Here is a 49,413-nt window from a genome sequence, read left to right as displayed (position 1 = left end):
AAAGCGGTTAAAATTTTAAAAAAATGCCTCGGTAAACCCGGTTGGGTTTAAGTGGGGATGGCGGGCTGCGGGGGCGCCGGGGCCGGCCGGCGATTTGGGGGGGGCGGGCCACGGACGTCGATCTGGCTGATGATCAGGCAGGACTCTGTCTGCTCAAGTATCGCAACTTTTTTGTCTGCGATAACCTGTAACCCGCGCACGCACTTCGGCTCCGACGCCGGGCCAGCGTTCGCCAGATCGACAGGTGACCGGTTAAAGGCATATCGATCGCTCGGCGGCTCCCTCTTATGACAAGGCCGTCGCCGATACGATCAACGGTCTATAGAAGGCCGCGATGCGACGTCCTCGAAGTCAGGTCAGAGTACAGGGCGCAACGCCTTCCCGAAGTTTGTCGTGTTGGCGGCACATCACACGGCGATCAGGTCGTGAGCATCCCCGGCGGTTTGGTCCAGGGCATTCAGCGGGATGATTTTCGGCGTCGACGCTTGCTCCTTCAGTGTCGCCAGTTCGAACTTTACATAGCCGAGGCTGTTATAGGTTCGGATGAAGATAGCGCCGCGGGCGAGGTCGATCAGGGTGATCCACGAGGTATATTCGGTGATGAATTCGGGCGGGGCGCCGCCGGTCTGGCCCGTCAGGTCGCCGGCCGATTTGGTCAGGGCGCTGGCCTTGGCGCTGGAATAGACCGAAGCGCCCTTGGGGCGGTCGAACTTGTTCATCACGTGGCCGAGCTGCCTTATCGTCGCGTCCTGGCCGTCGGTCTTTTCGGAGAAATTGGCGTAGTAGACCGCGCGCACGAAGCGATCGACGGCGGTATCGGAGGACGGCAGCGTGACCGTGGCGATACCCGAATCCGGCTGAATGAAGTCCTGGCCGAGAAAAGTCGCGCTGGAATGGTCGACATTGCTGAGATGGGTGTAGTTGTTGAGATTGGTCATATGCCAGTCGAAGCGCGGGCTGTTGGTCATCACGCCGGTCGGATTATCGAACACATGACGCTTGCCGTCGAAGAACTCGATCACGATCGAGGCGCCGGTCATGTCGTGAACGGTGTAATGGAACGGCGGCACGACGCCGCCAAGGGCTGCCAGCGGATCGACCAGCACTGGCTGTTCCTCCAGCGCGGCCTTGACCTCGGCGACCGTGGAAAAGCGCGCCAGCATCCATGCGCCGAGATCGATCGCGGAAAGCACCGGCACGTCGGCGGCAAACGTGTCGTCCGGTCCATGGGTCTCGGAAAAGGCGAGCAGGCTGAAATTGAGCCCGGCATCGTTCAGGCCTTCGACGACCTTCAGGTCGTCTGCGCTGCCATTGGGCACGACGATGCCGAACACGTCATATTTGCAATCGTAATTCAGTGGCGCGTGGTCGCCGGCCTTCGATGAAAGCTTCGTGCCCTTCGGCAGGTACGCCACCAGATAGGGAAGTTCCACCGGCAGTTCGAGCGTGCGCCCCGCATAGACGGAGCCCGAAAGGTCTTTGAGAAGAAGCGATGTGCACATGGTATCCTCTTTGAAGCTTTGCTGACCTGATAGTTCGTTCGCGGTTACCGAAGGCGGATCAGATTACCGTGACGGCGTGTTTTCGTGCACTGTCCGATCGAACAGTCGGCATGGTTCTTGTCCCTCATCCGGTCTCCCCCTTGTCCTGTCGGTTTCAGCATAACAGACGCCATTGTTCAATGCGCCGCGTGGCGCGCCTCCACCATGCTCAACGCGGCGGCGACGAAAAAGCAGAAGGCTCCGAACCAGAGATTGGCGTTGGAAGCATCGAGCGCCCATTGCGGATCGGTGCCATGGGGCACATAAGCGACCGTCGAGGCGATCATGAAGGCGATGCAGCCGAGAAGGTTGATCGCGACGATCCACCAGGCAAGCTCGCGCCGCGGGCGGATATCGTGCGCATGGCTGGTCTCTATATAGGCGAGATAGGCCGAAACCAGGAACAGCACCGAGCCGATCATGCCGGGTAGCCAGATCACCGCGTTCTGCATCAGCCAGCCGGCGGGCGTCTTGATGGCGTCGAACGTGTTGAAGTTGAAGGCGACGGTGCCCACGAACTGGGTCGCCGCGCTGATCCAGCCGACGCTTTTCGGGTCCCAGCCGAACAGGTTCGGCCGCTTCGCGCCGCTGGTATAGGTCGCGTCGGCATTGGCCGCCTGGAAAAGCTGAAGATAGGCGGCGGTGGTAAACGGGATCGAGCCGGCGAAGAAGGTGACATTGGTCGTCCAGTCCGGCAGGCCCTTGGTCAGCGAAGGGAACAGCGCCAGCACGCTGCCGAGCATGAACAGGAACGAGCCGATGCAGAAGATCAGCCCCATGATCCAGTTGTAGCGCGCGGTGTGCCATGGCGCTGCCCGGGTGTGTTCCAGCGCGCGCCGTTCCCTGAACAGGCCCTTGCGGTGGTCGCGGGCGAGCCACAGAAGCGGCCGTCCGGCCCTGTGATACCGGCGGAGCGTCACGAACGGCCAGGGGCCGCGCGCCTCTTCATGGGGCTCTGTTGCGGGATTTTGGGCTTTCTGGTTCATCATCGCGTCCGCACCGTCAGCTTATCAGCACGATCACGATGCCGAACAGGGTCAGGATCGTGCTTGACGTAGCATAGGGGACAGAGAAGCCGAGAGACGGCACCTGGCTTTCCGCCTTGTCGGTGATCATGCCAAGCGGAGCGGCGGCCGTGCGCGCGCCGGCGCAGCAGCCAAGCAGGATCGCATCATCGAAGCGGAAGATGTATTTGCCGATATAGATCGACAGCAGCATCGGCAGCGCGGCCGCGAAAATGCTCCACAGCACGAAGACGAAGCCGAGCTCCTTCAGCCCCGCAACCACGCTCGGCCCGGCCGAAAGCCCGACGACAGCAATGAACATGTTAAGCCCGATCGAGTTCATGAACCAGGTCGTTGCCTGCGGCACCCGGCCGAAGGCGGGGCGGATCGAGCGCAGCCACCCGAACATCAGGCCGACCAGCAACACGCCGCCGGCCGTCGACAGCGTCAGCGGAACGGAGCCGACCCTGAGCGTCAGCGAACCGATCAGCGCGCCGACGATGATGGCGGCGGCGATGAAGGCGATGTCGGCGCGGTTGGTCTCGCGGTCGAGATAGCCGAACTTCCTCGCCACCGCCGAAATATCCGCAGAGCGCCCGACCACGGTGACGACGTCGCCGCGATAGATTCTTGTGTCAGGCAGGATCGGAATATCGACCGACATGGCGCCGCGTCGGATGCCGGTGAGGAATATTCCGCGCGTCTCGGGCATATGGGCGAGTTCGGCGAGCGATTTGCGGTGAATATTCTTCGCCGTCACCAGAATATCCGTGCCCTCGACCTGGACGCCGAGTAGCTCGGCGTCATCGACTTCCGCAAGCACCCGGCCGATCTCGCCGAGGAGCACGTGGCGCTCGCCGGCAAACGCCAGCACGTCGCCGGGCTTGATAACCGTGTCGGCGGTCGCCTCGGTGATCGCGCCGTCTCGGCGCAGGCGCGCAACGAACAGGCGGTGCCCCTTGAAGAAGTGCTCGGCCTCGAAAACCGTCAACCCGTCGAGCGGCGCGCCCTCGTCGACGCGGTAGGCGCGCGCGACATATTGATGCCAGGCCGTGCCGCGCCCGCTGCGGTCGGCAGCCCCGCCGACCCGGCGGACATAATCCCGGCAGGCGGCGGCGATGTCGACCCGCATCAGCTTCGGCCCGAGAATGCCGAGCATCACCACCGAGCCGAATGTGCCGATCACATAGCTGATCGAAAAGGCGGCGGGGAGGATCTGGTTGGCGCTGGTCTTGGCGGCCGCGGAGATCGCCGATTGTCCGATCGCGGTCTGGGACAGGCCGAGGGCGGAGGACGTCGTCGTCGAGCCGGCGTAGAGCCCGGCGGCGATGCCGACGTCGTAGCCGGCAAGGCGGACGGCGAGATAGACCGCGCCGAGGCTCATCAGACAGACGAGTGCGGCGAAACCCGCCTGCTGCAAACCGCCGGAAAAGAGGCCGCGCACGAATTGCGGTCCCGCGCTGTAGCCGACCGCAAACAGGTAGAACACGAAGAACACTGTCTTGACGTCATCGGAGACGGTGATGCCGATCTGGCCGATCACCAGCGCGGCGAGCAGCGTCGCCGTGACATCACCGAGCGAAATACCCGCGATCGTGACCCGCCCAAATGTGTAGCCCGCGAACAAAGCGAGGAAGAGCGGGATTTCGACATTGTCGCGCAGCGTGGTTGTCAGCCAGTCGAGCATGTTATGCGTTCACTCCGTTTTCAGGGCACCAGCGTCAAGAGGACGAAGACGACGAAGATGACGAGGTGCACCGCGCCCTGCAGCACCGTCGTCCGTCCCGTGCCGAGCGTGAGCGTGCTGACGAACAGCGTCAAAAGCAGCATCACCATCTGCTCAGGCTCCAGGCCGAGGGTGAGCTGCTGGCCGATGAAGATAGACACCAGCGCCACGATCGGGATCGACATGCCGATGCTGGCAAGCGCCGAGCCCAGCACCAGATTGATGCTCTGCTGGATTCGGTTCTTCGCCGCCGCCTGCACCGAGGAAATGCCTTCCGGCAACAGCACGAGCGCCGCGATCACCACGCCGACGAGCGCATGCGGCAGGCCGGCTGCGGTGATCGCGCGGTCGAGCGGGTGCGACAGCGCCTCGGCAAGCAGAATGACCACCAGCAGCGACACCGGCAGCATGACGGCGCTGATCGCGGTCATCCGCGCGGATGGCTTTTCGGGGTGCTCGGGGAAGAAACCCTCTTCGCCGGCTGGCGGCGCCTCATCGGCGTCGTCGACGAAATAGTTGCGGTGGCGCACGGTCTGCACGAACAGGAAGACACCGTAAAGCGTCAGGCAACACAGGCTGATCACCAGAAGCTGCGCCCAGGAATATTGCCTGTCCGCGCCGGAAATCGCGAAATTGGGAAGCACGAAGGCAAGCGTCGAAAGCGTGCCGAGCACGGCGAGCGCCGCCGAGGCGGCGGGCAGCTTGAAGCTCTGTTCGTGATAGATACGCCCGCCGCGCACGAGGCAAAGGCCGATGATCCCGTTCAGCACGATCATCACGGCGGAGAATACCGTGTCGCGGGCAACTTCCTCCCCGCCCTCGATGCCGGACAGCATGATCGAGATGATCAGCGCGACCTCGATCAGCGTCACGCAGCAGGCGAGGATGATCGAGCCCATCGGCTCACCGAGCCTGGCGCCCAGCACCTCGGCATGCAGCACCGAGGCGAACACCGAGCCGCCAAGAAGCAGGATCGCCGGCAACACGAAGATCATGGCGGTGTCGTGTAGCACACCCGCGATCTCAAGCGCGGCCCATGCGAGGGCGGCGAGGGGCAGCAATAGGCTCCACCGGGGGATCGACTTGCGGGCGTGCATGGATTTCTCTCTTCTCGGCTGTCTGTTGCGGTCACAATGCCCGAACTGGCGTTCTGTTATCGTGGCGTCCCGGCGGGTATCGCGCTCGTCGACGTGCCGAGCACGAAGGCGAGGTTGGCCGCGGCCGTGAATGCCGCCTCGCGCGCATCGCCCTCGGCGAGCCGGGCATCGAGCAGGCCGTTTTGCGCCGTGGCGAGCGCGGAGACCGTGCCGACGCCGTTCTGGTAGGATTCCAGCGCCGAATCATAGGTCTTGTAGGCCGCCTGCCGCAGCTTGACGGCGGAATCATTGGCCTGGATCGCGGTTGTCAGCGCATTGGAGGCGACCACGATTTCGCGGGCGGCGGCATCCTTCAGCTGATCGAAATTGCGCTCCGCGGCCTCGACCCGGCTCTGGGCCTGTTTCAGATTGGCGTCGCGCATGCCGGCGTCGTAGAGCGGGATGGTGGCGCCGAACATGATGTTGCCGTTGAGGCCGCTGTTTTCCACCGCGGGAAGGCCGGCGGCATCGAGCTGGGTCTCATAGGTGGAGAGCGTGCCGAATACGCCGATCTTCGGCATGAAATCGGATTTCGCCTTCTTCACGCCCTGACGGCTCGCCTCCAGCGCGGCATAGCCGGCGAAAATATCGGGGCGGTTGGCGAGCGCGATCTCGATCATCGTCTCGGTCGGCATGCTGGAGGCGCGCGGAAGCCTGCGATCCCTGGTGTCCTCGATCTTCAGCTTGGTCATCGGCGAGAGGCCGACCGCGCCGAGCAGCGCCTGATAGGTATCCTGTTCGCTGCCGCGGGCCTGGACCACGCGCAGTTCCTCCTGCGCCACGATCTGCTCGGCCTGGGCGAGATCGACGGAGGTAGCGAGCCCGCGATCGCGTCGGGCCCTGATCGCGTCATAGACGGTGCGGCTGTTGGCAAGCGCCTGACCGGCGGCGCGGCTGTGGGCGCGGGCGGCGTTGTAATCGTGGAATGCGCTGGTGACCTCGAAGATGAGGCGCTGGTGGGTGGCGTTGAACTGGTAGTTCGCGGCAAGCGACAATTGCTTCGCGCCTTCCACCACCGCGCTTCGGCCGCCGAAATCGAAGGCCAGCCACTGCAGCGCCATGAACGGCACGACGCCATTGATGTTGGAATTGAAATAGGCGCTGCCGCCGATCGGGATCGGCAGTTCGGCGGCATTGTTGTTGCTGCCGCCGATGACATTAGCGGTGATCACCGGCAGGTAGGTCGCCTCCGCCATGCCGACGGCGAGTGCTGCCTGGCGGGCCTGCTCCCAGGCCACGCGGGTATCGGGGTTGCTGCGCTGGGCGAGGTCGATCAGTTGCGGCAGGCTGTAAAGCCGGCTTTCGTCCACAGCCGGCGCGGTGAGCGCCAGCGCGCCGCTTGCCTCGGCCTGCCGGCGCATCTCGCCGGCGGAATCGCCGGCTTGCCATTGCGCGTCGGGCGATTGCGGGGCAAGCGCGAGCGTGTCGGCAACGCAGCCGGAAAGCGCCAGCATCATGGCAAGAAACGCGCCGCGGCCGAGGGCAGGCATCAGATGTCGTCTCATCGGCTCTCTCCCGTTCCCGCCTGTTCCATCCCGGCCGTTTGCTCCGTTGCGGCGGTCTCGCCCTCATCAATGCGCCGCTCCGCGACCGCCAGCCGGGATTGCGTTTCAGCATCGACCACGCGCCTGAAGTACAGCGCCAGCGACAGATCCTCCAGCATGGCGGCGTCGCGGCGATAGGTTTCACGCTCGGTTTTCCCCGGACGCATATGTCGCGGCTCGTAGGAGGCCATGTCAACCGCTTCGCGGATAACGCCGAGATCGGTCTGGATCGACGCGACGAGCCCGGTGGAGGCCTGGCGCACCGGCTGGTCCGCATTTGCGAGCGATTTCAGCTTGGCGATTGCCGCCGCCGTGCGCCGCTTGACCTCGTCCTTGACGCTGACCGGCCAGATATTGGTGAAGATCACATAGACCACGGCATTGCCGAGCAGAATGCCGACGATGCGGTCGCCAGCGGCACTCAGGCTGGTGCCGGGGCCGAAGCCCTGGATCACGGTCAGCAGGAAGGCGAGGGCGATCTGCACGCCGCCATAGGAAATGCGCTCATTGCCTGTGGAAACCCAGGCGGCCAGCGACACGACGGCGAAGATCAGGAAGGCCAGTCCGCCGACCGAATCGAGCTGCGGTATCACGAACAGGATGGCGAGCAGTCCGAAAAATGCGCCGATCAGGCAGCCGGTGATCCGCAGCACCAGCTTGTGGACGGTGTCGCCGGTAGTGCCGAGCGCGGCGACGTAGCAGGTGATCATCGCGGTGTGGATGCCCTGCCAGTCGATCGACGTATAGATGAAGAAGCAGGTGACGGCGGCCAGCGTCGTTTTCAGCGCGAAATGCAGGTGGCGCGGATGGGAAAAAATGTCGGGCGCGACCGGTGGATCGTCCACCGGGGCGCCTTTGGCAAGCGGCGTGACGCGGCTGATATCGGCGAGCGCGTCGGCCACCGGTTCCAGCTCTGCGGGCAGGTCGGCATAAGTCTCGGGTTCGGGGAGGTCCCTCTTGGCCAGCACCGCTGCGGCAAGCGCGCGGCAATCGGCCGCAAGGCGTTGCCGCGCCAGGCGGGCATCGTCTGAGGGGTCTTCCCCCGGAAGGGCCGAAATGGCGAGGATCAGGCGATAGCTGTGCGATTGCGTCCGCTCCAGAAAGTCGTAGGCCCGGCCGCGTAGGATGGAGAGCAGCTTGATCAGCAGAAGCCGCTTCTCCTGTTCGGCGGTTCCCTCGCCGATGAGATCCATCAGCTTTACGCGGGCGTCCTCTCGTCCTTCCAGAACATCGGCGGAACGCTCCAGCCGTTCGGCGATGGCCTCGCGCAACAGCTTCTGCGGTGGAATGCCGAACAGCAGGTTGTAGACCGCCATCACCGCCATCGGCACGAACACCATCGCCCAGGCGTAGAGCACGGCCCGGGTCGCGATCTCTCCGATCGGCACATTGCCGAGCAGCGTCAGCACGAAGGCGATGACGAGGGCCACGATACCGGCCTGTTCGCCGGCCTTGGTGGCGGAATCGAGATAGAGGAAGATGAACGAGGCGATCACGATCGCGGCGATCTGCGCCGGCGGAAAGTCGATGGTGAGGTTGATGATGCCGATCAGCAGGAACACCACGAGGCTGACCGCGATGATGATGCCAATGCCGGTGACGACGTTCTCGGCGGCATTGGCGCGCATCAGGAAGATCACCAGATAGCAGCCGATGGCTGCTTCCGGGAAATGGTACATCATCGACAGCACGGTCGAGATCGCGCAGATCGCGCCGATCGACAGCGACAGCCGCAGCCGTCCGGGAAACGGCATCAGGTCATCGATCAGGCGGTGGGACCGCCGCCTGAAGTCGCTGCGCTCAGCAGTGCTCGCCATGGCGAACCACTGTCGAGGCGGATGCGCCGATGCGCATCAGGTTTTCCGGCGGATCGATGAGCTTGATGCGCACCGGAAAGCGCTGCGCGATCCGGACCCAGTCGAGTTCCTTCGGTACATAGGGAAGGGCGCTTTGAATGTCGATCGCGCCGCCGGAGATCACGCCCCAGCCGATGCCTTGCACCACGCCCTTGATCTCGACGGACCGGTCGGCCATCACATAAACCGAGGCGCAGGTGCCCGGCGGCAGTTTTTCGAGCTCGGCTTCGCGGTAGAGCGCCGAGGCGTACCAATCGCCGGTGTTGACGAGCGTGAACAGCGGCGCGCCGGATGCGACGAACTGGCCGCTCGATGTCGTCAGCCCGACCACGCGCCCGTCATGGGGCGCGTAGATCTTCGTGTTGGCGAGATTGCGCCGGGCGATGTCGAGGGCCGCCTGCCGGCTCTGGATCAGGGCCAGTGTCTCCTCCGGCGAGGAGACCAGCGCGTCCGCCGCCTTGCTCTGCTGCAAGGCCTGTTCGAGCGATACCTCGGCATCGCGCTTGGCCGTGCGCGCGTCCTGCACTTCCTGATCGGTGACGTAGCCCTTGGGCTGGAGCGGCAGCAGGCGGTCGAGCGTTTCCTGCGCCAGTTCCAGATTGACGCGAGCGCGTTCGATCTGCTGCAGGGCGATCTCCGCGTTCGCGGCCTCGGCGTCGATATTGCGTTTCTGGGTCTCGTGCATCGCCTCGGCGGCCTTCAGGTCGCCTTCGGCCTGGACCACGAGGAGGCGGTAGGATTCGTCTTCGATCTCGAAAAGCAGCTGCCCCTTCTCGACCTTGTCGTTCTCCGCGACGTGGATTTCCGAGATCCGGCCGGGAACGGTCGAGGAAATCTGGGTGATCGGGGCCGTCAGGGTCGCATCCTGCGACAGGATATCGGCGCCCATCCGGGCCATGTGCTTCCAGCCGAGATAGGCGGTGGCGCCGATGACGATGACGGGGATGAGGGCGAGGGCGGCGGTCTTGGGGCTCAGCATGGCTCTATCGTCCGAACAGGATGAGGGAGGCGGCGAGCCCGATGGCGATCGCCAGGAACAGATAGACGATCACGCGCAGCGGCATCACATCGTCAAGGCCGATCTTGATGAATACCAGACGCACGACGACCGCGCCGACAATGCCGATCAGCGAACAGGCGATCCAGGACGGGAAATAGGCGCCGAAGAAGGGAATCACGGGACTGCTGCTCGCAAACGCATGAAACGGCGCGAAAATTCCCGCCATAAGGAGAAGCATTGAACCCGTTATACGCACGCAAGCACCCAGTCTTGTTATTTTTCCGCCCCCTGAGGATTGTGGCGCAGGAACGACTATCCTGCATAGCAGGAAAGCCTGTCAACCGTCAGGGCTGACAGTTCGGGACTAGAACCTGAAACTCAGCCCCAGCGTCGGGCCTTGCAGGACGGTGTCGAACACATGCCCGTCATCGTCGTAGTCGATCGACATGTATCTGTAGCCGAAGGAGAGCGCGGTCGCTTTGCTGATCCGGTAGTTGACCGTCGCCATGGCCTGCCAGGTGAGGTCCGAGCCCACCGAGAAGCCGCCGACATCGGCCTGGCCGACGAGGCTGACGCGGTCGCCGGCATCGTAGGCCATCCGGAACCCGAGGGCGGGATCGACCCAGCCGAATTCGCTTTTCGCGCTGTATGCGCGCGGGACCGAGGGGATGGTGGCGGTCACCTCCGTGGTGAGATGCGCGAAGCGGATGCCGCCAAGCGCATCGAGACGAAAGTCATCAGTTTCGGCAAGCCGCACCGCGCCGAACAGCGAACCGGAAAACAGCTTGCTGTCGACGCTGACGTTGATGCCCGGCACGGTGATGCCGTAGGCCGGTATCGCGACCGGGCCGGAAGCCTCGTTCGCGGTGGTATCGACATACATCAGGTCGGCGTAGAAGCCGAAGGCGCCGTTGGTCCCCCAGGCATTGGCGAAGCCGGCGATGTTCAGCTCCTCAAGGATATCGGAGAAGCTGCTGTCGATGTGAACAGTGGGCGCCCGCCGGAAGGGCGACACATCGCCAGACATCCCGGTCATCCAGACATAGGGCGTGATCTCGAATTGCCAGCCTTCGGCCGGCGTTTCCACGGCGGCGGTCGGCTTGGGCGCTGGCGGCGCGACGGACAGGTCGGCTGCCTGCGCCGTCAGGGCCATCGGACATGCCAATGCCGACACGGCAAATAAAACGGACTTCAAATATGCCCCCAATTGTCTAGCCACGCAGGCTGTTCTTGAAAATGCGGCCGTCCTTCATGATTACCGCGAAATTGTCCGGATTTGCAACCAGAGCGATATTTTCGAGCGGATTGCCATCCACAAGCAGCATGTCCGCGAAAGCGCCCTTCTCGATCACGCCGAGCCGGCCGTCATAGGGGTTGCGTTCGCCCGACAGCGCCAGTAGTTCGCCGCTGCGGCTGGTCGCGAGCTTCAGCACCTCTGCCGGCGAGAACCATTCCGACAGTCTTGCAAGCTGAGCCCCTTGCGTTTCGGTCTTGGCCGGATTGAACAGGATGTCCGTGCCCCACACCATGCGCTCGAAATTGAACTTCTGCGCCCATTCGAAGCAGCGCCTCGTGCCCTCGGCGATCATCTGCTGCTCGCCGCGCTGCTTGTCGGTGCTCATCGGATTGGCGAATTCGCCGCCGAGGAAGGGCTGGATGCTCCACCAGATGCCCTTGTCGAGCATCATGCGCACCGTCTCCTCATCGGCAAGCTGGCCGTGCTCGATGCACTGGACGCCGTTGTCGATCGAGCGGCGAATGCCCTTTGCGGTATAGACATGGGTGCAGACATAGGTGCCCCAGTCGGTCGCCGCCTGCACCGCGGCGCGGATTTCATCCGGCGTGAACTGCAGGCTCGGAACGGGGTCGTAAAGCGAGGACACGCCGCCGCCGGTCATGATCTTGATCTGGCTCGCGCCCAACAGCAACTGCTCGCGCACGCGGTTCAGGACCTGCGGCACGCCGTTGGCGATCGAGGAAATGCCGGCCTCCTCGGCATGGCTGAGATTGCTCTGGTCGGAGGCAGGGATCTCGTATTCCATCCGGAAATCGCCATGGCCGGACGTCTGGGAGATCATCGCCCCGGATGGATAGATGCGCGGCCCCACCGCCTTGCCGCCGTCAATCGCGCGCTTCAGGGCAAAGGACGGCCCGCCGACATCGCGCACCGTGGTGAAGCCGCGCATCAGCGTCTTCTCCGATTCGTTCGCTGCCACCAGATGGACATAGGGCACCTGTGCGGCCATGGCGGTCTGCATCGGAATGGCGCAGAGCAGGGAGTGCCAGTGCGAATCGATCAGGCCCGGAATCAGCACCCGATTGCCGCAATCGATGACGTCGACATTGGCGATATCCTCGCTGACGGGGACGAAGGCTTCGATGCGATTGCCGCGCACGAGCACGTTGCGCCCTTCGATCAGCGCATTGGAAAGGCCATCGAACACCCGGACATTCGAAAACAGGATCGCCCGTTCACCGTCCTGCGCGAAGGCCGGGGCGGAGGCGAGCGCACTGGCCGCAGCCGCCCCGAGGATGGACTTCAGCACCGAGCGCCGGTTGACGCCCTGCATCAGCCGCTCGTTCAGCCGGATCACCTCCGGCGTATGGCACGGGCAGCCTGCATGGTGGACAAGGTGCTGGTATTTGGAGCCGGCGCGCATTTCTTCCTCCCGGTGCTTTGACGATTTTGGGAACAATTGTTTGGGAAGATCGCCGCGATTGCAAGGCGGCGATCCCGAAACGGCACACGCCGACGGTGCGTTCAGGGCGAAGGCGTTTCAGCGGCTCGCCTTGATGAGCGTTTCGCCGCTCATGGTCAACAGCAGCGCGGCGTCCGGGCCGAAGCTGAAGGCTTCGCTCGCATCCAACGCCTGCAGGAAGGCCTGTTCCTGTTTCATCAGGGCATTGTCGCAGGCCATCCGCGTGGTTGCCAGCGGGCCGATCGCGATGCCGCCCTCGCCATTGATCGAGAAGGCTCCCGTGAAGCGGTTGCACCCGGTGGTCCCGAAGATCTGGCCCTCATTGCTGACCGCGAAGGAAGGGCGGTCGGCGCCTGCAAACGGCTCGCCATCGATCTCGCCGACGGTCCATTGTGCCCCGGTGAGCAGGTCGAGCGTGTCGCCGCCGCAGCCCTTGAGCGTCCCGGTTGCCGTTTCCAGCGCAACGGTCTGTGGAAACAGCCGGCCGCTCATGTCGTCCTGACAAAGGCCGGCGCGCACACTGAAGTGGAGGGCGTATTGGTCGAAACGGTAAAGATAGGCCTGGTCGACGATCTCCGGCTCCGGCAGGCGAAGGTCCAGCCGGTCTTCGCCGTAGTTCATATTCAGCATAAATCGGTCAACTGCCATGACGGCGCGCCAGCCCGGTTCATTGCCCTGCGCCGACCACGGCTTTTCGGCTCCGGCCGGTACGAGGATGCAGTCCGGCAAATTCTGGCCATCGAGCGTCACATGCGCATTTTCGCCCTTGCTCCAGAAGACAGTTCGGCCGTCCTCCGATTGGTATTTCGCGCCATCCGCAGACACTGCGGGAGCGAGGTGGTGAATTCTCTCATCGGTGTGAAGCACCGCTTCTTCGCCCTGAAACGCAACCTCCAGGCGGGTATCGCCGCACGTGAAGGTGCTGCTGAAGGCCGCGGGCGTGAACGACGTCAGCATAATGTCTCCGATATCGACATCGTTGTCTCCCGCCGCGATCATGACCGGTTCGCTCACAAAGCGGTTGGCGCCGTCGATCCGGATGGCAGCTGCAAGATTTGCCTCGATGCCCTGCGGGATCGTCAGTTCGAACGGCCACGGCATCTGCCGACCGCTCGCCTGATCAGTGTGCGTCGCCAGCAGAGCATTCTGGAAACCTCTGGCCTCGACGACAAGTTCGGCGTCGTCGGGCAGCGCCATGCGTTCACGCATCACAGCCGCGCCGGAAATGGCGCGCATATCTTCGGAATGTGCGGTTGTTGCTGCAAGAAGGCTTGCCAGAAGTGTCAGGACGGTGCGGGTCAAGGTTTCTCCTTTGTCGTCTTCACGAATGGGCGGCCTGCCGGCCCGACGCCGGACCATCGGCACGCCCCGATGAGGACGACGGCGATTGTTGCGGGCGCGCGGCACGGTTACTGCAGCATATCATTTGTAAATCACCGGAACAGCCCGGGATGTAATTGGTGTGATAGGGCACGGGTGACCGCGATCGCCACGTCGCGACGAAGGTCATTGTTTGCCGACACTCGCGCGATTTCAAAATCATTGAATCGACCGCAACAGAATGGATCAACAAGCTCAATGTCAAACTTCCGGGGCGCCTAAGTTTGAACGATAGCATTGTTTGGCTCAGCCTCCCGGTTGGAGCTTTTTCGCATTTTCCATGCATTATCAGCGCGGGCCAGAGGAGGTAGGCTTCGCGCTCGATGTTCTCGCCAAAGCTCAGCACGGTCATGACAAGTACGATCGAGAGTGGAAGGCGGCCGCGGGGATGGGGTACGCAATCGACCAGCACGATCAAGGTTTGCGCCAGAAGCGGCGTCAGATCGACAACCAGCGTGTAGCCGGTTATGCTAGGGCCTTATCAGCCATCCTTGCCGTTCATGCCTGTCACGGCCTTCAAGTCTTCCAGCAACTGCCGGACAACAGGAATGCCAAGGGAACTGAGGCGCACATAGGCGCCGGTGGAAAGCCGGCTGATCGGCGGGTTTGTCGGGCGGATGACGAGCCCGCCGATTTCGACATGATCGGCAAGCTGCAGCGGCGCCATCAGTTTGGCGCCCAGCGCGCGCGTCAGGTCCAGGGCAGCGGCAAAAGAGGTCGAGTGGGCGATGATGCGCGGCGGCTTCAGCCGCTGCTCGGCGCAATAACGCCGCAGCAAGGGCACATTGTCGGTCGCGCCGCTATAGGCCACCCAGGAAAAGCCGGCGAGTTCGCGGGGCCCGAGCACGGGCAGTGCCGCCATTGGATCATCCGCCGCCATGATCACGGCAAGCTCGATCTCGGCCACCGGTATGGCGGTGATCAGGGCATCGGGCTCCGACGGTTCGATCGCGCCAAGCACGACATCGAGACGGCCGTCTCGCAGCATCGGCAGCGTCACCGCATTCTGGTCCGCGACCAACTCGAAGGTCAGGGACGGGTACCTGTTGCGCAGCCGGGCAAACAGCGGCGCGGCATAGCGCAGGTGAAACAGCGGCCCCGCGCCGACCCTCAGGGTTTCAAGCCCGGTGCCGGCGAGCGCCCGGATTTCCTCGCGCGCCTGTCGGTATTCCTGCTCGATCCGCTCGGCGCGGGCCAGGAAGTGACGCCCGGCCGCCGTCAGGCGCATCCCGCGGCGATGGCGCTCGAACAGCTTGCCGCCGAGTTCCTCCTCGAGATTTGCCAGACGCTTGGTCAGCGAGGGTTGGGTCAGGCCGATCTTTTCGGCTGCGTCGGACAGATTGGCTTCCGCCGCGATCGCAAGAAAGGCAGTGAGGTTCCTGTCCATGAGCTATTCCATTTTTCTATCGTCAGGGTCCTAAAAATCGATTTTACAGAAAGTCTGCGATCCGACAAGTTCGTCTTCCGAGACAAGGGAGGACTGTTTGCGGACGATTTTAGTACTTTTCGATTCCCTGAATCGAACGGCGCTCGGCGCTTATGGCGGCACCGCGATCCCGACGCCGAACTTCGACCGGTTCGCCGCCCGCGCGGCCACATTCGATACCCATTACGCCGGCTCGCTTCCCTGCATGCCCGCGCGGCGCGATATGCAGACGGGGCGTCTTAATTTCACCCATCGTCCCTGGGGGCCGCTCGAACCATTCGACAATGCCTTTACGCAACACCTGAGCGCGGCCGGCGTCTATACGCACCTGATCACGGACCATCTGCACTATTTTGAAAACGGCGGTTGCGGCTATGCCCAGGCCTTCGACAGCTGGGATTTCATCCGCGGTCAGGAATATGACCAGACCACAGTGCTTGCCGTGCCGCCAGTCGCGCAAATTCGCAAAAAATTCGACGCGCGGCACTATCCGACCGAAACGCTGGCGGAAGGCCGCACGGCCACGCGCGGGACGCTGGCGAAGGATGTCTGGAAGCGTTCCCGCCATGCCATCAACAAGCTCGAACCGTGGGACGAGGCGGACTATCCGACGGCGAAATGCTTTTCTAAAGCCTTCGATTTCCTTGATCGCAACCGGGACAGCGACGACTGGTTCCTGCAGCTCGAATGCTTCGATCCGCATGAGCCGTTCGATGCGCCCGAACGATTCAAGGCAATGTTCGCGACCGGCTATGACGGTCCCGTGCTGGACTGGCCGCTTTATGAAAAGTGCACCAATTCCGCAGAGGAAATCGCCGAAATCCGCGCCAATTATGCCGCGCTGGTCGCCATGTGCGACGACTATTTCGGCCGGCTGCTCGACTGGATGGACGCCAATGACGCCTGGAAGGATACCACGCTGATTCTGACTACCGATCATGGCTACCTTTTGGGCGAGCATGAATGGTGGGCCAAGAACCGGATGCCGTATTACGAGGAGATCTCGCATATCCCGCTGATGATCTGGCATCCCGATCACCCCGAAAGCGACGGCGCGCGCATCGCGGAACTGACCCAGACCACCGACCTGATGCCGACGATCCTGGACCTGCATGGCGTGGCCACACCTGCCGAAGTGCGCGCGCATTCGCTGCTGCCGCTGCTGGAAGAACGCCCGTCGGGGCGGAAGACAGCAATCCTCGGCATGTTCGGCGGCCCGGTCTGCGCGACCGACGGGCGGTACACCTATTTCAGGTTCCCCGAGACCGACGATCCGGCGGCGCTGCCGCTTTATACCCTGATGCCCAGTCATCTCGAAGACATGTTCTCTGTCGGCGACCTTGCCACCGCCGAACTGGTCGATGCCTTCGACTTCACCAGAAACGCGCCGTTGCTGCGGGTCAGGCTTTCCAGAAAGCTCGGCGAATCCGGCATGGACATTCTGGCAAACTGGCAGAGCGGAAACGTGCTCTACGATCTCGCCGCCGATCCCGGGCAGACAACGCCGCTGGAGGCCCCGGAGATCGAAGCCCGCATGAATGCCGCCATCATCGAGCACTTCATGGCACATGACGCCCCGGAGGAGCTTTACGCCCATTACGGGCTGGCCCGCGATCGAACGCCGGCGGAAAGCATTGACGCCCTCGGTTGAGCGGCGAAAAATATCAAAGGAGGAGCAAATGAAAACAACGATAGCAATCACACTGGCCGCAATCGCCGCCATGCCGCTTGCCGCTGGAGCGGACGACTTTCCCAAACGCACGGTCGAACTGATCTTCCCCTGGGGGCCAGGCAACGCGATGTCCGCCAGTCAGATCCTGGCGGAAGCGATGTCGGAGGAGCTCGGCGTCTCGATCCCGGTCATCTCGACGCCGGGGGCCGCCGGCACTAAAGCCTTCCAGATCGCGATGAACAAGCCGGCCGACGGTTATACCATCCTCGACGGCTATGTCGCGCCGCTGGTATTGCAGCCGGTGCTGGGCAAGGCCGACTGGACCTATGCCGACTTCGTGCCGCTGCACGCCGCCCTCTCCAACGCGTTTGCGATTGGCACGGCGGCGGACAACGACCGCTGGGCGAATTTCGAGGAAATGATGAGCTATTGCGCCGAACACCCGGCGGAGCTTCGCTACACCACCGGATCGCGCAACAACCTGCCCCATATGGTCATCGCCAAGGTGCTGCAGAGCTATGACTGCGTGGCTCAGAACATTCCCTACACCGCCAATGGCGATGCCATGTCCGACCTCAAGAACGGCGTTCTCGATTTCGGTTTCATCAATGTCGGCGATTACCAGCAGAATGGCGACGACTACACGATCCAGCTCGTGCTGTCGGAACTGCCGGCCAGCGCCGAGGCCTTCGGCGGCGCGCCGTCGATCGCCGAGCTCGATGTCGATCTCGGCCTGAGCGGGCTTGGCCCCATGGGCTGGAATTGGTGGCTGGTGCACAAGGATACGCCACCGGACCGGCTCGAAATCCTGCGCAAGGCCATGAAGGCGGCGATCGAAAGCCCCGCAGTGCAGGAAAAGGCCAACGCCCTCGGCTTTGCCTTCCTGGAATGGGACTATGACCAGTATGACGAGATCGTCGGCCCGGTCGCAGGCCAGTTCGAGGCGATGGGCAATGCGCTCAAATGGGAAGAAGAGCAGCTTGCCAAGTACTGACATGCTGAAGTCGGAAAGGAAGAGAGGCAATCATGAGCATTGGTAAGAAGCATGTCGAATGGCTTGCGGTTGCCCTTTTCCTCGCCGTTATCGGCCTGGTCTATCAGCAGGCCGCAACCAGCATGGCAGAGCAGGGCATCGCCTCGGGCGGGCCCTATGACAACGCGGCGGCCTACCCCAAGACGGTCGCCGCCGTTCTTGCCCTTTTGACCGCGATACAGGCGCTGCTGCAAATCTTGCGGGCGCGCAGGGCGCAGGCGGCAAGCGAGGACGCCGTGCCGCTCGGCCAGCTTGCCCGGCCGGCCTCGCTCGTCCTGATATTCGCGGCCTATCTCGCGGCGCTTGGCATTGTCGGCTACCACATCGCCACGCCGATCATGCTGGCGGCGCTGATGCTGCTTTGCGGCATCAGGCGCCCGCTCGCGATCGTGGCGCCCGCGGTGCTGATCTCGCTGGGTTTTTCCTATATATTCGAAGCCTGGCTCAAGATCGTGCTGCCGGGCGGCCTCCTGCACCTGAACATTGCTTGGTGATCCATGCTCGCGCAGTCGCTTGCCGCTGGCCTTGACCAGTTTCTCACTCCGCTCACCCTCACGCTGACGACGCTTGGCGTCATTTTCGGCCTCATCGTCGGCGCGCTGCCGGGACTTGGGCCGCTGATGGGCATCGTGCTGATGCTGCCTTTTGCGGTCGACATGCCGCCGGTGGCCGCCATGGGCTTTCTCATCGCCATCGGCGTCGGTGGTTCCTGCGGCGGATCGATCTCGGCGATCCTGTTGCGCATTCCCGGGACGCCGCTTGCCGCGGCCACGCTGTTCGACGGCTATCCGCTGGCCCAGAAGGGGCGCGCGGCCGATGCCATCGGCATCGCCATCTCCGCTTCCGCGCTCGGCGGCCTGTTCGGCGGCTTGGTGCTGATCCTGGCGGCGCCGGTGCTGGCGGACTTCGCCTCGAACTTCTCGCCGCCGGAATATGCGATGCTGGCGCTGACGGGGCTGATCGCGATCGCGGTCGTTTCCGATGGCTCGCTACTGAAAGGCCTGATGACCGGCTGTCTCGGCCTCCTGATCGCAACCATCGGCACTGATGAGTTTTCGACCGGCTTCCGCTTTACCTTCGGAAGTTTCGAGATGCTGAACGGCTTTCACATCGTCGCGATCGTCGTCGGCATTTTCGCGATCTCCGAAATGGCCCATCAGGTTCAGGGGAATGACCTGAATGCAAAATCCGACGTCAAGATCGTGCGGCCCGGTTTCAGAACCCTCCTGATCACGCTCCGGCACTGGAAGAACCTGCTCCGCTCCTCCACCATCGGCGCGGCATTCGGCGCGCTTCCCGGCGTTGGCGGCACGATTTCGACCTTCGCCTCCTATGCCGTCGCCAAGGCCGTTTCCAAACCGGAAGACGGCTATGGAGAAGGCGCGGAGGGCGGCATAGTCGCCACAGAAAGCGCCAACAACGCTACGGTCGGCGGCGCGATGGTGCCGACCATGGCGCTCGGCATTCCCGGCGAGGCGTCTTCCGCCGTGCTGATCGGGGCGATGCTGATTCTTGGCTTCTTTCCGGGCCCGGCGCTGTTCGAGCAGCGGCCGGAGATTGTCGGCGGCATGTTCCTTGTCTACCTGTTTTCCAACATTTCGCTGCTCATCGTCGGCATTCTGGCAACGCCCGCCTTCGTCTGGGTGTTGAGGCTCAAGAAGAGCTATCTGATTCCGATCGTACTGCTGCTCTGCGCCATCGGCACATTCGCCCTGCAGAGCTCGGTGTTCGACCTGTGGGTGATGATGGGCTTCGGCATTCTGGGCCTTCTCCTGCGCAATGCCGGCTATCCGCTGGCGCCGCTGGTGATCGGCGTCATTCTCGGGCCGCTTCTGGAAAACAACCTCAGGCGCGCGCTCCTGATCTCGCGCGAGGGCTACTGGATATTCCTCGACCGGCCGGTCTCCGCCGTGCTGGTGGCCGTCAATATCGCGCTGATCGCGGGCGCGATCTACTGGACGATGCGTCAACGCCGCCGTCGCAACAGCGCCGTAACGCCCTCAGGCTGATCTCCGGCGCTTCGCGCCTGCTACGCTGAAACCTCACCCTTGTTGATCCCGTCGAGCCATGCCGCCATGGATACCAGTGACCGGCGGCTGGCCTCACAGAACTCGAGCGCGCGCAGATAACCATGGATCAGTCCCGTTCCCTCATCCAGCGTCACCGCGACGCCGGCCTCGCGCAGCGCCTGGGCATAGGCGCGGCCGCTGTCGCGCAGCGGGTCGTGCTCGGCAACCGCGATATAGGCGGGCGGCAGGCCGGCATGACTTTCTGCCAGAAGCGGCGCATAGCGCGGCGAGCGGCGGTCTTCGACATTCGGGCAATACATCGCCTCGACCGCGCCATCCATGCGGATCATCGGTCCGTTGGGGTTTTCAAGATAGGACGGGCGGGAGGTGTCGAAGTCGCAGGCCGGATAGATCAGAAGCTGGGCCGTGAACGGCACCTCGCTGCCGCGCAGGTCGAGCGCCATCGTCGCAGCCAGATTGCCGCCGGCGCTGTCGCCGCCAACCGCGATCCGGTTCCTGTCGATGCCAAACATTTCCGCATTGGCGTGAGTCCAGCGGGCGACCGCCGTGCACTGGTTAATCGCGGCGGGAAACGGTTCTTCCGGGGCAAGCGCATAGTCGATGCTCACCACCGTCTGGCGGTTCCAGGCGGCAATGCGTGCGGCAATGTCCCAATGGCTTTCCGGACTGCCCTGCGCAAAGCCGCCGCCATGCATGAAGATCAGGCAGGGCTGCACGCCGCCGCAGGTGTGGCGGAATATCCGCACCCTGACAGGTCCTGCGTCGGTTTCGACCCAGTGCTCGCCGGCGGTATCAACCTCGGTAGGCGTCGGCAGGCGCATGGCATGGGTTATCGCCTCGAAGCGCTTGCGCCGCTCGGCCGGCGTCGCACCGGCCTTCAGAGCGGACCATTTTTCGCGCCAGAGTTCCAGGAACGGTTCAAGCTCAGGATCAATCATCGGCTCCTCCTCAAAGATCGGCTGGGGCGGACCCAGCTTCTGTTCCGGCCTATCGGACGGATGCTCGTGTAATTTTTATTCTATCACTTGGACTAAATGAAACAAAACAATTATCCTCTGGTCCGGGATCGTTTGACACATAATCTGCAATGCGCCCCGGAGGCGCGGGAGGCTCGCACATGTCATCTATTGGTATTGGCCTGATCGGAACCGGGTATATGGGCAAATGCCATGCTCTGGCGTGGAACGCCGTTGGCCCGACATTCGGCGATTGCCCGCCGGTGCGGCTCGTCCATTTGGCCGAGGTCGATCGGGACCTCGCGCGCGAGAAGGCGCGGGCCTTCGGCTTCGAGAAGGCGACAGGCGAGTGGCGTGATCTTGTCGCCGACCCCGACGTTGATGTGATCTCGATCGCCGCGCCGAATGCCTTTCATCCGGATATGGCGATTGCGGCGCTGGAGAGCGGCAAGCACGTCTGGTGCGAGAAGCCGATGGCGCCCAAGTTCGAGGATGCGCTGAAGATGCGTGACGCCGCCCGGGTCGCGGGCCGCGCTGCCGTGCTTGGCTATAACTATATCCAGAACCCGATGATCCGCCAGATTGCGCGCTTCCTGGAGCAGGGGGCGATCGGCGCGGTCAATCACATCCGGCTCGAGATGGATGAGGACTTCATGGCCGATCCGGACCAGTTCTTCTACTGGAAGAGCGAGGCGAGTTCCGGCTATGGCGCGCTGGACGATTTCGCCGTGCATCCGCTGTCGCTGATCCGGATGCTGTTCGGCCGGCTGGCAAGCGTCACCACGGACATGGCCAGGCCCTATGCCGAACGCCCGCTGAAGAATGGCGGGAAGCGCGCGGTGGAAACCCATGATATCGCCAGCGTGCTGTTTCGCATGGAAAACGGTGCTTCCGGCGTGCTGATGGCCAACCGCGCCGCCTGGGGCCGCAAGGGCCGGATCGCGATCCAGATTTTCGGCTCGGCCGGATCGATCACCTATGATCAGGAGCGCATGAACGAGGTGGAGCTCTACCGCGCCGGCGGCCCGGCCGAGGAGGCCGGTTACGCCCGCATTCTCGCCGGGCCGGCGCACCCGCCCTATGGCCAGTTCATTCCCGCCCCCGGTCACGGCCTCGGCTTCAACGATCTCAAGGTGATCGAGTGCCGCCACTTGATTGCCGCGATGGCCGAAGAACCCGCCCATGTGATCGACTTCGAGAAAGGCGTCGAAATCGAACGCGCGGTCCACGCCATGGCCGAAGCGCATGAAAAGCGCGGCTGGATCGATATCGGCTATGATTGACGGCAATACGCGACTATCGCCGGCAGGCTCCAGCGGGAGCTACAAAAAAGAAGACAGAAAAGACTGGTTTTCTTTTCAACCGGCTTTGGTTCTTGTCCCTGAAGGGCCCTAAACGCGATCGCCGGCGTCGTTGAAAAAGTGGAGATGGTCTGGAGGGAGCGACACCGTGATCTCGCCTTCGAACCGAAGCGCGGCCCGATCCTGGGTGAACATCTTGAGGTCCTGGCCGCCGACATTGAGATGCACGATAATACCAAAGCCGGTTGGCTCAATAAGTTGGGTTTCGGCGGTGACGGCAGCGCTTTCGGCCGAACGGGCGACATGTTCCGGGCGGATGCCAAGCGTCATGGCGCTGCCATCCTCCATGCCGGGGCGCACCGGGAGCGCAACCTCGACGCCGCGATCAAGCGCCAGCACCGGCCCGTTCTCCTTCAGTCTCAGTTGACCCTCAAGGAAGTTCATGCCCGGCGAGCCGATGAAGCCCGCGACAAAGCGGTTGACGGGACGATCGTAGAGATCGAGCGGGCTTCCCACCTGCTGGACGACGCCGCCATTCATGGCGACGATCCGGTCGGCAAGCGTCATCGCCTCGATCTGGTCATGGGTCACGTAGATCGAGGTGGCGCCGATATTCTTGTGAAGCTGCTTGATTTCGGCGCGCATCTGCTCGCGCAGGCGCGCGTCAAGGTTTGACAGCGGCTCGTCAAACAGGAACGCCTTCGGCTCGCGCACGATGGCGCGCCCCATGGCGACGCGCTGGCGCTGGCCGCCGGACAGCGCGCGCGGGCGGCGTTCGAGCAGCGGATCGAGGCCGAGGATCGTCGCGGCCCTGCCGACCACGGATTTGATGGTTTCGCGCGGCGTTCTGCGCAGGCGCAGGCTGTAGCTCATATTGTCGGCGACGCTCATATGCGGGTAAAGCGCGTAGGACTGGAACACCATCGCGATATCGCGATCCTTGGGCGCCAGATCGTTGACCCGCCTGCCGGCAATGGCGATATCGCCGTCGGTGATCTCCTCGAGCCCGGCAATCATGCGCAACAGCGTCGATTTACCACAACCGGAAGGGCCGACAAGAACGACGAATTCGCCATCCTCGATGTTGAGGTCGACACCGTGAAGCACCGGGGTCCTGCCGTAGCTCTTGCGCACGTCCGAAATATCGATGGAAGCCATTTTGGAAGTCCTTTCAGCCTTTGACGGCGCCCGCAGTCAGGCCTTTGACGAGATAGCGCTGGATCGCCAGGAAAAAGATGCAGGCGGGAATGAGGGCGAGAACGCCGGCGGCCATCATCTGACCGAAGTCGACGGAGAACTTGGACACGAAGGTGAGGAGGCCGACCGGAAAGGTCGCCGCGCTGTTGCCCGAAATCAGCATCAGGGCAAACAGAAGCTCGCTCCAGGCCGCGGTGAAGACGAAACCGAGCGTGGCGGCGATGCCCGGCAGGGTGAGCGGCAGGATGATCTGGCGAAACGCCTTGAACCGGGTCGCGCCGTCGATCATCGCCGCTTCCTCGAGATCCTTCGGAATGCCGTCAAAGAAGGATTGCATCAGGAAGGTGGCGAAGGGCACGTTGAAGGCGGTATAGACGATGATCAGGCCCGCCAGAGTGTCGGTCAGCCCGAGCGGCGACAGAAGCTTGAAGATCGGCGCCACCAGCATGACCAGCGGAAACATCTGGGTGATCAGCAACAACGCCACGATCCAGTATTTGGTCTTGAAGGCAAAGCGCGACAGCGCATAGCCGGCGAGCGAGGCAACGATGGTGACGGCGATGGCGGTGGAGCCGGAAACGATGACGCTGTTTCTGAAGAACAGCGGGAAATCGGAATGGCGCAGCACGAAGTCGAAATGTTCGAACGTCATGCGCGATGGCCACATCCGGACCCCTTCGCTGTAGAGCAGCCTGTTGGGCGTTACCGCCACTTTCAACAGCCAGTAGAGCGGAAACAGCGCAAAGGCGACATAGGCGAGGATTGCGAGGCGGTGAGCTGCCGTGAGGGCTATTTTTTTCGGTTGCATTGTCTCAGCCCTTGTTCAGCAATGTCTGGCGCAGGAGGATAATGAGCAGCGCGTAGATCAGCAGCAGCACCAGCAGCACGAGCGCGATCGCCGAGGCATAGCCGAAATCGAGCTTGCGGAAGGCCTGGGTGAAGATGTAGCTCGCGACGATCTGCGTCCGGTTGGCCGGCCCGCCGGATGTCATCACCACGATCAGATCGGCGAAATTGGCGATCCAGACGGTGCGCAGCAGGATGGTGATCGCCATGGTCGGCGCCAGAAACGGCAGGGTGATCGATAAGAACCGCTGCACCGGGCCGGCGCCGTCAATGGCCGCCGCTTCGTAGAGGTCGCGCGGGATCGACTGAAGCGCCGCCAGCATGGTGATCGCGAAAAAGGGGATGCCCCACCAGACATTGGCGGCGATCGGCCCCCACATGGCAAGGGCGGGATCGGAGAGGATGTTCTCCGGCTCCGCCATCAGGCCCAGCGCGTGAAACCAGTGCGGCAGCGGACCGATGACCGGGTTGAAGAGCCAGGCCCAATTGAGGCCGGCGAGAAAGGTCGGCACGGCCCAGGGCAGAAAGACCAGCGCCTGAACCAGTCCGCGTCCGTAAAACGGCTTGTCGAGCAGGAGCGCCAGGATGAGACCAAGGACAAACTGCAGGAAAACGGATGCGCCGGTCCACCAGAGCGTGTTGCCGAGCGCGCGGCGAAAGGCCTTGTCCCCCGCAAGCGTTTGAAAATGATCCAGCCCGATGAAGCCGCCGGAAAACGGATTGAGAAGCTGGATATCGCGGAAGGCATAGGAAATGCCCACGACAAGCGGAACGAGGATAACGGCGGCGATCAGAAAGAGTGCCGGCGCGCTGTAGAGATAGGGCTCGAGAAACGCGCTTGCCCGCTTCGCCAGTGGTTTCCTGGCACGGTTGTCCACCGCGTCGGTCATCGTCTGTCCTTTGAATGATCGAAGAAAGGCGCCGGCCGGCAGCGGTCTCCCGCAGCCGGCCGCACGGATACGTTATCTGGCGAGGTGCTTCTTCTGCGCCTTGGTCAGATAGTCGGCCCACTCATCGGCCATTTCCTGCGCGGTGATTTCGCCGAGCAGGGCCTGCTGCGAGGTCGAGATGGACAGCGAATCCTTGAAGAAGCCGAATTCCTCGAGATAGGTCGGCATCACGGTCGGTACGGCATCCGGGTCGTTCAGCTCCTCGAACCAGCCGGCAAACTGTGGGCTGTCATAGAAGGGGTCCTCCTCGGCCGCCGACTGGGCGGGAAGCGCGCCGGTGCGCTTGTTCCAGGCGATATTGCCTTCCGGGCCCTCGAGCGTGGCGATCAGCTTCCAGGCGAGGTCCTTGTTCTCGGAGGCCGACATCATCGACCAGCCGGCATAGCCGATGGTCGGGAAGGTCTTTCCGGACGGCCCCTTCGGCATGGTCGTCACGCCGTAATCGCTCTCGTCCATGTGCTCGGCAATGGCGATCAGCGCATCGGGATCCTGATCGAGGAAGGCGCAGGTGCCGGAATAGAAGCCGGCGACGATCTCGTTAAAGCCCCAGTTGACCGAATCCTTCGGCGCGTAGCCATTCTGGTAGAGGTCGATCAGCCACTGGAAGCCCTCGACCCAGCCTTCCTGATTGGCCGTGGAGGTGCCGTCTTCCTCGAAGAACACGTTGGACCCGGCCATGTCGGCGCCATACATCAGCCAGCCATTCAGCCCGCCGGCGCCGCCGCGCAGGCAATAGCCGTATTTGCCGTCCAGTTCGGAGATTTTCGCCGAGGCTTCCGTGAATTCGGCAAGCGTGGTCGGCGGCTCGGAGACGCCGGCGGCTTCCAGCAGGTTCTTGTTGTAGAACATGGCGCGCAGATAAAAGCCGTAGGGCAGCATGTAGGCCGTGCCGTCAACCTCGCGTCCGAGCTCCAGCGCCCGGTCCGTCAGGTCATCGGTATATTCCCACTCGGCGAGATAGGGTTCGAGGCTTTCCAGCATGCCGTTATTGGCATAGAGCGAAACCCAGGAATCCGGCATTTCGACCACATCGGGAATATTGCCGGCGGAAACCATGGTGGCGAATTTCTGGAAGGCCTCGCCCCAGGGCAGCGAAATGATTTCGACATCGGTGCCAGGGTTGGCTTCCTCGAAATTTGCGACGATCGATTCCAGGGTCTCGGTTCTGGCCGGACTGGTGATGACCTCGACCAGGGTGAGCGTTTCGGCATGGGCGGCAGACGCCATGAGCGCCGAAAGGCATGTGGCTGTAAGCAGTTTCTTCATTTCCATTCCCCTTGCTTTTTGCGTCTATGCGGTGAAGTCTCAGGTTTTGGCGGCCTCGAAGGCCGCCTCGAGATCGCGCCAGAGCGCTTCCGTGCCCTCCAGCCCGACATGAATGCGCACGGAGCGCGGATCGAGGCCGAAAGCTCGGGCCGAATTCGGCTGGGCCTTTTGCGCAAGAACCACCTCTCCGGGCACGATCAGGCTTTCATGACCGCCCCAGCTGACGCCGAGCTTGAACAGCGAGAGCCGGTCGCAGAAGGCCTTGATGTCGATGCGTTCGGAAAGGTGGAAGGAAAACAGGCCCGACGTTCCGGAAAGCCCGGGCGGAAGCCGGTTTTTCAGACCCGGATGGCAGACCTTGGTGACATCGTCGCGGGCGGCAAGCCGCCTGCCGATTTCAAGCGCGGAAGCCTCATGCGCCTTCATCCGGATAGCAAGCGTTCTCAGTCCGCGCGTCAGAAGCCAGGCCTCGAAGGGGGCGAGCTTGCCGCCGAGATAGGACAGCGCCTCCCCGCGCAACCGGCCGATCATCTCCTTAGATCCGGCGACGACGCCGGCGACGACATCGCTGTGGCCGGAGATATATTTCGAGGCCGAATGGAGAACGAGATCGACGCCAAGCGTGAGCGGCTGCTGGAAAACGGGGCTCGCCCAAGAATTGTCGATCACCGAGATCGCGCCATGTTTTTTGGCAAGCGCCGCCAGCGCGCCGACGTCGTGGGCCTCCATTTCCCAGCTCGTCGGGCTTTCCATATAAAACAGCTTCGCGCCGGACAGCGCCGCATCGACCGCTTCAAGGTCCAGTCCGTCTACATACTCGACCTCGATCTTCATTCGCTTCAGGATGGTGCCGAACAGCCGGTAGGCGTCGGGATAGACGTTGCGCACGGCAACGATCCGGTCTCCCGGCGCGACGAAAGTGATGATCGCCGCCGAAATCGCCGCCATCCCGCTGGCAAAGCCCACCGCGTCCTCCGCCTTTTCCATGCGCGCCAGCATCTCCTCGAACACCCTGACCGTCGGGTTCGCGGCGCGCGAATAGACGAAACGCTCCTTCCGGCCGGCATAGGTGTCGAGCATCTCGTCGTAGTTCCCAAAGGTGAAAAGCGACGTCTGCACGATCGGCGGCACGACGGCGGCGAAGGCGTGGCCCTCGTCATGTGCGCCGATCAGCGCGATTTCTTCGGCTTGGGAGAGGCCGTCATTCATTTGGACATTTCCTTGATGTCTTCCTCGACGACGTCGAGGATCTTCAGTGTTTCCCGCCGCGCGGCCTCGGTATCCTGGGCGGCGATGGCGTCGAACAAAGTGCGGTGATAGGGAAAGGAGCGGCGGGCGAAATCCGGACGGTCGAAAGGCTTGGTCCAGAATTTCTCGAACGCCTCGCGCATCTGCTCCAGAAGCTGGCGGAACAAAGGATTATGCGTGGCGTCGTAGATCGCCAGATGCAGTTCAAGGTCTTCCGGCCCGGACGTGCCCTTGGACAAGTGCACGCGCTCCATCGCGTCGAGCCTTTCTTCGATGATCTTCAGGTCCGCGGCGGTGCGGCGCCGCGCTGCGGCCATGGCGGCCTCCGCCTCGATGCCGCGGCGCACTTCCAGCGTCTGCAGCAAAGCGTCACGGAGATTGACCGCATCCAGAGACAACGGCATGTGGATGGTGGCCGACGAGATCGGCTTGAGCAGAAAGGTACCGCTGCCCTTGCGGGTCTCCATCACGCCGAGCGATTGAAAGTGGCGGATCACCTCGCGGATCGTCGAGCGCCCGACGCCAAGCGCCGCCATCAGTTCGCGTTCGGCCGGGATACGGTCGCCTGGCTTCAAGCCGGAGCGCGACACATAGTCCACCAGTGCGTCGGCGACCTGTCGCACGCGGCTTACCGGTGCAAGCGGCATGATGGCGGGCTTTTCATCGTTCATGCGTCAGCCATGCTGCCGGTAAGGCGTGAGAAACCGTTCCCGCACGGGCAAGGCCCTGTGCGGCACCAGACGGGATCAGTCCCGTTTCAGACCGGTTTTCTCAAGAAGCCTTCCGGCGTTCCCCTGATTATTTTCTTATAAATTGGTCTGACATCATAGCAAAGCAAACTGGGCGTCCTGTCAAGGGGCTATGCGCATCACGATTGCTTTTCAGATTGTCGGGCACGCGGCGGGCGATGTTTCACGAGGGCATCGGGCGAAGCCGATAGGCACGAAGTCTCCTTGCTAGGGCTTCATTTCAGCCGGTTCAAAAAATGCGCTCTCATCCTTGCCATTCGTCTGACACTCGTGACTTTTTGAAAGTGCTGTGGGTATGCCGCATTGAAGTGGCCGATTGGATTGTGTCCCTGTGGCCCCTCGCTATTTCCGCGCAAGCGTTTCAATCTCATGTCCCGATGCTTTGTGTCATCCCTGTCCGTGGCGCGAGCGTGAACAGCGGCTTTCGGCCGAATGGTCGATCTATTTTAAGAAAAACCGGAACAAGACCCTGGGTCGTCGAATTGAATCCGCAATGGCAGATGCAGGACGCAATGCTCGTGCAGTGCCATAGATTTGAAAATTAATTCGGAGGAAATCCATGAAAAACCTTCTTCTAACCACCGCCGCAGCTGCCCTGATCTCGGCGCCGGCCCTGGCTCAGATGACCGACTATTCCAACCTGATCCGGACCCGCGACATCACCGGCGGCAACATCTACACAATGAATGAGGCTTATGACGAAGGTTCTTGGGGTGTCGACACCTACTACACCGAAGCCGATGCAGGCTGGAACGATATCGGTGAAATTGAGGATGTGATCCTCAACCGCGAAGGTAAGATGATCGGCATCGTTGCCGAAGTTGGTGGCTTTCTCGATATTGGCGACAAACATGTGATGCTGCCAGTGGAAGACGTGAAGCTCGTCGCTGTTGACGACAAAAGCTATTCCTATGTCACGCGTCTATCCGAAGAACAGCTGGAAGAGATGGAAAGCGTTGACGAAGGATGGTGGGACTGACTTTTCCAGAGTCTGAGTTTGCCCGAAGCCTTGTCCCCCGGTGGTGCAAACCGGCGGGGGTTTTTGTCTGAAGCCACCACCGAGCACGATCGTCGCGAGATTGTACACGGTCATGCTTCTTCCCGAAGGCTCTCGATCTTGAGACTTCAGGCAGGCCCGATGCCAGGTTACCAGGCGCGGTCTACGTCCCCGACACCTTCTGCGAAATCCAGGTGGCGAATTCGTAGTTGGGGCGTTCGAGATGGGACAACGCGCCGGGTTTGGCGAACTTGCTCTGAAGGCCCTTCCAGACGCGCTCGGTGCAGCCGCGATCTTCGTCGTTGACGTGGTCGAGCAGGCCTTTCAGGGCAGCGAAGTGCTCCTCCGCCTTCGGATCGTTCATATAGTCCGGAGACAGGCCGCCGCCATAGAGGATCTTCACGCCGCCCGGGCCGTCGGGCAGCAATGACAGATACCAGAAATAGCCGGGCGTCAGCGTGATCATCAGCGAGGGGTAGATCGCGAGCAGCCAGGTGCGGCGGCGCTGGTCGCCCTGAAGCACCGTGTTGGCAGGATGCGCCAGCGCCAGCGGCACGGAGTCATCCTTGAGGATGTGATGGTAGTTGAAGCCGGGAAACCCTTCCGGGCAGACCATGTCCTGGAGCTTCGAAGCGCCGCCGATCGTGCCGGCGTGACACATCGGCAGGTGATAGCTCTCCATGAAATTCTCGGCGAGGATCTTCCAGTTGGTGTTCCAGCGATGCTCCTCGCTGAAAGTCTGGACATAGTCGCCCATGTTCAGATAGCCGACCAGCGTGTCGAGGTCGGACAGCGTTTCCGCGACGGAGGGCAGGTCGGGGTCGAGCGTGACCATGATCCAGCCCAGCCATTCTTCGCAGCGGATCGCCGGCAGGCTGACATCCTTCTTGCAGAAGCTGCCGTTCTTCTCCATCGCCGGCGCGCCGCGCAGGCTGCCATCGAGCGAGTAGGTCCAGGCGTGATAGGGACAGGTGATCGCGCGGACGTTGCCGCGGCCTTCCAGCAGCACCGACATGCGGTGGCGGCAGACATTCGAGAGCGCCCGCAAGTCCCCTTCCCGGTCGCGCAAGACGATGATCGGCTCGCCCGCGATCTCGATCGTCATGTAGTCGCCGGGCTTTTTCAGGGCATCGGCCCGTCCGGCGCAAAGCCAGCTTTTGGAGAAGATCTCGGACTGCTCGAGTGCTAGAAAATCCTCGCTGGTATAGGCCGAGACCGGCATGGCCTGGGCGTTCTCGAACGGGGTCGCCACATTCTCCGCAAGCTCGCGCACCGCGTCCACATGCTTCGTCATTCCACTCTCCTTCTCGCGACGCCCGGCCTTCATGCTGCGTCGCGGCTTCCAACGCGGCCCTGCCCAAGGCATATTGACCGCAGAATGGCGCGCGGCGGGGAACAGAGAAAGAAAGAAATCGCTTAGTTGCAATTAAGCAAAGGCGAAGCCGTCAGCAAAAGACCCAGTCGCGGATCAGGGCGTGGTAGCGCGCGAGCTGATCGATGGCGATCGATTCATCGGGCTGGTGGCCGTCCTTCATCGTGCCTGGCCCGCAGACGACGGTCGGGATGCCGCGTTCGGCAAAGTATCCAGCCTCGGTCCCGAACGCGACGGTCGCCGGCGTCGGATCGGGCAGAGCGTTGGCAAACCGCGCGACCGTGGGATCGTCCGCCAGGGCCGAGAGACCGGGATACTGTCCCGTGCAGGTGATCCGCGCCCCTTCGGGAAACACGATGCGGGAGAGAATGGCCTCCGGCGTTTCGGATGCCAGATGGCGGATTTCGAACAGAACCTCGGCATGATCCGGCACGATGTTGAGCGCCACGCCGCCGCGGGCGATACCGGCATGGACGGTGGAAAAAGGCGGGTCGAAGGCCTGATCGCGCGCGCCATCCAGCGCCAGTTCTTCCTGCAGGCTTCTCAGCGCGAGGATGAATTCGGCGGCGCCATGAAGCGCATTGGTGAAATAGGGCGCCATCGCGGAATGGCCGGGCGTGCCGTTGAATTCGGCGCGGTAGCTGGCCTTGCCCTTGTGGCCCAGAACGGGGCGCATCAGGGTCGGCTCGCCGACGATGCAGAGATCCGGCCGGCCCAGAACCGGCACAACCCTGTCGATCATTTCCGGAATGCCGCGACAGCCGAGTTCCTCATCCCAGCTCAGGCAGATCAGAACGGGCCTTGGCGGCGGCGTTTCCCGCAATGTTTCGGCCAGTGCCAGCACGCAGGCAATAAAGCCCTTCATGTCGGTCGTCCCGCGGCCGATATAGCGTCCAGTGCGTTCGGTGAGCCGAAACGGCTCTTCCGTCCAGTTCTGCCCGTCGACCGGAACGACATCGGTATGGGCGGAAAACAGTGTCCCGCCATCGCCATCGCCGAACCGGGCGAGCAGGCCGGCCTTGGTCCCGTCCTGCGCGGGAATGACGGTCACGGCAAATCCTGCGGCGTCCAGCAGGTCTTTCACCCAGTGGATAAGATCAATATTGGGCGTGCCGGCAATCGTCGGGAAGGCGATGAGCTGTTCGAGCAGCGGCTTTATTCTGTCCGGCATGGCGGGCTTCTCTGACTGTGGGCGCGTCCTAGCTTCCGGCGAAATGGAAGGTGTCGTCGTTCTGGATGAAAGTCTTCGCGTGTTCGATGAAAGTCGAAACAGTGCGGGCGTTTGCCGCCCCCTCCGACATCAGCAGCCCCATGTTGAGCGGCCGCACCGAACCCGACAGCGGCACGAAACGAAGCTTCTGGCCGTCGGGCGCGAGATTGGACAAGGGGCGGATATTGGCGACCGAATATCCGAAATTATTGGCCACCAGCGAGCGCATCACCGCCATATCCCGGGTCCGCTCCGCGATTTCCGGACGGATGCCCAGCGACGAGAAGATCGATAGGAAATAATCGGTGCTCATAGGCAGGTCGAGCAGGATCATCGGATAGCGCGCAAGGTCCATCGGCGAGACATAGGGGCGCTCGGCCAGGGGGTGGGCCTCGCTGAACAGCGCAAAAGGCGGCAGTTCGACCAGCGGCACGAAGTTCAGATCCGCCGGAATGTTGAGATCGTAGGTGAGCGCGATATCGAGCCTTGCGGCGCGCAGTTCGTTGAAAAGCTCGGACTGGTCCCGCTCGAACTGGCTGAACGCGACCTCGGGGAACAGATCGACAAAGCTGCGGCGCAGGCGCGGCAGCACGATCTGCGCAAAGGTCAGGAGACAGCCGACCCTGAGATTGCCGCGCACCGTCCCCGCCACATCGGCCGCCAGCTGGTTGAGCGCATTGGCCTTTTCCAGCGTCTCGCGCGCGGCGTTGAGGAAAAGTTCGCCGGTCTGCGACAGGGAAAGGCCATGGGCATGGCGGCGGACGAAAAGCTTGAGGCCGAACTCCGCCTCAAGCTGGGCGATGGCCGCGGATATGGAGGGCGAGGAAACATTGATCTTCTGCGCGGCATGCGCAATCGAGCCGCAGTCACAGACCGCGACGAAATATTCCAGCTGTCTGAAGGTGATACGAAGCGGCACCCTGTTCCTCTATCCTTCAAAAGCCCCGGGCCTGTCAACCGATGAGCCAGTATAAGGGGCTTTTGCGGGGGAGCAATCGAGCATGGGACGGCCGACCGGGTTCCGTCATTCGTCGCCCGGCACGCCGTAGGAGGGCGCGGCCTCGGGGTTGAGGGCGCGGGTGACATAGTCGTCCGCCTGGGGCTTGTAGATTTCAAGGGCGCGGGCCAGGGCCGCGATCGGGCAATCCGCGTCCAGCCAGTCGATGCGAAGCTCGATATAGGGCCAGCTCTGCCGGTCGACCACCAGAAGGCCGGCGGAATGGACGGGCCCGGCCTCGCCGCCCGCGGCAAGGCCCGCCTGCATCGCGGCGACCAGCCGGTCGGCAAGCGTGCCGGCGGCCGTTTCGAAGGCGGAAACCATGGCTTCGGGCACCCGGTCATTGGCCAGCAGATTGCCGCCGGCCGCGCAATCGGTTCCGGACGCGCTGGTCCAGATCCCGAGCGCCTTGGGGCCTGAATGGATGGCGCTTTCGCCCTTGCCGTCGATCGCCAGAAGCTGGCGGTAAGCCGGAAAGCCGTCGGTATCGCGGGCGGAAGCCACGGCCTCTTCGGCGCCGGCGCCGTTCTTCATCGCGGCAAGCATGAGGGGCCCGAGCGCCGGGTTGGTGACATTCTGGGTCGAGACCGCACCGACGCCGGCCTCGGCGAACATGCAGCGCGCGGCAACCGCCGGGGAAGACGATGAAATGACGACGCCGAACTGTCCGGTGTCGCGACAGCGGGCAACGATTGAGAAGGTCATGTCCGGGCCTTTGTTGGTTCGATCGGGGCTGGGTCGGTCGAGGTTGGTTCAGTCGGGGATGACGGCGGTTCCGTCGATTTCGACGAGCCATTCCGGCCGCGCGAGACAGGTGACGACCACGCCGGTCGAGACCGGATGAACGTCCTTTATATATTCGCCCATGGTGCGGTAGACGGCCTCGCGGTGGCGCACATCGGTCAGATAAACGACGACCTTGCACAGATGCTCCATCGAGCCGCCGGCCTCCTCGATCAGCTGCCGAATATTCTGCATGACCTTGTGGGTCTGCTCGACCGGATCATGGCTTGCGATGTTTTCGGCGGTGTCGAGGTCCTGGGGGCACTGTCCGCGCAGAAAAACGGTCCTGCCGCGCGCGACCACGGCCTGGCACAGGTCGTTGTCGAGCTTCTGTTCGGGATAGGTGTCCCTGGTGTTGAACTTGCGGATGCGCGTATGTGCCATGTGGCTCCCCTTTTGTGTTAGCGTCCGAGATCGGGCCCGATGCGGCAACGCAGCCTATTCCGCCGCTGATCGCAAGCCATCCGAAGGCGCTTGATAATCGCGGTATTTCTGCTGGATCAGGATGTGATCGGCAACATATTTCGCATCATGCCAGACGCCCCAGATGAAGCTCGACCCGCGCCCGGAAAGCCAGGGCAGTCCGAGGAAATAGAGGCCCGGTTCGCCGGAGACGCCGCGCTGGTGCACGGGTTGGCCGCGTGCGTCGCATATGTCGAGTTTCAGCCAGCTGTAGTCCGAGCCAAATCCGGTGGCCCAGATGACCGTGGTGATCCCGGCCTCTTCGAGGTCGAGTTCGTATACGGGATTTGTGATGCAGTCGGGGGTCGGGCCGAAGACGCGCGCCTCGGGTTCCGCCGGAAGGTCGAGGCCATTGCGCGCGATATAGGCGTCGGCCTCATCGAGCAGCGACAGGTAGTAGGCATCGCCGCCGGCGATGTTGTCGGCAAGGTCACGGGCGAAGCTGAGGACGCCGTTCTCGAAACCTTCGGTGCGGCCCACCAGCGTCATGCCGTTCTCCGCCAGCCTGCGGAAGTCGATGGTCTCGCCGCCGCGCGCGCCGCTGACGGCGATGGTCACATGTTCCGTGCCGGGCGCCTGGGCCTGCAGGTTCCATTTGCCGAGGACGCCGAGCCACCAGACGAAGTCGCGGCCGCGATAGGCGCGTGGAGGACGGTCATGCGGGCCGACGGACAGATAGACCTTGCGCCCGCTGCGCGAAAGCTCATCGGCAATCTGGACGCCGGACGAGCCGGCGCCGACGACCAGGACGCTGCCGGCCGGCAATTGCGCGGGATTGCGGTAGGCGGACGAATGCAACTGGTTGACCGAAGCCGTTTCCGGAATGATCGGCGGCATGGCGGGCTGCTGAAACGGGCCGGTGGCCACGACCACGTTCAGGGCTTCGAAATCGCCCTTGTCGGTCTTCACCAGAAAGCCGCGTTCGTGGTCCTTGCGTTCGACGGAAAGAACCTCGACCCCGCAGCGGACCGGCGCATTGATCTTCTCGGCATAGGCCGCGAAATAGTCGGCAACGGCATCCTTGTGGATGAAGCTGTCGGGGTCGTCGCTCTCGAATTCGAGGTTCGGGAAACGGTCGTGCCAGGCCGGACCATTTGCGACGAGCGAGTCCCAGCGCGCCGTGCGCCAGCGTTCGGCAATCCGGCTCCGTTCGAGCACGACATGCTGCGTTCCGTTGTTGCTGAGATGCTCGCTCGCCGCGATCCCGGCCTGACCCGCGCCGACCACGATCGTGTCAAATCTTTCCAAAGCCATTGTCAATTTGTCCCATCTCAACGGCGCGTGTGAACCCAGCCGTTTTTGTGCATCGTCAAAAGCCTACGGGCATTGCCTGGCAAGCAAAAATAGCAAATCCGATAGCGTTGATTAGGAGAGACCTAAGCTGACGCGGGAGTGCAACGGCAACATGCCAGTGCGTGCTCTTTCTCCTAAATTATTGTTAGCTTGGGCCTAAGTCCTGACTTTGGTTCGTTTCGCTCGCTCTCATGCCCACTTTTGCGACAGTGCTCAAAAATCAGCATCTTAATAATGCGACTTATTGACAGATATAATATATATTATTACCAATGACGGCATGGTAGATGTCATTCCCCTCATACTGGAGCCTTTCGCGGCCAGCGACGGCAAGCCGAAATATCAGCGTTTGCTGGATGTGATCATTCAGCTCATTTCGGCTGATGCGCTGCCCAATGGCACACGGTTCCCGCCCGACAATGTCATGGCCGCCGAGCTCGGCGTGAGCCTGGGCACCGTTCAAAAAGCGCTCGTTCGGCTTGAGGCGGAGGGCTTCGTTTCGCGCGCGCCGCGGCGCGGGACCGTTGTCGATGCCTCGCAGGTGGCCAGCGACGTGATCTACATTTTCCGCTTTCGCGATGCGAGGACCGGTGAACTGATCCGCCCGCAGGTGCGGATGCTGGGCATCACCGCGGATGACGGTCCGGGACCCTGGCGCGGACCCCTCGGGGTGGGGCAGGCGGTGCGTTTCGAGCGCCTGCTGCGCATCGACATGGAGCCGCCGGTTTATTCCGAAGTCTTCGCGCCCCGGGCCTTCGCCGAGGACCTGCTCGATATGCCTCCCGAGCAGTTGAACGGCAGCTCCCTGCACAGGCAGATCGAGGAAAAGACCGGCGCGCCGATCCTGCGCAGCCGCCAGTTCGTCCATATGGCGCCGCTCTCACGGGCGGCCTGCCGCCACCTGATGCTCGACGAGGAAACGGTGGGCCTGATCTGGGACATCGTGACCTTCAGCTCCGACGGCTCTCCGGTGACATTTCAGCGCATCCAGCTTCCGGCCAACCACCGGCCGGTCGAATTCGACATAGAAACCAATCTCGGCGCAAACAGATCGGCAAGAATCTGAACGCGCTTTCCGACTTCCAAAGGAGAACGACATGCCATCTTTTTATAAATCACTTGCCCTGCTGTGCGGACTGAGCCTGGTCGCAGCGCCGGCCCTTGCAGACGAGTGGCAACCGGAGGGGCCGATCCGGCTGCTCATCGGGTTCGGCGCCGGCGGTGGAACCGACACGCAGGCGCGCGCGCTGGCGAGCGAGCTTTCCGAGAACGAAGGCTGGGACATCGTTCCGCAGAACGTGCCGGGCGCGGGCGGCGCGGTCATGGCCGCGCAGTTGAAGGACGAGCCGGCGGATGGTCTGACGCTGGGACTTGCGCTCAACACGACCTTTACCTTTCCCACTCAGTCGAATGCCGGCTTCGGCCTCGACGACTTCACCTTTCTGACGACGACGGCGGCCTCGCAGACCGGCGTTCTGGCGCGCACCGACTCCGGCTGGACCTCGCTCCAGGACATGGTTGACGCGGCCAAGAACGGTACACGGATCGTCTGGACGAATTACGACCCGCTGACCCAGCTTGCATCGGACGTCATCGCCGATCATTACGGCATCCAGGTCAACAATGTCATGGGGTCGGGCGGTCGTTCCGGCGTGGATTCCCTCGTCGCGCAGGATGCCAATGTCGCCTGGGGCGGCGGCGCCCAGCAGGCGCTGGTGGAAGCCGGCGTGTTGCAGATTCTCGCCTCCGCCGAGGGTGCGCCGCTGGCGCAGGCGCCGGAACAGCCGACCCTGAAGGATCTGGGCATGGACTATAATTTCGGCTTCAAATTCGTGCTCGCCGCGCCGGCCGAACTGCCGGAGGAGGCCCGCGCGGCCATAACCGAGGCGGTCGCCGAAATTCTCGACGATCCCCAGTCCGAAACCGCCCAGTTTATCGCGCGGCAGTACCCGCCGGCGCCGGTCGTGGTTTCGGGGGCTGCGCTTGAAGACGAACTGAGCGCGGACCGCAAATCCTTCGAAGCCTTGCAGGCAAAGTTCAAGGCCAACTGAGCAGGCTGCGCGCACGATGAACCGTCCATGGGAATTCATGATCGGTGTGTTTGGCTTGGCGCTCGCCATAGTCGCGGTCACCGTTTGGTTTCCATACGATATCGCAGGCAGCTTCATGCAGAAAACGCTCACCGGGCGCATACAGCCCGGTGATGCCTTCTATCCCACTGTCCTTGCGGCGATCCTTGGTCTGCTCGGCGCGATCCAGATGCTTGCCAGCCTGCGCCGGACCGGCGACAGGTCCGCAGTCGGGCTCTCGTTTGAAAACCTGCGGTTTCTCGTTGTGCTCTGCGCCCTGCTCGGCCTTTCGGGGCTGCTTTGCTACGGGCTCGCGCCATGGCTCGCGGAGACCTTGAACGGCGGGCGCGCCTATCGCCTGCTGCGCGATACCGCGCCCTGGAAATTTCTCGGCTTCGTTCTCGCGGCGCCAGCGCTGATCTGGCCGATGGTGGCTCTGAGCGAGCATCGCGTGAGCCTCAGGGGCGCATTATTCGTCGGGGGATTTGTCGCCATTCTGCTGGTCGTTTTCGGCATTGCGCTGCCCGACACGTTCCTTCCGCCCAACGCCGAGTATTGACCAATGGAACTCGTTCTCGACTACGTTCTGCGCGGCATACACGCGGCGCTCTTCACCCCCGATGGTGCTGTCGCCTGGATGACCCTCGTGATGGTCGTTTCGGGCTTGATCGGCGGCATCGTCGTGGGCGCGGTCCCGGGGCTGAACGGCCCCTTCGCCATGGCCATCGCCCTGCCGGTCCTCATTTCCTCCTTCGGCACGGGCAATGATGCCCTCCTGCCGGTTCTTGCCTTTCTGATCGGCGTGATGAAGGGATCGACGCTCGGCGGCGCCGTGCCGGCCGTGCTGTTCAATACGCCGGGCACGCCCGATGCGCTGATGACAACGCGCGACGGCTACCCCATGGCGCAACAGGGCCGCGCCGGAGAGGCTCTGCAGACGGCACACTACGCCTCCGTTCGCGGCGACACGTTCTCCGACATGGTTTTGTTCGTCGCGGCGCCGACGCTCGCCGTTCTGGTCGAGCGGGTGCTCGATCTGCCCGAAAAGGCGGCGATCATCATCCTCTCGCTGTCCTTCATGGCCGCGGTTTCGGGCAGCGCCGTGCTCAAGGGGCTGATGGCCGGCGTTCTTGGCATGCTGCTGGCGCTGATCGGTTCCTCCGTCTCGGGTTACGGTCCCCGGATGACGCTGGGGCTTGCCGAACTCAAGCCGGGCATTCCGGCGACTGCGGCGATCATGGGCATGCTGATCCTGTCGGAAGCCTTTGCCCAACTGGAGAGCCTCTGGCGCCGCCGCGCGGAAGGGCCGGCCGGCGAGCGAACCGTTACGGGTGAGCACACCCGCATGACGCGCTCAGGCAAAAGGCTGTTGCGCTGGGTGATCCTGCGTTCGGCCGCGATCGGCACGGCCATAGGTTCGCTGCCCGGCATCGGCACAACTCTTGCGGCCACGCTTGCCTATGAAGCCAGCAGGGCGCGGGCAGAGAACAAGGAAAATTTCGGCAAGGGCGACCCGCGGGGGCTGGCCTCCTGCGAGGCCGCGAACTCCGCGGTGTCGGGCGCAAATCTTATTCCTGTGATGAGCCTCGGCATCCCCGGAAACCTCGCCGCGGTGTTCATCATCCTGGCGGTCGATTCCGTGGGCGACTTCACCTTCGGCCCACAGGTTTTCCGTTTCACCGAAATCAAGGAGGTCGCGGGCTACGGCACGATCCTGAACGCCTCCCTAGTCATCGCATTCTCGATCTTTACCCTGATGTCGATCGCAAACCTCGTGAACTGGCTGGTCGGCGGGCGGATCATGGTGTTTCTCGGCGTGCTGAGCCGGATACCCGCGGCCATGGTCGCGCCGGCGGTGGTGCTGTTGACCCTGACGGCGGCCTACGCCCAGGATGGCGGCGTCATCGCCATCGCAACGGCCTTCGTCTTCGGCGTCATCGGCTATGTGATGATGCGGCTGCATGTTCCGCTGCTGCCCTTCATCATCGGCTTCATCCTGTCGCCCAATCTGGAGCAATTGCTGCGCGGCGGCTTTTCCGCCTCCGGCGCCGATCCCCTGTTTCTTCTCAAATCGCCGCTTGCCTGCGCGTTCCTGCTCATTGCCGTGGCGATCGTCGTTACCTTCTTCCTGAAATCTTCCGGAGCCAGAACCGAATGAAAATCACCTTGCTTGGAACCGGCACGCCTGCGCCATCGATCAAGCGTCAAAGCTCGGGCTATGCCGTCGAGATCGGTAACGACCTGCTGGTCTTCGATCACGGTCCCGGCGCGCATCAGCGCCTGCTGGAGGCCGGCTACAGCGCCACCGATGTGACGCATTTCTTCTTCACCCATTATCACTACGACCATCTGATGGACTATCCGCGTCTGCTCCTGACGCGCTGGGATCATGGCGGGGCGGACCTGCCGCAGCTGAAGGTCTTCGGTCCCGCGCCCCTGGCCGAAATCAACGACCGCGTGATGGGAGCAAACGGGCTGTTCGCGCTCGATATCGCCGCCCGCATCAACAGCCCGGCAAGCCAGGCGGTCTACCAGGCGCGGGGCGGGGTGGGGGCACGACCCGGACCGCAGCCAAACCTACGCGAAGTGGCTGTGGGCGATCGCGTTGAAGGCACGGGCTGGACCGTCACGGCGGGGCCTGTGCGCCATGTTCAGCCTGACCTGAACTGCCTCGGCTATCGTATCGAAACCGCCGACGGCACGCTTGTTTATTCGGGCGACAATGGCGGCGTCTACGACCCCTTCATCGCCTTCGCCGAAGGAGCGGATATCCTCATTCACATGAACCATTTCCTCTCGGGCACGGAAGCCACGCCGGAATACCGGCAAATGTCGGGCTCGCATCTCGACAATGCCGAAACGGCGCGTCGCGCCGGTGTGAAGACGCTGGTGCTCACCCACTTCCTGCCGATGCTGGATCGGCCGGGTGTCAAGGAACGCATGGTTGCGGAGATGCGCGAAATCTTCGGCGGCACCATCATCCTGGGAGAGGATCTGATGCGGATCCCGCTTGATATCGAGGGCCCGACGACAGCGGACTGATGGTTGTATTGCGTAACCTGGCCTTCGGCAGCGAGGAGAGGGCTGTGCAGGCTTTCAAGCATGTCAGAGCGGCGTGATCTCCCCCTGTTAATCCAAAGCCTTCGAGGAAGAGCCGGTTCCGCTTCTCATTTTTATCAAAAACGCCATCAATGCCTGGATGAGCTTGACCTCGGTGAGTTTGCGAATGGTCTTGCTGAAGAAGCTCTTGTCCCAGCCCGTCGCCTCGGACAGTGAATAATAGGCCGGCCAGTGGCGCGATCGGGCAGCATCAGTATACGCCATCGCATGAGGGTGATCTCGCTGGCGCGCGTGAAACCCTTAAGTGACAGGCGCCCGGGTTCAGAAAGCCGCGCGGTAGATCGACAGCGCGTCTTCCTCGCTGACCGGGCGCGGATTGTTGACCAGTAGCCGGGTCTGGTTCATCGCGTCGGAGGCCAGTTTCGGGAGCATGTCTTCTGGAATATTCATCGCTCTGAGATTGGGTTGCAGGCCGCAGGCGCGCGACAGTTCCGCCAGCCTCTCGCAGAAGGCCGCGGCCCGTTCCTGACCCTCCAGAGCCGACAGTTCCGGGAAAACGAAAGGCGCGAGCTCGGCATAGGGGGCGGGCGAGGTGACGATATTGAACCGCAGGACATGCGGCAGAACCAGCGCGTTCGAGAGGCCGTGCGGGATGTGGAAGTGCCCGCCGAGCGGATAGGCCAGCGCATGGACCGCGGCAACCGGCGAATTGGCAAAGGCCTGTCCGGCCAGCATCGAGCCCAGCAGCATGTCCGAACGCGCCGCCTGGTCCGAGCCGTCTTCGACCGCCTTCAGAAGCGAGCGGCCCATCAATGTCAGCGCCTGTGTCGCCAGCATGCGCGACAAGGGATTGTTGTTGGGGCTGGCCGAGGCGAAGGCCTCGATCGCATGCACCATGGCGTCGATGCCGGTCGCCGCGGTTATATGCGGGGGGAGGCCATAGGTCAGGGCGGGGTCGAGCAGGGCGATATCGGGCAGAAGCACCGGCGAGACCACGCCCATCTTCTCGTTGGCGCCGGTGGTGACGATCGATATCGGCGTGACCTCCGAGCCGGTCCCGGCGGTTGTCGGCACGAGGATGAGCGGCAGGCGCGGGCCGCGCGCCTTGTCCACGCCGTAGACATCGGCCAGCGTTTCAGCGCCGGGCACCAGAAGCGCGACCAGCTTGGCGACATCGAGCGATGAGCCGCCGCCAAGCCCGACAACACCCTGGGCGTCAGACGATCGCGCCGCGGCAACGGCGGAAAGCACCACGTGCTCGGGCGGATCGGCCTCTACATCGCCGAACAGTTCCACGGCGATGCCGCCGTCGCGCAAAAGGTCCACCGCCCGGTCGACGATCCCCGTCGCCATCATGCCGGGATCGGTGACAAGCATGATGCGATCGCCGATCTGGGCCTTCACCAGCGTCGGCAGTTCCTCCAGGGCGCCAACGCCGAAGCGGATGGATTTTGCGGTGTTGAAAGCGAATTTATTCATGGTTTCCTCGAAAGAACGACTTAGCCGGCGATCCCGCCAATCTGCAGCTCGGTAATGCGGCGCGCCATCGCGCGCTGCTGCTCGGGTGCCTCGCCGGAGCGGGGGCGGTACCAGATCGCCATCCAGTTCACCGCGCCGAGCATGCCCTTCACCGCCAACGACACATCGGCGTCTTGCCGGATGCTGCGGTCGGCCTGGCCCTGGCGGAAAGCCTCCACGAAAAGCAGTTCGAACTTGTGCCTGATATCCATCAGCTCATCGAGGCTGATGCGCTGTTCGGGGGTGGTGGCGCCCAGGCGGTGCATGTGCACGCCCTGCACGACGACCGCTTCGTAGGCGATGTTCTGCATCATGGTCAGAGCGTGCGCCTCGAGCATGCGCGTAAGCTTTTCGCGGCCGGTGCCGCCGGCCGCCATCGCTTCATTCACCGCGTCCATCAGCCGTCTCATGCCTTCGCGGTGCACCTCGAAGAACAGATCGGTCTTGGAGCGGAAGTAATGGTAGATGCGACCCTTGGTCGCGCCGAGACGGCGGGCGACATCGTCGATGCTGGTCCCCTGAAACCCCATTTCGGTGAAGCAGAGCGCGGCGCAATCCAGGATTTCGACGACGCTCTCGACGAGAGCGCCCGATTCTTCCTGACCTCGGGTCTTCAGCGCCCATTCGCGGTGCATGTCGTTTTTCGCCACCGGTTCCCCCTGCGGTCAATTCCCTATCTGCGTCGTTCCAGCAATAAAGCCGATATCGAAGGCTCACAACAAACTTGATGTCGCGTTTGCGGTCTGGACAGTTCCGGATTGGCATACTACGGAGTATGTTGCAATAAGAAAGTCGCCGATATGCAAGGAGGTCCCAAGTTGAATGAAGCGCACGCCCCCCACCTTTCCGAGTGGGTAACCGTCGATCAGCCGATGGTCGACCGATTCGCCGACGCGATCGACGACCACCAGTTCATCCATGTCGACCCGGAACGGGCGAAGGCGGAGACCGGCTATGGCGGCACGATCGTGCACGGCTTCTACCTGCTGTCGATGCTGACCGCCTTCACCCGCAGCGCCCTGCCGCCGGCAAAGGCGGGCGCGGTCGAAATCAACTACGGCTTCGACAAGCTGCGCTTTCTCAGCCCTGTGCCCGTCGGGTCACGCATACGCGGCAGCTTTACTTTGGAGACTGAAACCCCCAAGGCAGGTGGCGTTCTGCGCAGCTACGACGCGCGCGTCGAAATCGAAGGGGCGGAGCGCCCGGCCTTGGCAGCCAGTTGGCTGGTCCTGACGGTGGGCGGGGACCAAGAGACGGATTGACCGCGCGACGCGGGCGCAAGCAACACCGGAATTATCAAGACAACCGATTTGGAGGAGATGACATGACGGTTTCATTCAAGGATCAGGTGGCGATCGTCACCGGCGCGGGCGGCGGACTGGGCCGTTCCCACGCTCTCATGCTTGCCAGCCACGGCGCGGCCGTCGTGGTGAACGATTTCGGCGGCGCGCGCGACGGCAGCGGCGGCACGACGGAGGCCAGCGAAGCCGTGGTGCGCGAGATCACCGCGGCGGGCGGGCGCGCCATCGCCAATGCCGGCAATGTCGCCTCCGAGGCCGATATGGCGGAGATGGTCGAGCAGGCGCTTTCGGCCTTCGGGCGGATCGACGTGCTGATCAACAATGCCGGCATCCTGCGCGACAAGTCCTTCGCGAAGATGGAAATGGAGGATTTCCGGCGCGTGGTCGAGGTGCACCTGATGGGCACGACAATCGCGACCAAGGCCGTCTGGGCGCAGATGCGCGAACAGAAATACGGCCGCATCCTCGTCACCTCCTCGACATCCGGAAGCTATGGCAATTTCGGCCAGTCCAATTACGGCGCGGCCAAGATGGGCGTGCTCGGGCTGATGAACGTGCTCCATCTCGAAGGCGCAAAATACGGCATCCACGTGAATGCGATCGTGCCCACCGCCGCCACGCGCATGACCGGCGACATGATGGACCCGGCCATGCTGGAGTTGCTCGCGCCCGAACTGGTGTCGCCCGCAGCGGTCTGGCTGGTGAGCCGCGACGCGCCCTCGCGCACGGCGCTGCTCGCAGGCGCGGGCACGGTGGCCCGCCTCGCGCTGGTCGAAAGCCAGGGCGTGTGCTTCGCCGGTCAGGAATTCACGCCCGAAACCGTCGGCGCGCGTTTCGAGGAGATCGCCAGTCTTGACGGACAGGTCGAGGTAATGGCCGGTCTCGATCACGTTGACCGGATCATCGCGAATGCCCGCGCAGCCATGGCGAAGGAGGGCTGAGGCGATGAGCGAACGTCTCCCGTCGCTCCCGCGCAGCGCCTATGCCTGGCACTACGATACGGTGACGCAATGGAACGATTGCGATGTCTACGGGCACGTGAACAATGTTTCCTACCTGCTCTATTTCGACACGGCGATGAATATGGCGCTGATCGAGCACGGCGCGCTCGATCTCTCCGCCGAGGCCAAGGGCCCGATCGGGCTGGTGGTGCAGAACAGCACGCAATACTTCCGCGAGATTACCTTTCCGGCGAAGCTCAGCATCGGCGCGCGCGTCGAGGCCATCGGGCGCACCAGCCTGACCTGGGGTTTCGGCCTGTTCGACCTTGAAAGCGATACCTGCGCCGCAAGGGGCCGCTTCGTCCACGTTTATGTGGACCGGGTCACGCGACGCCCGATCCCGCTCACGCCCGAATTGCGGGCCTGCGCCGAGGCGCTGTTGCGCGATCCTGCCTTAGACAACAAGGAGTCCTCTTCATGAGGGAAGCCGTCATCGTTTCGACCGCCCGCACGCCGATTGGCAAGGCCTATCGCGGCGCGTTCAACGCCACCACTGCGCCCCGGCTGATCGGCCATGCCATCGAGCACGCCGTCAGCCGCGCCGGCGTTGACCCGGCGGAGATCGAGGATGTGGTCGTCGGCGCCGCTTTGCAGCAGGGCACCACCCATATGAACATCGCGCGCACGGGCCTTCTGCGCGCCGGGCTTCCGGTGACCGTTCCGGGGCAGAGCGTCGACCGGCAATGCGCCTCCGGCCTGATGGCGATCGCGATTGCGGCCAAAGAGATCATATCGGACGGAATGGCGGTGACGATCGGCGGCGGCGTCGAGCAGATTTCGCTGGTGCAGACGCCCGAGATGAACACCCGTCACTGGCAGGATCCCTGGATCAGCGACCGGCTGCCGGCGACCTATATGGCGATGGTGGAGACCGCCGAAATCGTCGCACGCCGCAACGGCGTGAGCCGCGAAGCCCAGGATGCCTATGCGCTGCAGTCGCAGCAGCGCACCGCCGCGGCCCAGGCGGCCGGCAGGTTCGATGACGAGATCGTGCCGCTCAGCACCGTCATGCAGGTCACCGACCGCGAAACCGGCGAAACCACGATGCGCGAGGTGACCCTTGAGCGCGACGAGGGCAACCGGCCTTCCACGACGCTGGATGGCCTCGCGGGCCTTGCCCCGGTCTTCAAGGATGGCCAGCAGGTGGCTCAGGGTGCGTTCGTGACCGCCGGCAATGCCTCGCAATTGTCCGATGGCGCCTCGGCCTCGGTGCTGATGGAGCGCCGCGAGGCGGAACGCCGGGGGCTTGCGCCGCTCGGTCTCTATCGCGGCATCGCCGTCACCGGCGTTTCGCCGGAAGAGATGGGGATCGGACCGATATCCGCGGTCACGAAGCTTCTTGCCACCCATGATCTGAGCGTTGACGACATCGGTCTTTGGGAGTTGAACGAAGCCTTCGCCGCCCAGGTCATTCCCTCGCGCGAACGGCTCGGCATTCCCGACGAGTTGCTGAACGTCAATGGCGGCGCGATCTCGATCGGTCATCCTTACGGCATGTCGGGCGCGCGCATGGTGGGCCACGCCCTGATCGAGGGCAAGCGGCGCGGCGCGCGCTATGTGGTGGTCACGATGTGTATTGGCGGCGGCATGGGTGCGGCAGGGCTTTTCGAAGTTCTTTGAGCCGGGGCTTCAAACAGCAAGAAGACGGTCACCGCGGACGGTGGCCGTCTTCTTTTGTATCAGACCCAAGAGTGTCAGCCCGAACCGGGCGGGAAACGCCGGGCAGGCAAGCGATGAGCCTCAACCGAGACCGGTGCGTCGATTGAGCCAGTCCGGGTAGGGGACATCCCGCTGCGCCATCTCCATCTCCTGAAGGCGCGCGGCGGCGGTCGGAGGAAAAGGCGCGGCCTTCGGCTTGCCGGTGTTGCGGGCGACGTGGAGCAGAACCTGCTCGCACCAGGCCAGCCGTTCGCTGCTCTCGTCCAGCATCTCCTGATAGAGGTGCATCCGCTTGGCATCGACCGCCAGAACCCGCGTGGCGACCGTGAAGGCGTCGCCCTCATGGCATTCGCGCTGATAGCCGATCCGCATCTCCAGCGTGTAGAGCGTGGCTTCGCTTTCGGCGCGATAGGTCTCATCAAGGCCGATCTCCTCCATCAGCGCGGTGACGGAACGGGAAAAGGCGATGCCATAGGCGAAATCGCCCATGTGGCCGTTATAGTCCACCCAGTCCGGAAGCACGCGGAACGCGCTCTGGAATATGGCTTCGCTCATGATTTCCTCCTTGCAGCGAAACGGTGGCGGATTTCGCCCACGATCCCGCGGCGGAACAGCAGGACGCAGACGATGAAGGTCGCGCCAAGCGCCGTGGTCACGGGGAAGCCGGTGGTTGCGAAGTAGTTCTGTAGGGTGACGACCAATCCTGCGCCGACGATCGGCCCGGCAATGCTGCCGATCCCGCCGAGAAGCGTCATCAGGATCACCTCGCCGGACATGTGCCAGTTCACATCCGTCAATGTCGCGAACTGGAACAGGATCGCCTTGAGCCCGCCGGCGAGTCCGGCAAAGCCTGCCGACATGACGAAGGCGCCGAGCTTGTAGCGCTGCACCGAGTAGCCGAGAGAGATCGCCCTTTGTTCATTCTCGCGGATGGCCTGCAGCACCATGCCGTAGGGCGAATGCACGATCCGCCAGATCGCGAAGATGCTGGCGACGAACACAATGGCGATGACGTAGTAGAGCACATTGCCGTCGGAAAGGTCGATCACCCCGAACAGACGCCCGCGCGAGAAACCCTGAATGCCGTCTTCGCCGTGCGTGAAGGGCGCCTGAAGGCAGAAGAAGTAAAACATCTGCGCCAGCGCCAGGGTGACCATCGCAAAATAGATGCCCTGTCGGCGCACCGCCAGAAGCCCCATGACCAGGCCCAGCACGAGCGCGGCGGCGACGCCTGCGAGAATGGCGAATTCGGGATTCACCTCCCAGACCTTCAGAGCATGCGCCGTGACATAGGCGGAACCGCCGAAGAAAGCGGCATGGCCAAAGGACAGAAGACCGCCATAGCCAAGCAGCAGGTTGAAGGCAGAGGCGAACAGCGCGAAGCACATCAGCTTCATCAGCAACACGGGATAGATCCAGAGCGGCAGCAGCATCAGCAGGGCGATGAGCGCCAGCACGACAAGCTGTTGCCGGCGGTGAGGGCGAGTGGTCTCGGCCACCGTCTCGAATTCTTCGGCTTCGATCATCTCAGTTTTCCTTTCCGAAGAGCCCTGCGGGGCGCAAGATCAGAACGATCGCCATGATGACGAAGATCGCGATATTCGCCGCCTCGGGGTAGAACACCTTGGTCAGCCCCTCGACGACGCCCAGCAGATAGCCCGTGGCGATCGCGCCGAGGATCGAGCCCATGCCGCCGACAACGACCACTGCGAAGATGATGATGATCATATTGGAGCCCATGGTCGGGCTGACTTGAAAGATCGGAGCGGCAAGCACGCCTGCAACGCCCGCAAGCGCGCAGCCAAAGGCGTAGGTCAGGGTCAAAAGCAGCGGCACGTTGACCCCGAACGCCTGCACGAGCGTGGCGTCCTCGGTTGCGGCGCGCAGATAGGAGCCGATCTTGGTCTTCTCGATCAGCGCCCAGGTGCCGAAGCAGATCAGCAGCGAGGCGATCACGACCCAGCCGCGATAGATCGGCACGGTCACGAAATCGGTGCGGATGACGCCCCGCATTTCGTCCGGGGTCGCGAAAGGTTTGCCGGACGCGCCGTAGAAATGCTGGAACGCGCCCTCCAGAAGCAGCGCGAGGCCGAAGGTAAAGAGCAGGCCGTAGAGATGGTCGAGATCGTAGAGGCGGCGCAGCATGGTGCGCTCGACCAGCGCGCCGACAAGGCCGACGAGGACGGGCGCAAGCAGTAGCGACGGCCAGTAGCCGAGACCCAGATACTGGCCCAGCATCCAGGCGGCGAAGGCCCCGAGCATGTAAAAGGCGCCGTGGGCGAAGTTCACCACCCGGAGCAGCCCGAATATCACCGCAAGGCCGAGCGACAGCAGCGCGTAGAACGAGCCGTTGATCAGGCCGATCATTACCTGCCCGGTCAGCACCACAAGCGGCACGCCAAAAATCATTGTCATGTCAAACTCCCAGTGCCTTGTTCAGCGCCTCGCGCCTGCCGGGCAACTCGGCGACTGCAAAGCTGTCGATCATCTCGCCTTGATCCATGACGTAGAAGTGATCCGCGATCCTGGCGGCGAAACGGAAATTCTGTTCGACCAGAAGGACGCTGAGACCGTGGGCCTTCAGCGCCTTCAGCATCTCGCCGATCCGGTTCACGATCACCGGGGCAAGCCCCTCGGTCGGCTCATCAAGCAGGATCAGGCTGACGCCGGTGCGCAGGATGCGGGCGATCGCCAGCATCTGCTGTTCGCCGCCCGAAAGCTTGGTGCCCGGGCTATGACGGCGTTCCAGCAGGTTCGGAAACAGCGTGTAGATCTCGTCGAGCGACATTTCCTTGCCGCTGCGGGCGACCAGCGGCGGCAGCATCAGGTTTTCTTCCACGCTGAGCGAGGCGAAGATGCCGCGTTCCTCGGGCACGAAGCCGATGCCGGCATGGGCAACGCGGTGCAGCGGCAGGCGCAGGATCGATCGCTGATCGAACTCGACCGTGCCGGTCCGCTTGCGCACGATGCCCATCAGGCTGCGCAGCGTTGTGGTCTTGCCGACGCCGTTGCGGCCCAAGAGGGTCACGGTCTCGCCGGGGTAGACGTCAAGATCGACGCCATAAAGCGCCTGACTTTCTCCGTACCAGGCTTCAAGGCCGCGCACCTTCAGCTGCTGCGGGCCGCGGGCC

47 protein-coding genes (1 of these 47 cut by a window edge) are annotated in these 49,413 nt (G+C 63.1%); 15 read left to right on the top strand and 32 right to left on the bottom strand.

Annotated features, from left to right (window positions below):
- Positions 1–407: 407 nt before the first annotated feature.
- The 12 genes from V6767_RS11195 to V6767_RS11140 all read right to left on the bottom strand — a co-directional run bounded on the left by V6767_RS11195 (position 408) and on the right by V6767_RS11140 (position 15,273).
- Positions 408–1,502, bottom strand: coding sequence for a linear amide C-N hydrolase (locus V6767_RS11195; protein ID WP_448473573.1), 1,095 nt, complete (start codon positions 1,500–1,502; stop codon positions 408–410).
- A gap of 176 nt (positions 1,503–1,678) precedes the next feature.
- A complete protein-coding gene (locus tag V6767_RS11190) occupies positions 1,679–2,527 on the bottom strand; it encodes a hypothetical protein (protein ID WP_448473572.1) in 849 nt (282 codons plus the stop codon).
- 16 nt (positions 2,528–2,543) lie between these two features.
- Positions 2,544–4,232, bottom strand: a complete 1,689-nt coding sequence (gene aspT / locus V6767_RS11185; protein WP_448473571.1) for an aspartate-alanine antiporter — start codon at positions 4,230–4,232, stop codon at positions 2,544–2,546.
- A gap of 20 nt (positions 4,233–4,252) precedes the next feature.
- A complete protein-coding gene (locus V6767_RS11180) occupies positions 4,253–5,368 on the bottom strand; it encodes a calcium:proton antiporter (protein ID WP_448473570.1) in 1,116 nt (371 codons plus the stop codon).
- 56 nt (positions 5,369–5,424) lie between these two features.
- Complete coding sequence (locus V6767_RS11175) at positions 5,425–6,912, bottom strand: TolC family protein (RefSeq protein ID WP_448473569.1); 1,488 nt, start codon at positions 6,910–6,912, stop codon at positions 5,425–5,427.
- Positions 6,909–8,768, bottom strand: coding sequence for an FUSC family protein (locus V6767_RS11170; protein ID WP_448473568.1), 1,860 nt, complete (start codon positions 8,766–8,768; stop codon positions 6,909–6,911). The genes V6767_RS11175 and V6767_RS11170 overlap by 4 nt, the downstream gene beginning before the upstream one ends.
- The gene (gene mdtN, locus V6767_RS11165) at positions 8,752–9,786 is read right to left on the bottom strand and encodes a multidrug transporter subunit MdtN (protein WP_448473567.1); all 1,035 of its coding nucleotides are present in this window, start codon (positions 9,784–9,786) and stop codon (positions 8,752–8,754) included. The genes V6767_RS11170 and mdtN overlap by 17 nt, the downstream gene beginning before the upstream one ends.
- Before the next feature lie 4 nt (positions 9,787–9,790).
- Positions 9,791–9,985 (bottom strand): YtcA family lipoprotein, encoded by a 195-nt coding sequence (locus V6767_RS11160; protein WP_448462859.1) that lies wholly within the window; start codon positions 9,983–9,985, stop codon positions 9,791–9,793.
- A 186-nt stretch (positions 9,986–10,171) separates the two neighbouring features.
- Positions 10,172–10,960: a hypothetical protein gene (locus tag V6767_RS11155; RefSeq protein WP_448473566.1), complete on the bottom strand. Its 789-nt coding sequence runs from the start codon at positions 10,958–10,960 to the stop codon at positions 10,172–10,174.
- Between the two features lie 58 nt (positions 10,961–11,018).
- Positions 11,019–12,467 (bottom strand): amidohydrolase family protein, encoded by a 1,449-nt coding sequence (locus V6767_RS11150; RefSeq protein ID WP_448473565.1) that lies wholly within the window; start codon positions 12,465–12,467, stop codon positions 11,019–11,021.
- 117 nt (positions 12,468–12,584) lie between these two features.
- Positions 12,585–13,913, bottom strand: coding sequence for an META domain-containing protein (locus tag V6767_RS11145; RefSeq protein ID WP_448473564.1), 1,329 nt, complete (start codon positions 13,911–13,913; stop codon positions 12,585–12,587).
- A gap of 454 nt (positions 13,914–14,367) precedes the next feature.
- Positions 14,368–15,273: a LysR family transcriptional regulator gene (locus tag V6767_RS11140; RefSeq protein ID WP_448473563.1), complete on the bottom strand. Its 906-nt coding sequence runs from the start codon at positions 15,271–15,273 to the stop codon at positions 14,368–14,370.
- A gap of 97 nt (positions 15,274–15,370) precedes the next feature.
- Here V6767_RS11140 and V6767_RS11135 point away from each other — a divergent pair, with 97 nt between their 5' ends.
- Genes V6767_RS11135 through V6767_RS11120 form a run of 4 tightly spaced genes read left to right on the top strand, consistent with a single transcriptional unit; the run spans position 15,371 to position 20,026 of the window.
- On the top strand, positions 15,371–16,963 hold the full coding sequence (locus V6767_RS11135; protein WP_448473562.1) for a sulfatase: 1,593 nt from the start codon (positions 15,371–15,373) through the stop codon (positions 16,961–16,963).
- Positions 16,964–16,991: 28 nt separating this feature from the next.
- Positions 16,992–17,978 (top strand): Bug family tripartite tricarboxylate transporter substrate binding protein, encoded by a 987-nt coding sequence (locus tag V6767_RS11130; RefSeq protein ID WP_448473561.1) that lies wholly within the window; start codon positions 16,992–16,994, stop codon positions 17,976–17,978.
- Between the two features lie 32 nt (positions 17,979–18,010).
- Positions 18,011–18,511 (top strand): tripartite tricarboxylate transporter TctB family protein, encoded by a 501-nt coding sequence (locus V6767_RS11125; protein WP_448473560.1) that lies wholly within the window; start codon positions 18,011–18,013, stop codon positions 18,509–18,511.
- 3 nt (positions 18,512–18,514) lie between these two features.
- Positions 18,515–20,026 carry a tripartite tricarboxylate transporter permease gene (locus tag V6767_RS11120; RefSeq protein WP_448473559.1) on the top strand — a complete coding sequence of 504 codons (1,512 nt, stop codon included), beginning with the start codon at positions 18,515–18,517 and terminating at the stop codon, positions 20,024–20,026.
- 20 nt (positions 20,027–20,046) lie between these two features.
- Here the strand turns inward: V6767_RS11120 and V6767_RS11115 are convergent, their stop codons facing one another.
- Positions 20,047–20,985: an alpha/beta hydrolase gene (locus V6767_RS11115; protein WP_448473558.1), complete on the bottom strand. Its 939-nt coding sequence runs from the start codon at positions 20,983–20,985 to the stop codon at positions 20,047–20,049.
- Between the two features lie 179 nt (positions 20,986–21,164).
- Between V6767_RS11115 and V6767_RS11110 the strand changes: the two genes are divergently transcribed.
- Positions 21,165–22,286, top strand: coding sequence for a Gfo/Idh/MocA family protein (locus V6767_RS11110; protein ID WP_448473557.1), 1,122 nt, complete (start codon positions 21,165–21,167; stop codon positions 22,284–22,286).
- A 108-nt stretch (positions 22,287–22,394) separates the two neighbouring features.
- Here the strand turns inward: V6767_RS11110 and V6767_RS11105 are convergent, their stop codons facing one another.
- The 6 genes from V6767_RS11105 to V6767_RS11080 form a co-directional block, all read right to left on the bottom strand.
- Entirely contained in the window at positions 22,395–23,462 is a 1,068-nt protein-coding gene (locus V6767_RS11105; protein WP_448473556.1) for an ABC transporter ATP-binding protein, read from the bottom strand.
- 13 nt (positions 23,463–23,475) lie between these two features.
- The gene (locus V6767_RS11100; RefSeq protein WP_448473555.1) at positions 23,476–24,309 is read right to left on the bottom strand and encodes a carbohydrate ABC transporter permease; all 834 of its coding nucleotides are present in this window, start codon (positions 24,307–24,309) and stop codon (positions 23,476–23,478) included.
- A gap of 4 nt (positions 24,310–24,313) precedes the next feature.
- Positions 24,314–25,237, bottom strand: a complete 924-nt coding sequence (locus tag V6767_RS11095) for a carbohydrate ABC transporter permease (protein ID WP_448473554.1) — start codon at positions 25,235–25,237, stop codon at positions 24,314–24,316.
- Between the two features lie 72 nt (positions 25,238–25,309).
- Positions 25,310–26,563, bottom strand: a complete 1,254-nt coding sequence (locus V6767_RS11090) for an ABC transporter substrate-binding protein (protein ID WP_448473553.1) — start codon at positions 26,561–26,563, stop codon at positions 25,310–25,312.
- A 39-nt stretch (positions 26,564–26,602) separates the two neighbouring features.
- Entirely contained in the window at positions 26,603–27,772 is a 1,170-nt protein-coding gene (locus V6767_RS11085) for a PLP-dependent transferase (protein WP_448473552.1), read from the bottom strand.
- Entirely contained in the window at positions 27,769–28,482 is a 714-nt protein-coding gene (locus tag V6767_RS11080; protein WP_448473551.1) for a FadR/GntR family transcriptional regulator, read from the bottom strand. The genes V6767_RS11085 and V6767_RS11080 overlap by 4 nt, the downstream gene beginning before the upstream one ends.
- 637 nt (positions 28,483–29,119) lie before the next feature.
- Here V6767_RS11080 and V6767_RS11075 point away from each other — a divergent pair.
- Entirely contained in the window at positions 29,120–29,539 is a 420-nt protein-coding gene (locus V6767_RS11075) for a PRC-barrel domain-containing protein (protein WP_448473550.1), read from the top strand.
- 181 nt (positions 29,540–29,720) lie between these two features.
- Here V6767_RS11075 and V6767_RS11070 read toward each other — a convergent pair whose 3' ends face one another.
- The 6 genes from V6767_RS11070 to V6767_RS11045 form a co-directional block, all read right to left on the bottom strand.
- Entirely contained in the window at positions 29,721–30,851 is a 1,131-nt protein-coding gene (locus tag V6767_RS11070) for an aromatic ring-hydroxylating oxygenase subunit alpha (RefSeq protein ID WP_448473549.1), read from the bottom strand.
- A gap of 151 nt (positions 30,852–31,002) precedes the next feature.
- Entirely contained in the window at positions 31,003–32,100 is a 1,098-nt protein-coding gene (gene argE / locus V6767_RS11065) for an acetylornithine deacetylase (RefSeq protein ID WP_448473548.1), read from the bottom strand.
- A gap of 28 nt (positions 32,101–32,128) precedes the next feature.
- The gene (locus tag V6767_RS11060) at positions 32,129–33,058 is read right to left on the bottom strand and encodes a LysR substrate-binding domain-containing protein (protein WP_448473547.1); all 930 of its coding nucleotides are present in this window, start codon (positions 33,056–33,058) and stop codon (positions 32,129–32,131) included.
- 105 nt (positions 33,059–33,163) lie between these two features.
- Positions 33,164–33,841, bottom strand: coding sequence for a DUF1028 domain-containing protein (locus V6767_RS11055; RefSeq protein ID WP_448473546.1), 678 nt, complete (start codon positions 33,839–33,841; stop codon positions 33,164–33,166).
- 48 nt (positions 33,842–33,889) lie between these two features.
- Positions 33,890–34,303, bottom strand: a complete 414-nt coding sequence (locus tag V6767_RS11050) for a RidA family protein (RefSeq protein ID WP_448425960.1) — start codon at positions 34,301–34,303, stop codon at positions 33,890–33,892.
- Positions 34,304–34,357: 54 nt separating this feature from the next.
- Complete coding sequence (locus V6767_RS11045) at positions 34,358–35,635, bottom strand: flavin-containing monooxygenase (RefSeq protein ID WP_448473545.1); 1,278 nt, start codon at positions 35,633–35,635, stop codon at positions 34,358–34,360.
- A 319-nt stretch (positions 35,636–35,954) separates the two neighbouring features.
- Here V6767_RS11045 and V6767_RS11040 point away from each other — a divergent pair, with 319 nt between their 5' ends.
- The 5 genes from V6767_RS11040 (at position 35,955) to V6767_RS11020 (ending at position 40,785) form a co-directional block, all read left to right on the top strand.
- Positions 35,955–36,740 carry a GntR family transcriptional regulator gene (locus tag V6767_RS11040; RefSeq protein WP_448473544.1) on the top strand — a complete coding sequence of 262 codons (786 nt, stop codon included), beginning with the start codon at positions 35,955–35,957 and terminating at the stop codon, positions 36,738–36,740.
- Positions 36,741–36,771: 31 nt separating this feature from the next.
- Positions 36,772–37,725 carry a tripartite tricarboxylate transporter substrate binding protein gene (locus V6767_RS11035; RefSeq protein WP_448473543.1) on the top strand — a complete coding sequence of 318 codons (954 nt, stop codon included), beginning with the start codon at positions 36,772–36,774 and terminating at the stop codon, positions 37,723–37,725.
- A 115-nt stretch (positions 37,726–37,840) separates the two neighbouring features.
- Positions 37,841–38,302 carry a hypothetical protein gene (locus tag V6767_RS11030; RefSeq protein WP_448473542.1) on the top strand — a complete coding sequence of 154 codons (462 nt, stop codon included), beginning with the start codon at positions 37,841–37,843 and terminating at the stop codon, positions 38,300–38,302.
- Positions 38,303–38,305: 3 nt separating this feature from the next.
- Positions 38,306–39,901 (top strand): tripartite tricarboxylate transporter permease, encoded by a 1,596-nt coding sequence (locus V6767_RS11025; protein WP_448473541.1) that lies wholly within the window; start codon positions 38,306–38,308, stop codon positions 39,899–39,901.
- Positions 39,898–40,785, top strand: a complete 888-nt coding sequence (locus tag V6767_RS11020) for an MBL fold metallo-hydrolase (protein WP_448473540.1) — start codon at positions 39,898–39,900, stop codon at positions 40,783–40,785. Before V6767_RS11025 ends, V6767_RS11020 begins: the two co-directional genes overlap by 4 nt.
- A gap of 87 nt (positions 40,786–40,872) precedes the next feature.
- On the opposite strand, the gene V6767_RS11015 is transcribed toward V6767_RS11020, so the two are convergent.
- From V6767_RS11015 to V6767_RS11005, 3 genes are read right to left on the bottom strand one after another with little or no spacing between them, the layout of a single operon-like run.
- Positions 40,873–41,067 carry a hypothetical protein gene (locus tag V6767_RS11015; RefSeq protein WP_448473539.1) on the bottom strand — a complete coding sequence of 65 codons (195 nt, stop codon included), beginning with the start codon at positions 41,065–41,067 and terminating at the stop codon, positions 40,873–40,875.
- Positions 41,068–41,124: 57 nt separating this feature from the next.
- Positions 41,125–42,282, bottom strand: a complete 1,158-nt coding sequence (locus tag V6767_RS11010; RefSeq protein WP_448473538.1) for an iron-containing alcohol dehydrogenase — start codon at positions 42,280–42,282, stop codon at positions 41,125–41,127.
- A gap of 20 nt (positions 42,283–42,302) precedes the next feature.
- Positions 42,303–42,971, bottom strand: coding sequence for a TetR/AcrR family transcriptional regulator (locus tag V6767_RS11005; protein WP_448473537.1), 669 nt, complete (start codon positions 42,969–42,971; stop codon positions 42,303–42,305).
- A 168-nt stretch (positions 42,972–43,139) separates the two neighbouring features.
- Between V6767_RS11005 and V6767_RS11000 the strand changes: the two genes are divergently transcribed.
- The 4 genes from V6767_RS11000 to V6767_RS10985 all read left to right on the top strand — a co-directional run bounded on the left by V6767_RS11000 (position 43,140) and on the right by V6767_RS10985 (position 46,243).
- A complete protein-coding gene (locus V6767_RS11000) occupies positions 43,140–43,583 on the top strand; it encodes a MaoC family dehydratase (RefSeq protein WP_448473536.1) in 444 nt (147 codons plus the stop codon).
- A 62-nt stretch (positions 43,584–43,645) separates the two neighbouring features.
- Positions 43,646–44,563, top strand: coding sequence for an SDR family NAD(P)-dependent oxidoreductase (locus V6767_RS10995; RefSeq protein WP_448473535.1), 918 nt, complete (start codon positions 43,646–43,648; stop codon positions 44,561–44,563).
- Between the two features lie 4 nt (positions 44,564–44,567).
- The gene (locus V6767_RS10990) at positions 44,568–45,044 is read left to right on the top strand and encodes an acyl-CoA thioesterase (protein WP_448473534.1); all 477 of its coding nucleotides are present in this window, start codon (positions 44,568–44,570) and stop codon (positions 45,042–45,044) included.
- On the top strand, positions 45,041–46,243 hold the full coding sequence (locus V6767_RS10985; protein ID WP_448473533.1) for an acetyl-CoA C-acyltransferase: 1,203 nt from the start codon (positions 45,041–45,043) through the stop codon (positions 46,241–46,243). Before V6767_RS10990 ends, V6767_RS10985 begins: the two co-directional genes overlap by 4 nt.
- A gap of 120 nt (positions 46,244–46,363) precedes the next feature.
- Here V6767_RS10985 and V6767_RS10980 read toward each other — a convergent pair whose 3' ends face one another.
- The 4 genes in view from V6767_RS10980 to V6767_RS10965 are tightly spaced (at most 1 nt apart) and all read right to left on the bottom strand, a layout consistent with a single transcriptional unit that may run on beyond the window.
- Positions 46,364–46,837: a thioesterase family protein gene (locus tag V6767_RS10980; RefSeq protein WP_448473532.1), complete on the bottom strand. Its 474-nt coding sequence runs from the start codon at positions 46,835–46,837 to the stop codon at positions 46,364–46,366.
- Complete coding sequence (locus tag V6767_RS10975; protein WP_448473531.1) at positions 46,834–47,808, bottom strand: branched-chain amino acid ABC transporter permease; 975 nt, start codon at positions 47,806–47,808, stop codon at positions 46,834–46,836. Before V6767_RS10975 ends, V6767_RS10980 begins: the two co-directional genes overlap by 4 nt.
- A 1-nt stretch (position 47,809) precedes the next feature.
- The gene (locus V6767_RS10970) at positions 47,810–48,697 is read right to left on the bottom strand and encodes a branched-chain amino acid ABC transporter permease (RefSeq protein WP_448473530.1); all 888 of its coding nucleotides are present in this window, start codon (positions 48,695–48,697) and stop codon (positions 47,810–47,812) included.
- A gap of 1 nt (position 48,698) precedes the next feature.
- Positions 48,699–49,413 carry the 3' portion of an ABC transporter ATP-binding protein gene (locus tag V6767_RS10965; protein ID WP_448428433.1) on the bottom strand. 29 nt of this gene lie beyond the right edge of the window, so the window shows 715 of its 744 coding nt (coding positions 30–744); its start codon lies off the right edge, out of view — the gene reads right to left on this strand; it ends in the stop codon at positions 48,699–48,701.

The sequence above is a fragment of the Martelella sp. FLE1502 genome, from assembly GCF_053484255.1.
Note: the sequence above shows the minus strand (reverse complement) of the source record. Positions and strands in the feature narration are given on the sequence as shown.

What these genes read in the sequence shown, in the direction of transcription:
- V6767_RS11070 (WP_448473549.1), bottom strand. Translation starts at nt 30,851, where the DNA reads ATGACGAAGCATGTGGACGCGGTGCGCGAGCTTGCGGAGAATGTGGCG.
- V6767_RS11190 (WP_448473572.1), bottom strand. Translation starts at nt 2,527, where the DNA reads ATGAACCAGAAAGCCCAAAATCCCGCAACAGAGCCCCATGAAGAGGCG.
- V6767_RS10975 (WP_448473531.1), bottom strand. Translation starts at nt 47,808, where the DNA reads ATGATCGAAGCCGAAGAATTCGAGACGGTGGCCGAGACCACTCGCCCT.
- V6767_RS11080 (WP_448473551.1), bottom strand. Translation starts at nt 28,482, where the DNA reads ATGAACGATGAAAAGCCCGCCATCATGCCGCTTGCACCGGTAAGCCGC.
- V6767_RS11100 (WP_448473555.1), bottom strand. Translation starts at nt 24,309, where the DNA reads ATGCAACCGAAAAAAATAGCCCTCACGGCAGCTCACCGCCTCGCAATC.
- argE (WP_448473548.1), bottom strand. Translation starts at nt 32,100, where the DNA reads ATGCCGGACAGAATAAAGCCGCTGCTCGAACAGCTCATCGCCTTCCCG.
- V6767_RS11020 (WP_448473540.1), top strand. Translation starts at nt 39,898, where the DNA reads ATGAAAATCACCTTGCTTGGAACCGGCACGCCTGCGCCATCGATCAAG.
- V6767_RS11050 (WP_448425960.1), bottom strand. Translation starts at nt 34,303, where the DNA reads ATGGCACATACGCGCATCCGCAAGTTCAACACCAGGGACACCTATCCC.
- V6767_RS11040 (WP_448473544.1), top strand. Translation starts at nt 35,955, where the DNA reads ATGGTAGATGTCATTCCCCTCATACTGGAGCCTTTCGCGGCCAGCGAC.
- V6767_RS11120 (WP_448473559.1), top strand. Translation starts at nt 18,515, where the DNA reads ATGCTCGCGCAGTCGCTTGCCGCTGGCCTTGACCAGTTTCTCACTCCG.
- V6767_RS11030 (WP_448473542.1), top strand. Translation starts at nt 37,841, where the DNA reads ATGCAGAAAACGCTCACCGGGCGCATACAGCCCGGTGATGCCTTCTAT.
- V6767_RS11115 (WP_448473558.1), bottom strand. Translation starts at nt 20,985, where the DNA reads ATGATTGATCCTGAGCTTGAACCGTTCCTGGAACTCTGGCGCGAAAAA.
- mdtN (WP_448473567.1), bottom strand. Translation starts at nt 9,786, where the DNA reads ATGCTGAGCCCCAAGACCGCCGCCCTCGCCCTCATCCCCGTCATCGTC.
- V6767_RS11195 (WP_448473573.1), bottom strand. Translation starts at nt 1,502, where the DNA reads ATGTGCACATCGCTTCTTCTCAAAGACCTTTCGGGCTCCGTCTATGCG.
- V6767_RS11010 (WP_448473538.1), bottom strand. Translation starts at nt 42,282, where the DNA reads ATGAATAAATTCGCTTTCAACACCGCAAAATCCATCCGCTTCGGCGTT.
- V6767_RS10995 (WP_448473535.1), top strand. Translation starts at nt 43,646, where the DNA reads ATGACGGTTTCATTCAAGGATCAGGTGGCGATCGTCACCGGCGCGGGC.
- V6767_RS10990 (WP_448473534.1), top strand. Translation starts at nt 44,568, where the DNA reads ATGAGCGAACGTCTCCCGTCGCTCCCGCGCAGCGCCTATGCCTGGCAC.
- V6767_RS11170 (WP_448473568.1), bottom strand. Translation starts at nt 8,768, where the DNA reads ATGGCGAGCACTGCTGAGCGCAGCGACTTCAGGCGGCGGTCCCACCGC.
- V6767_RS10970 (WP_448473530.1), bottom strand. Translation starts at nt 48,697, where the DNA reads ATGACAATGATTTTTGGCGTGCCGCTTGTGGTGCTGACCGGGCAGGTA.
- V6767_RS10980 (WP_448473532.1), bottom strand. Translation starts at nt 46,837, where the DNA reads ATGAGCGAAGCCATATTCCAGAGCGCGTTCCGCGTGCTTCCGGACTGG.
- V6767_RS11180 (WP_448473570.1), bottom strand. Translation starts at nt 5,368, where the DNA reads ATGCACGCCCGCAAGTCGATCCCCCGGTGGAGCCTATTGCTGCCCCTC.
- V6767_RS11130 (WP_448473561.1), top strand. Translation starts at nt 16,992, where the DNA reads ATGAAAACAACGATAGCAATCACACTGGCCGCAATCGCCGCCATGCCG.
- V6767_RS11110 (WP_448473557.1), top strand. Translation starts at nt 21,165, where the DNA reads ATGTCATCTATTGGTATTGGCCTGATCGGAACCGGGTATATGGGCAAA.
- V6767_RS11150 (WP_448473565.1), bottom strand. Translation starts at nt 12,467, where the DNA reads ATGCGCGCCGGCTCCAAATACCAGCACCTTGTCCACCATGCAGGCTGC.
- V6767_RS11075 (WP_448473550.1), top strand. Translation starts at nt 29,120, where the DNA reads ATGAAAAACCTTCTTCTAACCACCGCCGCAGCTGCCCTGATCTCGGCG.
- V6767_RS11015 (WP_448473539.1), bottom strand. Translation starts at nt 41,067, where the DNA reads ATGGCGTATACTGATGCTGCCCGATCGCGCCACTGGCCGGCCTATTAT.
- V6767_RS11035 (WP_448473543.1), top strand. Translation starts at nt 36,772, where the DNA reads ATGCCATCTTTTTATAAATCACTTGCCCTGCTGTGCGGACTGAGCCTG.
- V6767_RS11095 (WP_448473554.1), bottom strand. Translation starts at nt 25,237, where the DNA reads ATGACCGACGCGGTGGACAACCGTGCCAGGAAACCACTGGCGAAGCGG.
- V6767_RS11125 (WP_448473560.1), top strand. Translation starts at nt 18,011, where the DNA reads ATGAGCATTGGTAAGAAGCATGTCGAATGGCTTGCGGTTGCCCTTTTC.
- aspT (WP_448473571.1), bottom strand. Translation starts at nt 4,232, where the DNA reads ATGCTCGACTGGCTGACAACCACGCTGCGCGACAATGTCGAAATCCCG.
- V6767_RS11105 (WP_448473556.1), bottom strand. Translation starts at nt 23,462, where the DNA reads ATGGCTTCCATCGATATTTCGGACGTGCGCAAGAGCTACGGCAGGACC.
- V6767_RS11045 (WP_448473545.1), bottom strand. Translation starts at nt 35,635, where the DNA reads ATGGCTTTGGAAAGATTTGACACGATCGTGGTCGGCGCGGGTCAGGCC.
- V6767_RS11055 (WP_448473546.1), bottom strand. Translation starts at nt 33,841, where the DNA reads ATGACCTTCTCAATCGTTGCCCGCTGTCGCGACACCGGACAGTTCGGC.
- V6767_RS11155 (WP_448473566.1), bottom strand. Translation starts at nt 10,960, where the DNA reads ATGGCCCTGACGGCGCAGGCAGCCGACCTGTCCGTCGCGCCGCCAGCG.
- V6767_RS11140 (WP_448473563.1), bottom strand. Translation starts at nt 15,273, where the DNA reads ATGGACAGGAACCTCACTGCCTTTCTTGCGATCGCGGCGGAAGCCAAT.
- V6767_RS11025 (WP_448473541.1), top strand. Translation starts at nt 38,306, where the DNA reads ATGGAACTCGTTCTCGACTACGTTCTGCGCGGCATACACGCGGCGCTC.
- V6767_RS10985 (WP_448473533.1), top strand. Translation starts at nt 45,041, where the DNA reads ATGAGGGAAGCCGTCATCGTTTCGACCGCCCGCACGCCGATTGGCAAG.
- V6767_RS11085 (WP_448473552.1), bottom strand. Translation starts at nt 27,772, where the DNA reads ATGAATGACGGCCTCTCCCAAGCCGAAGAAATCGCGCTGATCGGCGCA.
- V6767_RS11175 (WP_448473569.1), bottom strand. Translation starts at nt 6,912, where the DNA reads ATGAGACGACATCTGATGCCTGCCCTCGGCCGCGGCGCGTTTCTTGCC.
- V6767_RS11090 (WP_448473553.1), bottom strand. Translation starts at nt 26,563, where the DNA reads ATGAAGAAACTGCTTACAGCCACATGCCTTTCGGCGCTCATGGCGTCT.